Raw genomic sequence first — 56,986 nt, forward strand, 5'->3', positions numbered from 1 at the left:
TGCCGGCAAGGTGGAAAGCTGGCTGGTGTTGCAGGTATTCCATAACACCGAGCGCGGCGCCGACACCATAGAAGGTATACGCCGCATGCGGCGAGGCCTGGACGGCGTCTGGCTGCTGACCGGCGAGAGCTACCATGCAGTCCTGACCCTGCTTCCCATGACCAACGATGCCGGGGTGGATGGCTATATCGAGCGCATAGGCAAATGGGCCGATGACCTGTACGGCCAGAACTTCAGCATGCAGCACCGTACCATCCATACAGAGCCCCTGCTGGGAGTGGACCCAGCCAGCCTGGTACGCAAAGCCTTGGCACCACTGGGGGATCGTACGTGATAGGTGGTCGGCTGCTGTTTGCTGCAAGTCTTGATATCGGTGCATTGGGGGCGCTGATCACCGGGGAGGCTGAACCCTTGCGGGTCACCTTGCTGCTGGCCAGCCATGCCTTGGCCTGCGTCGTGTTCTCGTTCACTGGGCTGCACTTCCTGCCGCCACACTACCGCTTTCCAGCCCGTGCACCGTTGTTGCTGTTCTTTTCGCTCTGCTTCTTCATCCCCGGTATCAGCGTGCTGGGCATCCTGCTGGCCGTGATCCTGGCCCGCTTCGTCAAGCGGGAAGAAGTCTTCGCCCCCTTTGGCGAGGTCGAGCCGCCCAACTACCGTTCCGGCCGGGGTCAGAGCCCCCGGGCCTATGCCGCAGGCGGGGTCAAGGCACTGATGTTCAACCCCAGCGCCCGCACCGATATCCGCATGAAGGCACTGCTGACCACCCAGGCCATGCCCCGCCGCCTGGCCAACCCCCTGCTGCACGAGGCGCTGTCAGGCGATGTTGATGATATCCGGCTGGTGGCCTATGGCATCCTGGCCAACCAGGAACGCGAAATCGCCGAGCATATCCACCGACTCAACCACGAAGAGCCGGATGATGACAAGGCCAGGCTGGATCGCGACCGCTCGCTGGCGCAACTGAACTGGGAGCTGGTGCACAACCGTCTGGTACAGGGCGATATGCGCCGCCACACGTTGGCCCAGGCCGAGCGCTATGCGCTGAGCTGCCTGGACCGCATGGCAGAGGATGCCGGCCTGTGGATGCTGCTGGGCAAGATACGACTGGAGAACAACCAGGCCGACGCAGCCCTGCCCTGCTTCTTGGCGGCCCAGGCTTTTGGCCAACCGGTCAGCAGCGTGGTGCCCTACTTGGCCGAACTGGCCTGGCGCAAGAAGAACTACCAGGAAGTAAGGCGCTTGATGGCGCAACTGCCTGCCGAGGGGCAATCGCCCCTGGTCAACGCCCTGCAACGCTACTGGACGCAAACTGCCTGATGGCCATCATACGCAAAGCCGATTCCGCCGATATTGCCCTGCTGCTGGAGGGCACCTATCCCTATATCTCGGGCGGTGTCTCCAGCTGGGTGCACCAGATGGTGACTGCCTTCCCTGAATATCGCTACGCCATCGTCTTCATCGGCTCCAATCCCGACGAATACGGCCAGCCACGCTACCAGATGCCCGACAACGTGGTGCACCTGGAAACCCACTTCCTGCACGAGAAGCACGGCGAATCCGAAACCAAGCCCCGCAAGGGTGACCCGCAGACCATGCAGACCGTGCGTGAGCTGCACGATTGGTTCCGCTCTGGCAGCACCGAGGGCGGCGATGCCGTGTTCAAGGCGCTGGCCAGCATGCTGCTCGACAGCAAGGATGTGGGCGAGGCCGAATTCCTCTATGCCAAGACCAGTTGGGAATACATCTGCCAGCAGTACCGCGAGCGGTGTACCGACCCCTCCTTTGTCGATTACTTCTGGACCGTCCGCTCCATGCACGAGCCCTTGTGGACGCTGGCCCGTGTCACCCAGAACCTGATACCGGTGCGGCTGTTCCACACGGTATCTACCGGCTATGCCGGCTATCTGGGGGCTCTGCTCAAGAACAAGCGGCTCAAGCCCCTGCTCACCAGCGAGCACGGCATCTATACCAAGGAACGCAAGATAGACCTGTTCCAGAGCAACTGGGTGCGCGACAACCGCGATGCCTTCCAGAAGCACGCCAGCGAACTGAGCTACTTCCGCAGCTTGTGGATACGCTTCTTCCAGGGCCTGGGCCTGGCCTGCTACGACGCCTCCGACAAGATCGTGGCATTGTACGAGAACAACCGCCTGCGGCAGGTAGAGGACGGCGCACCGGCCGAGCGCACCCTGAATATCCCCAACGGCATCAAGCTGACTCGCTTCGCCCCCATACGCCCCAACCGCGACGACAGTCCCAAAAGCCCGCCCATACTCTGCCTGCTGGGCCGGGTCGTGCCCATCAAGGACATCAAGACGTTCATCCGCGGCATGCGTACTGTCGCCAACGAGCTACCCAATGCCGAAGGCTGGATAGTCGGCCCCGATAACGAAGACCCGGCCTACGCGCAGGAATGCCGCGACCTGGTGGAAAGCCTGGGGCTCAGCAACAACGTCAAGTTCCTGGGGTTCCAGAAGCCTGAGGACATCTTCCCCAAGGTCAAGCTGCTGATCCTCTCCTCCATCTCCGAGGCGCTGCCGCTGTCCTTGCTGGAAGGCTACGCCGCCGGCATCCCGGCGGTCACCACCGATGTAGGCTCCTGCAGCCAGCTGATCTACGGCCTGACAGACGAAGACAAGGCCCTGGGGCCCTCCGGCGAAGTCGTGCCCATTGCCAACCCCGAGGCCCTGGGCCGGGCCTGCCTGCGGCTGCTGTCGCACTTCGACGTCTGGCAGGCCTGCCAGGCCGCAGCCGTCGCCCGGGTAGAGCGCTTCTATACCGATGACCTGATGTTCGGCCGTTATCGCACGCTATACCAGGAACTGCTGGGCGAGACCGCCACGCCGGACACCACCGAAACCGAGTCGGTGGCCTGATGGCGGGGATAGGCTTCGAGCTGCGCAAGCTCCTGAACAAAAAAGGCTATCTGGGCCTGCTGCAGGGCTATTTCTACGCCGGCCTGATCAGCTCCGGCCCCTGGGTGCTGTCCATCCTGGGGGTGCTACTGATCGGTTTTTTCAGCATCGCCGTGGTGGTACCGGATTTCCTCATTGCCCAGTTCCAGGTCACCGTCACCTATATCATGGCGGTCAGCCTGATACTGACGGGGTTCATCCAGCTAGGCTTCACCCGCTTTATTGCCGACCGGCTGTTCGAGCACAAGGATTACATCGTGCTCGCCAACTTCAATGGCGTGCTATTGGCAGTCACCCTGGCCGCAGGCCTGCTGGGCGGTCTCTCGGCCTTGTTCCTGTTCCCCGAGGAGAGCGTGCTCTACCGCCTGCTGCTGGCCGGCTCCTTCGTGGTCATGTCCGATATCTGGATCGCCGCCATCTTCCTCAGCGGCATGAAGCGCTACAAAGCCATCGTGCTGCTGTTCTTCCTGGGCTACAGCATCACCGTCGCGGCCGCGCTGCTGATGCGCCCTTTCGGTCTGGAAGGCCTGATGGGGGGGTTCTTCATCGGTCAGAGCGTGCTGCTGTGGGGCATGGTGGCGCTGGTGCTGTATGAGTTCCCCGGCGCCGACTTTGTCCGCTTCGACTGGCTGGAAGTACGCAAGGTCTACCCCAGCCTGATCTGGACCGGCTTTTTCTACAATCTCGCGGCCTGGGCAGACAAGTTCATCTTCTGGTACTACCCCTATACCTCCAACCAGGTCATAGGCCCATTGCGCGCATCCGAAATCTACGACTTCCCCATCTTTCTGGCCTACCTCAGCATCATCCCTGGCATGGCGGTGTTCCTGGTGCGGATGGAGACCGACTTCGTCGAGTACTACGAGAAGTTCTACAACGCAGTGCGCGAGGGCGAAACGCTGCAGTACATCGAGGAAATGCGCAACGAGATGGTGGCCACCATACGCCAGGGCATCGCCGAGATCGTCAAGATCCAGGGCATCGCCATCCTGCTGGTGTTCGCCCTCGGCCCCATCCTACTCGACGCCCTGCACATCAGCCGCCTGCACCTGCCCCTGCTCTATGTCGACGTGGTGTCTGCCGGCCTACAGGTGGTGTTCCTCGGTTTGCTAAATGTGTTCTTCTACCTTGATCGCCGCCGCATCGTGCTGATGCTGACCGGCTTGCTGGTGGTCAGCAACGTGTTGTTCACCTCCATCAGCCTCTACCTGGGCGCAGCCTTCTATGGCTACGGTTTTGCTGCCGCCATGCTGCTGACGGTGACCGTGGCCATGCTGGTACTGGATCGCAAGCTGGAAACCTTGGAATACGAAACCTTCATGCTGCAGTAGCGATCTTGAGGGGCGTGCAGGAGTCTGTCGTGCCTATGGCGGTACAACAATCCATCACCCCTCACTGGCTCCGCAGCCCACCGCCAGCAGCCGGGTCATTTCTGCCGCCGATACAGCCCGGCAGCCCGTTGGATTCTGGCCCGACCACAAAGGCGAGAAATCACCGCTCCCCGCCGCCTCGGCCTGGCTGCGCAAAGGCGCCATGGCCGCCGTGGCAAGGGGAAAAGCCGGTACCGCTGGGCTGATCGGCCCCAGTTCACGCATCACCCGATTGACGATGCCGCGCGCGGGCCGCCCGGTAAACAGATTGGTCAGTGCTGTAAGCTGCGCCGCCTCGCTCTGCAAGGCCGCACGGTGCACCAGGCTGGTGGTGGCTTCATGGCACAGCATATAGGCCGTACCTACCTGCACTGCGGCAGCACCCAGTGCCAGCGCCGCCCGTACGCCCCGGGCATCTGCTATGCCGCCAGCCGCAATCACCGGCACCTTCACCGCTGCCACCACCTGTGGCAGCAAGGCAAAGGTACCTTGTTGGGTACTGAGGTCATCCGACAGAAACATGCCCCGGTGCCCGCCTGCCTCCAGCCCCTGGGCAATGATGGCATCGACGCCGCGCGCCTCCAGCCAGCGGGCCTCGGCCACGGTGGTAGCCGAGGAAATCACCTTGGCGCCCCAACTCCGTACGCGTGCCAGCAAGTCATCTGACGGCAGACCGAAATGAAAACTCACCACCGGCGGCCTGAACTCGGCCAACACCTCGGCCGCCTCCTGCGTAAATGGCATGCGCCCCGCTCCTGCCGGCACGCTATCGATATCCAGCCCCAGCTCGCGATAATACGGCGACAAGGCAGCCCGCCAGACAGCCTCCCGTTCTGCCACCGGGCTAGGTGGCGTATGGCAGAAGAAATTCACGTTGTAAGGCTGGTCGGTGCCAGCCTGTATCGCCGCCAACTCAGTACGCAGCGCCTCCAGCGACAGCATGGCCGCCGGCAAGGAGCCCAGGCCACCGGCGCGGCTTACCGCAATGGCCATGGCACTGGCCTGTACCCCGGCCAAGGGTGCTTGTATCACGGGATAGCTAGTACCGAACAAGGTCGAACCGGGCATAAGGACTCCAGCAAGGATAGATGAATGGGCATGGCGCCGAGTGCGCAAGCAGGCAGCGACATCCTGCACCAAGCTCTCAACACGGCGACCTTAGCGCGAAGGTGGGCACAAAACCATGGCCCAGGGCTTATTTAGAGCCCGCCATAAACTTAAGCCATTGAAAAATCGTCACCAATCAAAAAATGACGAACGCCAGCGAGGTTACCCCGCCGTGCAAGGTGGGCTTCCGTCGCTGAGCGAACACGGAGGGTGTGGATAAAATCAGGGCAGAGCCTGCTGTATCTGGCTACTTTGACGCTTAGCACCAGGGTTACCCTGGCGCCTGAGCGGCCTGATATCAACAATCAATGACCTCGATTCATGGCGGGCGCCAAAAGCCTGTTCCATGTCGTTTCGCCACGTTGCGGCCCACGGGGCTCGCAACCTTGCCGGCTGAAGGGCAAGCCCCCATCCTCGTCCTGGGTATGCACGGCATCAGCCAGCCATAGGGTCGATACCATGGTCCAGCACAGGCCTACCCGACATATCCATCGGCGTTTCGCCGCTGTCTTCAATGGCATCTCAAAAGCCTGTTCAGTGCCTTGTTGGGCATGCCTGAAAAGCACCCATGCCCCGCCATGCGGGCAATCATGGTTCACCCCCGACCTCCAGCAATAGCTTGCCCTGGCGCTGGCGTGATTCAAGGCTATGGTGGGCGGCATGGATTTCCGCCAGCGGGAAGGCAGTAGCGCCATCCATGAGTGCCGGGCGGGCAAGTAGCGCTGCGAATGTCCAGTCGGCGCCAAGCGCCAGTTGCTGCGGATTGCGCAGGTAGTGCGGCAGCACAGGCCGGCTGAACGTGGCAGAGCGTTGCATCAGGCGAGCCGCATCGATAGGCGGAACCTGGCCACTGGCGGCACCGTAGACGATGAGATGGCCGCACTCGGCTAGGCAGCTCAGCGATCCATCGACAGTGGCGGCACCAACACTATCGAATACCCATTGCGCCCTGAGGCCACCCATCCGTTCCTGTGCGAGGTCCGGCCAGGCCGGGTCGGTGCTATCCAGCGGCAATGCACCCATCTGTGCCAGGGCAGCACGCTTGGCGGTAGTCGAGGCCAGCGCAATAACGTCCACCCCGTGCAGCAGTAGCGCGTGGATCAGCCAGCGCCCCACCCCGCCGCCGCCGGCATGCACAATGGCCCAGCCATGTGACCCCTGAGCAATGCGGGCGACGCGGTGAAACAGCATATACGCAGTCAAACCGTGCTCCAGCGTCGCAGCCGCCTCTCGCAGCGCGACACGCTCGGGCAGGCGCACCAGGCCTTCGGCCGGAACCGCAACCTGCTCTGCGTGGGCACCTTGTGCGGTGGCTGCAAAAGCCACGCGCTCGCCTGTACGCCAGCCGCTATCCGGCGGTGCGTAGGCGACACGGCCTGCGGCCTCGATACCGAGCGTCAGTGGCAGGACTATGCCAGGGTAGCGGCCGGTGCGCTGGTAGGCATCGACATAGTTGATGCCCGCGTAAGCGACATCGATGACGACATGGCGGTCCTGGGCAGGTGCTGGGACGTCATCGAGAACAATGACATCCGGTGTACCGTGTTGGTGAATACGTGCGGCTTGCATAGCGGGTTTTCCCTGCTGGGTAGCATGATGAGGGTGCCAATTCTGCTGCGCACCAAACGCACTAAAAAGCGATAATCAGCCACAGTTAATGTGAGCAATACGCACAATGAGATCCTTACCGCCCCTGCCAAGCCTGCAAGCCTTCGAAGCTGCTGCCCGCCTGGGTAGCTTCAGCCGCGCCGCGACGGAACGTCACCTGACTCACAGCGCCATCAGCCGCCATGTACAAGCTTTGGAGCATTGGTGCGGTCAGGCCTTGTTTGAGCGCAGGGGCCCACGCGTGCAACTGACCGAAGCCGGCCTGGTGCTGGCACAGCGTCTGGCGGCCTCGCTGCAAGGCTTGCATCTGGCCTTGCAAGCACCGGGTGAGGCCGTGCTGGCCGAGCCCTTGCGGGTCTATACACTGCCTTCCTTCGCCAGCGCATGGCTGGTGCCCAGGCTGGCCGATTTCCAGTTGCGGTACCCCCAGATCGGGCTATGCGTCGAAACCGGCTACGCCCTCGCACAGTTGCCACCTCATCTACCAACGGTGGCACTGCGCTATGGCGTACTTGCCGCAGATGGACTGGCGACCGACCTCTTGTTGCGCGAGCGCTTGGTGGCAGTAGCCACGCCAGCCTGGATAGCCCGCTTCGGTGAAGATCCCTCGCTTTGGCCGGCAGCCCAGATGCTGCGGCTGGCCGACAGCCCCTGGCCCAGCCACACACCCGGCAAGGGCCGACGGCGCGTAGCGCTGCCTCTGGCAAGTGGCATGCTGTTCAACGATGGCCTGCTGCTGGTGCAGGCAGCGGCAGCCGGCCTGGGCGTGGCCTGGGCGCGTAGCGGACTGGTGGGTGCGGCGCAGCCGGCCGGCAGACTGGCAGCCATAGCAGGTCTGGAGGCTGACAGCGGCAAAGCCTACTGGTTGGCCTATCGCACTGAATTGGCCAGCCATCCAGCCGTGGCGGCCTTTCGCGAATGGACACTGGCACAATGGGCAGAGTAGCCCAGGCCCGGGAAGCCTGGCGTCGGTCGTGACCAGGGAATCTGGGTTAGGCTTGTTCTGGCAAAGACGAAGAAAAAACAGATCGCTCAGGAGGAGAGCATGAAGCAGTCACATACGATGGAAAGCCAGTTGGCTTCCAAACTGATAGACAACAAGTTTGCCGAGCTCGGCGGCTGGCGTGGGGAGACACTAGCCAGGATGCGCGCGCTGATCCAGGAAGCCGACCCCGAGGTTGTCGAGGAATGGAAATGGATGGGTACGCCGGTATGGTCGCACCATGGAATCATCTGTACCGGCGAGTCCTACAAGTCCGTTGTGAAGCTGACCTTCATCAAGGGTGCTGCGCTGAGCGACCCCAACAAGCTCTTCAACGCCAGCCTGGAGGGCAAAACCAGGCGGGCAATCGATATTCGGGAGGGTGAGGTGGTCGACGCAACTTCGTTCAAGGCGCTGATACGTGCCGCTATCGAACTCAATAACGCGACCGTAAAGGCGAAAGCAGACAAGCATAGTAAATAGCTTGCATATGTAAGCCCTGCCCAGCTCACACCCGCATATCCACGCCACCCTGATCGCCCTGCCAGTCTGGCAGCCAGTCGAGGTAGCGTTCGCCGCCCGGCAAACCCAGGATGCGCATGGCCATATCGCCGGCCAGCGCAGATTGATCTTCGCCCGCCGGGTTCCAAGTCAAGGCAAAGGGCAGGCGCACCGGCTCGCTGGTCAGCCTGTCGAGCAGGTCGACTGCCGAGCCGGCAAAGTCTGCCGATAGCGGTAGACGGTTGCCGCCGCCGACCGTCGTCGGCACGGCCTCTCCGCCACTGCGCCGGTCGGCCGCCAGTGACGTGAGCGATGCGCTGTAGCGAACTTCCAGCTCGAACTCAAAGGTCCGCCCATCCGCCGTGGTAATGGTGCCTCGGCCGGTAAACTCGCTGGCGTCCTCCAGCTGGAAGCCGGCAGCGCGCAGTTGGCCGTTCTCATCAGTACGATTGAATGCGGCTGCACTGAAGCGTGATCGGCTGGCAATGGCGGTCTCGTCAAACTGTATGGTGGCGCCCTCGGCCGCACTGCCTAGCAAGCTCTGCGCAAAACCCTGAGCCAGGCCGATTGCCATGTCGCCCATGGCGCCCTGTATCTGGTCTACCCGCTTTTGCATGATATCGCTGGCACGTATCAAGGGATCGCTGGCGTCCCTGGCCTTGCCCGCCTCCTGCTGGCGCATGGCACCCTGCGCGCTGCCATTGGCCGGCTGCTGAAACAGACTGGGTAGTGATGGATGGAGCGAGGACAGATTCATGGCGGCAGCTCTCAGTGGGATAAAGCCTTATCGGCATGGCAGGCTATCCCCTTAAGCGAAATCCGGGCCATGCGCTGAACGGTCATCTTGCAAGGCAGGCAAAGCGGCCTCCCCCAAAGCAACAGCCCCGCCAGGGCGGGGCTGTTGCGACAGTCAGGCAAACCTAATCAGCTACCGCTGACTGTTACCGCAGCCACGTCCTTGCTCACGGTGGCCGTAGTGGTCTTGGCCACCAGCGTCGAAGCCGAGGGCGCATTGCCGCCCACCAGCTTGTTCACCTGGCGGAACTCGCAGCTCAGGCCGGCCGTCGTCAGCGTCACCACGGCGTAGCCCTGCGCATCAGTATTGGCCAACTTCAACCAGGGGTTGCTGTTCAGGCTGGACAGCTGCCCGGCCAGTGGCAACAGCTGGCCAGTAAACGCTGGCGCAGCCTGCAAACCGGTCAACACCGTGGTAGTAAAGCCATCCAGTTGCGTTTCAGGCACCCCCTTGGCCGCCAGGGCGCCGCGCAGCTGTACACGCAGACTCTCGGCCAAGCTGGCTGCCGTAGGCGCAGCCTTGCCCAGGGTGTAATCCAGCAGGTTGACGTTGAGCACTACATCGCCCAAACCGGTGACGGGCACAGTCAGGGGGTAGTACACCAAGGTAGCCAAGCTGGCCGACAAGCTGCCCACAGCATCCTTCAGGTAGCTGAAGAAGGAGTCCGAGCTGACACCTGCAGTGACCAGGTCCACCATGACCGGTGTGCCGCCGCCAGTGCCGTTGTAGTCGTCATGCACGGTACCGGCATAGAAGGCGTGGATATCCCCGGTCAGCGCCACTACGTTCTTGATGCTGTTGTCCTTCAAGTGCTTCATCAACAGCTTGCGCTCGGCGTTGTAGCCATCCCACTGGTCGGCGTTGATCACGAACTTGGTAAAGAACGGGGCCAGGCCTGCCTTCAAATTGGCGGGGATGAAGTTCGAGTTTGCCTTCTTGGCCACCACATCGGGTTTGATCATGCCAAAGGCGATGGTCTGTGCGCCGGCCGCCACCTGCGCGGCCAAACCACCCGCCGCTGCCGCCTTGGCTGCCATATAGGCGGCTGCCGCAATGGCCGCATCGGCCGAGCTCAGGCCCGCATCCACCCCGGCAGCGGGCAAGCTGGTTCCCATGGCATCAGCCGTGGCCAGTGCCATGCCGGCAGCGCCTGCTGTAGCTTGGCTTGCGCCAGCGGTAAGGGCAGTCACGACGACAGCAGCAATGGCAGCATTGCCGCCGGTCGACGCCAGCGCGGTCTGTATGCCGGAAGCGAGGGTCGGTACCGCCTGCAAGGCCAGCAGGGTGGCAATGGCATTGGTACCGTCCACACCCATCTTCAACAGCGATACCTCGTTGCCCCACAGTTTCCAGGTCGCCGTGGAATTCTTCATGGTGTCCTTCCACCAGTCACGCTGCACCTGGCCCAGGATGGAAGTGAACACCAGCTCATCCAGCCCCACGGCCTTGGCACCCGCCATCTTCTGCGCTTCGATGGCAAGCAAGGTGGTTTCTGGCGCCATATAACGACTGCCTATGCTGCCGATGGCGGCGCCCGTTGCCGGGTTGGGTGCGGCCTCCGGGATGATGTGGTCGGAGCGGTACAGCCGCTCGTCGGTCATCACCAGATGCGCCAGCTTGCCAAACTGCAACTCGCGGTAGATACGGATATTGAAATAGCCGTCGGGCGTGGTGTTGTTGAAGTAGATATCGGCCGGCATGAATTCAAACCAGGCCTGGTTGGCGCTGCGGCGGCGCGTGGTCTGGTGATTGTTGTCACCGCCCGTGGCGTTGTAGCTGCCGTTGCTGTAGGTCTCGGCATCGTTCCAGCAGTCATCGCTGAACTCGTGGTCGTCCCACACCGCCACAAAGGCAAAGCGCTCATGGACGGCCTGCAGACGGCTATCGGTACGGTACTGCTTGTAGAGGTAGCGGTAGTCCGCCAGGGTGGTAGCGTACTTGGCGCCGCTCACCCCGTTCTTGAAGGTGCCATTGGGCAGGCTTAATGCAGTGTGGCGCGTTTCCACCGCACCGGTTTGGAAGGCCTCACCCACGGTTTCGTAGATGTAGTCGCCCAGGTGAATGATGAAGTCCAGGCTCTGGCCGGCCAGGTCGCTGTATGCCCCCCAATGGTTGATGCTCCAATCCTGGCAGCTGAGGAAGGCAAACTTCAGTTGGGCCACGTCGGCATCCTTGGCTGGCGCGGTCTTGAACCGGCCTACCTTGGAGCGCACATCGCCCGCCACAAACTGGTAGTAGTAAGTCTTGCCGGCACTCAGGCCGGTAACCTTGTGGCGCACGGTATTGTCGAACTCGGCCAGCACCGGGATGGTGGTATCCACTACCGTAGTGCCGCTTAGTGCGGTATTGCTGCCCAGAGCCGCCGCGTTGTCGGCTTCGGTGACCAACACCCGAACGCTGAAATTGCTGGCGCTAGAAGACGTCGTGACATCGTCCGCGCTGCTGGGTACCACGCGCGTCCACAGCATGATGCCATCAGGCTTGGGATCGCCCGAGGCCACACTCTGGGGAAACTTGTAGCTGCTACCGCTGGCAGGTGGCGTGTCCGGGCCAGTGGAAGCACTGCTGCCGCCACAACCGGGCAAACCCACGGTCGCGGCCGACACAGTGACAAAACCACCGGCCTTCATAAACTGTCTTCTATCCATCGTGTTCTCCTAATAGTTATCGGGAAGCCAGCCGGGTCGTAAACCCCCAGCCGGGGGAGCCGTAACGGCAATGTATCGAGCAAGTGCTCAAATTAGCAGCCTTGCGTTGCGATTTCTTTGCGAAGCGTGGCGGTAAAACGACAGACGCGCCTGAATTCTCATATACAGACACTCACAGCAAGGCATAGGGCTGCGTCATGCCTGAATCAGAGGGGCGCAAGCATGTATCCAGAATCACATCGACTTTGCCAGCCCGAGGCCGATGGATTCGCGACTTACCGTCGTTCAGCACATAGCCGCTAGCTTGGCCTGAGCAGAGAGGCTGGGGATGGCACGAGCAGGTTCGAGTGCGCGTAAGAACAGGCCGGATCGGACGATGCAGCCCTCAAGCGCGAGGTGGAATCCGTAGTAGCGTGGATGCAAGCCAAGCGGTAGACCACGCCATGGGCACAGCCTGAACCACTCGGCAATATGCAACAGGCCACCGCTGAAAGGTGGCCTGTTGCATGTCTATGCTGGCGGTCTACTCGCTGCCTGCCAGCTTGCGTTCAAAGTAGTGCAGCTGCCGCCGCCATTTCTTGGTCGGCCGGCCTCGCACGTCAGGATGTTCGAACACCGGCGCCAGCGCCTGTGCCTCGCGCCGGGACTGCCGTGCCGCCTCGCTCTCTGCCGTCTCCACATACAGCAAACGCGCCTCGGTGGCCGGCCCGCGCTTCTCGCTGAGTGCCAAGACCAGCACTTCGTACTCTTCAGTCTGCGTCCGTATGCGCAATCGATCGCCAGGCTTGAGGTGGCGAGAGGGTTTGGCGCGCTCACCATTGAGATGGACATGACCGCCATCAATGGCTGTGCCTGCCAGGCTGCGCGTCTTGAAAAACCGGGCAGCCCACAACCATTTGTCCAGCCGTATATCCGCGCTGGCCGATTCGTCCTGCTTTCGGCTCATGGCGTAGCAACCCCGTATTTCTTCATCAAGCGATCTATCACCCCGTCGCGGCGAGCAGTCTCAATAGCCTGGCGCCAAGCCAGCACCTCCACCTCCGGCGTGGTCAGTGAAGCGGCAACGTATACCTCGGTACTGGCCAAAGGCTTCCCGAACACAAACTGTCTCTCATCCCGCCCCGCCTGCTGCAAGGTGGCCCGTATCACCCAGTCACCGCTGACTATGGCCGCGACCATGTTCTGATCCAGCAAGCGCAGCAATGCCTCGTTGCTGGGTTCTTCCAGAATGTGCCGATATCCCAGGTTCTCCAACATGGCGCGGTGGGGTGAACCGCGCAACACCCCCACCGGCAGCTTGCCCATGGCGGCATGGTCGTCCAAAGATACATTCAGATCACGGCGGGTCAGCATCAGGTGCCGCATGACACCGAGCGGCGCTACCCAAGTGTAGAGTTTTTCGCGATCAGGTGTGCGTGACACCGGAAAAATCAGCATGGCCGCACCCGAGCGCGCCGTCGCCTGGGCCCGTGGCCAAGGGTAGAACCTGATATCGCCATGGAAACCCAGGCGGGGTGCCAATTCCTGCACCAACTCATACATCATGCCGCGCCCCTTGCCATCCTGGCGGTAGGCCATGGGCATAATATCGGCAGTCACTATTCCCTCTACTGCCGCCCCGGCGGGCGACAGCAGCAAGCTTGCCAACAGGGCGATCAGTCGCCTGCCCATCCGCTGGTGTCCATAGGATTGAAGCGCAGTGTCTGACCACGCAGTTCGGCGCTGGCGGGTCCCATCAGCCACAGGAAGGCAGTAGCCATATCGGCCGCAGCCGGGATGGCATTCTTGTCTTCGGCGGGATGGGTCTTGGTCCGGAAAGGGCTCTTTACCGGCCCTGGCACCAGCAGGTTCACCCGTGGCATGGGGGCCTTGCCCCATTCATCTGCCGCCACCTTGGACAGCGCAGCCTGGCCGGCACGGGTAGTGGCAAAACCGCCCCAATAGGCCTTGGGATCAAACGCATGCTGCTCGCCCACAAACAGTACGCTGGCGTCCTCGGCCCGCTTGAGCAAAGGCAGGCAAGCCCGCGTGATGGCAAACGGCGCAGCTACATTCACCCGATACATGCTGACCCACTCCTCCAGCTTCTGGTTAGTCAGCGGCGATAGGTGATTGAAGCCATTGGCACAGTGGACTATGCCATCGAGCCGATCAAACTCCTTCCAGATCAGGTTGGCGAAGTTGACGCAGTCCTGATCGCTCATGGCGGCCAGATCCACCGGCACGGCCGCAGGCTTGGCGCCACCGGCGGCTTCGATGGCATCGTAGACCTTGGTCAGTTTCTTGTCGTTACGCCCCACCAGCACAATGGTTGCACCATGCGCGGCCAAACTCATGGCGGCGACCTCGCCTATGCCTTGACCCGCGCCCGTCACAATGATGACGCGGTCTTTCAGGTAATCGGAAGGAGCGTTGAAATCTTGCCAGGGTTGCATTGTCAGCCTGCGGAGTTGAGTTCGACCAAGGGTGCGGAGTCTAGCATGAGGCAATCCAGCGCTTATTGCGCCAGGGCAAGCCCTTGCATTTATGCCCCGCTTCACCCAACTTACTCGTATTCCAGTATTTCAAGTGTATACACCGAGGAAGCCACCATGGCCAAAGTAAGCAAAACCGATGCCGAATGGCGCGCTCAGCTGAATGAAACGCAGTACCGCGTGACCCGCCACGCCCATACCGAGCCACCCTTCAGCGGCATCTACTGGGATACCACCACCGACGGTACCTATCGCTGCATCTGCTGCGCCACGCCGTTGTTTGTTTCGACCACCAAATTCGACGCTGGTTGCGGCTGGCCCAGCTTCTGGCAGGCCATCCCCGGCGCCGTCATCGAACGCCGGGATACGACTCATGGCATGATACGCACCGAGATACTTTGCGCAGCCTGTGATGCCCACCTGGGTCATGTCTTCCCCGATGGCCCCGGCCCCGATGGTCTGCGCTATTGCGTCAATTCGGCGTCCATCAACCTAGAACCCAAGTCCGGCTGACATGCAAACACCCCGCTCACGGCCCACGCTGTTTACCCTTTGCTTGCTGCTTGCCCTGCTGCAACCCTGCGCGCAGGCAGCCAGCCTAGTTTACTCCGACACGGTATTCACCGAGGCAGCGAGCAACAATGGCGCTCTGGGCAATGCGCTGACACTTAAGCTGAGCGGCGACAGCTTCAATGCCCCAGTAGGCACCAACCTGCTTAGCACCGGACGTGCCAGCATTGCCCACCTGCCAACGGGCCTGAGCGCCAGCCTGCTGGTGAACAGCGCAACAGAAGCAACTCTCAGCCTGGGTGGTAGTGCCAGCAGCCATGAAGACCGACACGATGTCTACAACCTGAGCATCACGCTGGCAGACAGTGCAGTACAGAGCGGCAATGCCACCAAGGTAAGCGGCCATGCCCAGGAGTCACTGCGCATTGACTTCAACGACAATAGCTCCCCGGCGGAGCCGTTCGAGTTCGAAGGCGACCTGGCAGCCGGCCAGTTGGACGATGCCACCGGCTTTACCGCCCAGCCCGCCACCCTGGACATGGTCAGCAATATCGGCAGCCTCTCCGGCCAGGTTGGTGTGGCCGAGAACGGTCTACTGGTCCTGTTGAGCGCCCCGCCTGCGCCCCTGCAGTTCGCACAGAGTGCCAGCTCCCGGGTATTCATCAGCTTTGCGCCGCAGGCCCTGAACCAACTGCAACTGGGCGGACAGACACTGACCGTGCAGACCAACCCCGAGACCCTGACCAAACAACGCAATACCTTCCTCGCCACCTATGCCTTGCGCCAGCCAGCAGGCGGCACCCAGACCGGCCTGCTGCTGACCCAAGGCGAGGCCATGTTGCGCAACACCGAAGGCAACAGCCTGTTGGGCGGCTTTTTGCTCGGCAGTGAAACCTTGCTGCGAGAAGTCACGGTACGCACTGGCAGCGCAGGCGCCACTGCCCACATCAGCCGACTGAGCGACACCGCCGCGATCTCGCTGGAGAGCGGCGACGCCACCCTCACCCTCTATCCCCCCAGGAATGTCACCGCTGCGGCGACCACCCTGCAGCTGAAAGCCGGTGAAGTAGCACGCTTCAATGGTGACGGCCAGTTGCTGGGGGTCTACTTCGGTTCGCTCAGCGGCAAGCTCGGCAAGGCCGGAGACCCCATCCGGCTGGAGCGCCCGGATGGATTGACTGCCTACCCCCTCTGGGCGCCGCGCCTTAGCGGCAGCAACATGCCAGCCCGGTTAGGCATGAGCCCGCAGGACTACCTCGCAGCGCAACTGGGCGCCAGCGTAAGCCAGCAGGCAGATGGCACACTCAAGCTGAGTCTCCCCGGCACCAGCTTGTCGGTTTTCCCCCAGGGTAGCCTAGCTGCCATTAGTACCGGCGCTAGCCAGTTCAACACCGATGGCAGCTACCACTTCAGCAGCCCCCTGCTGCAACTGGACGTCACAGCGGTGCTGCAGGATATGACCCGCTTCGCCCCCCTGCTACTGCAGAGCGGCCTGCAGACTCAGATCACCAGTAACGGCCTGCTGCAGCTGCAGAGCAGCAATCCCGCCTCAGCCAGCACCTTCCTGCTGGGCAGGCCGCAGCTGGGTTACAGCTCGGTTCCTGCCATCGTGCCCACCAGCATCGCGGTCGATGGCCAGGGCATCGTGCACTGGCACAACGGCCAAGGTGCTTCGCAACTGATCTACCCGGTTTTTCATGACCTTGCCTTCATTACCGAGGCGGCCGAAAAAGGCGGCTGGTTTGTGTCCCCATCCGGTGAAGGCAGGCTGACGCTCAGCAATGCCGCAGGCGCCGAATATCTGTTGCGACCGGATTACCAGGTCCAGACCACCAGCGGCAACATGAGCAATCTGTTCGATGCCTTCTGGGTCGCTGCCGATGGCAGCCTGTACGTGCGCTATCCCGGCAATTTGATGCAGCGTTTCACGCTGGAGTAAGCGCCGCTATACCGCACGGCATGGCAAGGTGCGGCGCCTCCCTACGCCCAGCCCGCTGGCGTGGAGCCTCGCTGCACGCCAGCGGGGATTTGACGACCGTGAGCAGCCAGTTGCCGGAAACAAGGCTAAAATCAGGTCATGCTATGCGCCTCATGGCTGCCGGTGCCCAGGCTGAGCTGTCCGCCTGATCACCTGCCCATGCCGCGTGCGCCCTATACCCGCCCTACCTTACTCGGACCACCCTATGTTTATCGTCGTCACCGGCGCCGCCGGCTTTATCGGCTCCAACCTTGTCAAGGCACTCAATGAGCGCGGCATCAGCGAAATCATCGCGGTGGACGATCTCAAGCAGGGCGACAAATTCAAGAACCTGGTCGATTGCGAGATAGCGCACTACATCGACAAAGATGATTTCATCGAGCAACTGGATGCCGGCGACTTCGATGGCGAAATCGACGCCGTGCTGCATCAAGGTGCCTGTTCCGACACCATGGAGCAGGACGGCCGCTATATGCTGGACAACAACTACCAGTATTCGCTGGCCCTGCTCGATTACTGCCAGATCGAGGAAATCCCCTTCATCTACGCTTCCAGCGCATCCGTGTACGGCGGTGGCTCGGTTTTTCGCGAAGAGCGTGAATTCGAGGCACCACTCAACGTCTACGGCTATTCCAAGTTCCTGTTCGACCAGATCGTCCGGCGTCGCTGGGATGACCTGAGCGCCCAGGTGGTGGGACTGCGCTACTTCAATGTCTATGGCCCCCGTGAAAATCACAAGGGCCGCATGGCCTCGGTCGCCTACCATCACTTCCATCAGTACCGTGAGCACGGCAAGGTCAAGCTGTTTGCGGGATGCGACGGTTACGGCAATGGCGAACAGAAGCGCGACTTTGTCTCGGTAGAGGACGTGGTACGGGTCAACCTGCACTTTCTGGATCACCCCAAGCAGTCGGGCATCTTCAACCTGGGCACGGGACGGGCACAGAGCTTCAACGAACTGGCCGCCGCCAATGTCAACGCCTGCCGCCGCCACGATGGCAAGCCGGCCCTGGCATTGGACGAACTGGTGGCGCAGGGCATCATCGAGTACATCCCCTTCCCCGAGGCCTTGGTCGGCAAGTACCAGAGCTTTACCGAGGCCGATATCGCCCGCCTGCGTGAAACAGGCTACGAACATCCCTTCCTGACTGTCGATGAGGGCGTAGGCCGCTATATCGACTGGCTCTACGGGCGCAAGGCTTGATGGATCTGCGTGGCAAGGCGCTCAAGCTGTTGTCGCAGCGCGAGCACTCCCGCACCGAGCTACGCCGCAAGCTCGGTGGCAGCGATGTGGCGCGCGAGGAACTCGACGCCCTGCTCGACGAGCTGGTGGAGCGCAACTGGCAATCCGACGCCCGCTTCGCCATAGCCTATGTCGATGCCAATGCCGCACGCTTTGGCCGCTACCGCTTGCAGAACGAGTTGCGTGAGCGTGGCGTGGCCGATGCCCTGATCGCCGATGCGCTAGCGCAACTACCTGCCGAAGACGACGAGCTGAGCCGGGCACGCGAAGTCTGGCGCAAGAAATTTCGGGAAGTGCCGACCGACCCCGCAGAGCGTGCGCGGCAAGCCCGCTTCATGCAGGCGCGTGGCTTTGCTTACGACACCATACGCAAGGTGCTGGGTGGTTTGGATGAAGACTGAAGTTATCGTGGGACTGTTGCTGGGCCTGGCACTGGCGGTTGGTTCGCTCATGCCTGGACCGCCCATGCCCGAGGTGGCACAGGGCGACAAGCTCATGCACCTGCTGGGCTATGGTGTGCTTGCCGCCTGGTGGGCCGGATGCTTCCCGGCACGCTACGGCCGCACCCTGCTGGCCTGCAGCACCTACGGTGTTTTGATTGAATGCCTGCAGGCCATGACGCCCTATCGCAGCTTCGATCCGCTCGACATGCTGGCCAATGCACTGGGCGCCCTGCTTGGTGTCAGCATAGCGCTGGCGGTACGTCGCCTGCTTCCCCGTCTGTCCTGAAATACAACAGCCCATCGCAGAAAACTCGCCCTGCCAGCCGCAGATGCTTATGCTGCCGCGCGTCGAATCATCCATCAGCGCACCGTCTCTCACGAGGAGCACCATGAAAAAGTTGCTGTTATCGCTGGCCCTGCTGGGCACCAGTACCGTCACCCTGGCAGGCAAGCCCACCGACCCCCATCAATGGCTGGAAGACGTAGCCGGCGAAAAATCGCTGGCCTGGGTCAAGGCCCATAACGCCGTCAGCCGCGCCATGCTGGAGCAGCAACCGGGCTTCGAGGCCCTGCGTGGCCAGGTGCTGGACATCCTGAACTCCAAGGCCCGTATCCCCTATATCAACAAAATGGGGGCTTACTACTACAACTTCTGGCGTGATGCCGAACACCCACGCGGTGTATGGCGCCGCACCACCCTGGCCAGCTACCGTACCGCCGAGCCCGAGTGGGAAACCGTGCTGGACCTCGACAGCCTGGCCAAGGCCGAAAACGAGAACTGGGTATTCAAGGGCAGCAATTGTCGCCAACCCGCCTACGACCGTTGCATGCTGGCCCTGTCGCGCGGCGGCGCAGATGCGGTGGTATCCCGTGAGTTCGACCTCGCCAGCAAGTCCTTCGTGAAGGACGGCTACACCCTGCCCGAAGCCAAGATGGATATCAGCTGGCAAGGCAAGGATGCCTTGTTTATCGCTACCGACTTTGGTGCCGGCTCGCTGACCGACTCGGGCTACCCACGCGTGGTCAAGCTGTGGCAGCGGGGCACTCCCTTGGCGGCTGCCAAGACCGTATTTGAAGGCCAGAAGGCCGATATCTCCGTATCGGCCTACGTCAGCGAGCAGCCCGGTTTCCGCCGCGAAATCATCAGCCGCGGCGTGACCTTCTACACCAGCGAGGATTTCCTGCGCGAGGGCGACAAGCTCACCCCTATCGCCAAGCCGGCCGGCGCCACCATCAGCTTCTTCGGCCCGCAAATGCTGATCAGCCTGCGCGAGCCGTGGCAGATTGGCGACAAGACCTGGCCGTCCGGCAGCCTGCTGGCCGTGGATTTTGCCGCCTTCCAGGCTGGCAAGCGTGATTTCACGCCGCTGTTTACCCCCACGCCCACCACGGCCATGGATGGCATGACCGTGACCCGTAACCATGTACTGGTCACCGTGCTGGACAATGTCAAAGGCCGTATCGATGAATGGCGTTTCGAGAGTGGCAAGTGGGCCAGCCGCAAGGTGGATGCCCCTGCTTTTGGCAGCCTGGGCGTCACCGGGGTGGATGCCGATGAGTCGGATGATTACTTCCTCACCCATGTTGACTTCCTGACCCCGGACTCGCTCTACCTGGGCACGGCCGGTAGTGACAAGCGCGAGCTGCTGAAGCAGCGCCCAGCCTTCTTCGATGCCAGCGGCTTCGAGATCGCCCAGAACGAAGCCACCTCCAAGGATGGCACCAAAGTGCCTTACTTCATCGTCAAGGCAAAAAACCTCAAGCTGGATGGCAGCAACCCCACCCTGCTCTACGGCTATGGCGGTTTCGAGCAGAGCATGACGCCCTGGTATTCGGCCGGTGTGGGCAAGGCCTGGCTGGAAAAGGGTGGCGTCTACGTGGTGGCGAACATCCGTGGTGGTGGCGAATTCGGCCCGCGCTGGCATCAGGCCGCACTCAAGTCCAATCGCCAAAAGTCCTATGATGATTTCATCGCCGTGGGCGAGGACCTGGTCAAGCGCAAGATCACCAAGCCCGCCAAGCTCGGCATCATGGGAGGCAGCAACGGCGGCTTGTTGATGGGGGTGATGATGACCCAGCGGCCCGACCTGTTCGGCGCCGTGGTCTGCCAGGTACCGCTGCTGGACATGAAGCGCTTCAACCAACTGCTGGCTGGCGCCTCGTGGATGGGCGAGTATGGCAACCCGGATATCCCCGCAGAGTGGGCCTATATCCGGAAGTATTCGCCTTACCACAATATCAAGAAGGGTAGCCGCTACCCCAATATACTGTTTACCACCTCGACCCGCGATGACCGCGTCCACCCTGGCCACGCCCGCAAGATGATGGCCAAGTTCCAGGAGATGGGTGTCAAGTCTGTCTGGTACTACGAGAACATGGAAGGTGGCCATGCAGGCGCGGCCGATAATAAGCAAAAAGCCGACATGACTGCACTGGAATACAGCTTCCTGTGGAAGACGCTGCAGTAAGCGCCTGTTCACCAGTCCGCAACCCAAAAAGCCGACCTTGTATGGTCGGCTTTTTTGTTGCTGCACTTTGCAATAAAGGATATCGGCGGTTCAGGGCAGCAAGCCGGCCATGAAATGGCAAACCATGGTGGCCCAGACCCTCACGGGTGTGGCAGTGTTGCCGTGCGCTGGCGATATTCAACTGTGGCAGGTGAACCGGCAGACACGCTGACCGAAGAGCAACAGCACCGGCCACTGCCCCAGCTAGGCCAACCGGAACGGGACAGGCATACCCCGCTGGCGGGCCGGCCGGGCATGCCTGCGGCACTAACGCGGGCCTACTGCCATTTGCTTAGAATCTTGTCCAGGGTGCCATCACGGCGTATCTTTTCCAGTCCGTCGGCAAAGCGTTGTGCCTTGATCGCCTCGTCCTTGGGGAAGCCGACATAGCGTGGCACTTCGGCCAGGGGCTGCCCAAGTATCCGTAAATCCTTGTCTGCACCCAATTCGCGCGCCAGGTAGAGCAGCTGCGCCTTGTCACCTATGATCACATCCACCCGGCGGGCAATCAGCTTTTGCACCAGTTGAAGCGGGCTGGTCGCACCCGCATCCTTCTTCAGCGCGGCCTTGTCGAAAGTCTCGGTGTAGGAGAAACCCAGCACCGTTCCCACGATGTAAGGCGACAGGTCCTCCAACGTCTGGTAATCGGCCGGGCCGTCCCGACGCGTCATTAGCACCGTCACCCCATTGCGTATGGGGCCAACCAGCCGATACTTTTCCATACGCTCCGGCGTGCCAACAAACTGGTAGGCCATGTCCACCTGCTTGTAATCCAGCATCTTCTTGACCCGTTCCCACGGGTACAACTGGATTTGATAGGGCTGGCTGGCAGCTTCCAGCGCGGCCCGCACGATTTCGGTATCCATACCTGCAGGCTGCCGTGTTTTCTGATCAAGGTAGGCGTAAGGCGGAAAGGCCTCGTCACTGGCGACCACCCAGGGGAGCGCCAGGGCTGGCATCGCCATCAACAACAGACCAAGCAGAATAAGGTGCGCAAGCGACATGTCCACGCCTCCAGGCAACAAGCTGATGACACTATAGCCTGTAAAAACCCGCCGCTTGTCTAAGAGCCTGTTCAATGTCTGTCACAGCCCACCCAGCGCAGCGCAAAGCACCATGGCGGACCAGCAGGTGCCCGGGCCGACGCATCCCCACTTACTTATTTTTCCGGCAAGGGGATGCGCTCTGTCTCGCCAGGCACCTGGGGGAACTCGCCAGCCTGCCATCGTTGCTTGGCTGCCTCGATCCGCTCGCGGCTCGAAGCCACAAAATTCCACCAGATATAGCGTGGGCCATCCAGCGGCTCGCCACCCAATACCAGCAAGCGCGTATCGCTCGTGGCCCTGACACTAACCGTCGCCCCCGGCACCAGCACCGCCAATTGCCCTGGCTGGATGGCAATCCCATCGATCTCCAGGCTGCCGCTGGCCAGATAGACACCTCGCTCGGCATGCTCGGGCGGTATCTCAAAAGTCGCTCCGGCTGCCAGTTCCCCCGCCACATACAAGGTATCGCCATAGGTATGCACGGGCGAAGTCTGACCATAGGCCGTCCCTAGTATCACCCGCAGACTCAAGCCAGGCTCTTCCAACAGCGGCAGCGTGGCCGCCGGGTGGTGCCAAAAGCCCGGCGCCGTGTCCTCATACTCCCTGGGCAGCGCAAACCAGGTCTGCAAGCCGTGCAGCGTCTGGCCCTGGGCGCGTGCCCCGGGTGGCGTGCGCTCCGAATGCACCACACCACTTCCCGCCGTCATCCAGTTCACATCGCCAGGCCGTATCACCTGCACACTGCCCAGGCTGTCGCGGTGCAGTATCTCTCCCTCATACAGATAGGTCACTGTCGCCAAGCCAATATGCGGATGGGGGCGTACGTCCATGCCCTCTCCTGGCGCCTGTGCCGATGGCCCCATATGGTCAAAGAATATAAAAGGCCCTACTGCCTGCTTGGGCAAGGACGGCAGCAGCCGCTTTACGCTGAAACCGCCAAGGTCGCGCTCGTGCGGCTTGAGCAGGTGTTGGATGCTGGACATGCTATTTCCTCGGTATCCGGAACGCCCTGCCGACGCAGCAGGGCGTGAACTCAAAATGCACCGGTACGGAAGTCTTCAACTGCCTGCATGACTTCCTCACGCGTATTCATCACGAATGGCCCCCATTGGGCAATGGGTTCACGCAAGGGCTTGCCGGCTATCAGCAGCAACTTGGCACCGGCCTCGCCCCCCTTGATTCGTACCCCATCGCGCTCGGCACGGGTTTCCAGCACGCCCATTTGCCGGGCCCGCACGGCCTGTGCACGGCCACCCAGCAAGGCAATGCCTTCGTAAGCATAGACAAATCCATTGAAGCCAGCGGGCATTGCCTGTTCAAACTCGGCTTGGGCCGGCAGGTGCAGGTCCAGGTAGAGAGGTTCTGTGTCGTCCTTCTGCACCGCGCCGGCCACACCCCCGCTTTGCCCAGCGATCACCTTGACGGTAACACCCTGCTCCGTCAGCAGCACCGGTATGTCGCCAGCCGGTATATCACGGTAGCCCGGTGTCGTGAGCTTATGCTTGCCCGGCAGGTTCACCCAAAGCTGGAAGCCTTGCATCAGGCCGGCTTCCTGCTCCGGCAGTTCCGAGTGCACGATACCTCGGCCCGCCGTCATCCATTGCACGCCGCCCGCCGTCAGCAGTCCTTCATTGCCCGCATTGTCACGGTGACGCATGCGGCCATTCAGCATATAGGTCACGGTCTCGAAGCCACGATGGGGGTGATCAGGAAAGCCCGCCAGGTAGTCCTGCGGGTCGTCGCTATGGAAGTAGTCCAGCATCAGGAAGGGATCCAGCCGTTGCTGCAGATCCTGAGTCAGCACACGCAGCAGCTTTACCCCTGCGCCATCCGATGTTGGCATGCCATTGACGATGCGTTCAATTTCACGCGAAGCGAAGACAGTAGTAGTCATGGCTAAAATCCTTTCAAGAATTCTGATCATTTACCGATCTTGTGCATGCCATTCTTGACCAATAAATTACCGGTAGATAGCGAAAAAAATGGGTCATATACATCAATATTTTTGATTAACTATTTCTATAGGTCTGTCGCCACTGATAGCAGCCAACGCCAAGAGCTCCCGGGTGCCGGGAATGCTGTCCTCGCAGAGCAGCATGGGCATGGATAGGCCACATGTTAGAATTCGCCCCTGCCATCGGCCAGATTAACCATGAACCTGCTCACGCTAGACACCTCAACCGAATATCTGTCGCTTTGCCTTTTGTACAAGGGCGAGGTGCTGGCGCGCGATTGGCATGCCCAGCAGCGCCATGCCGAACTTACACTGCCCATGATGCAGGCGCTGCTGGCAGACGCGGGCGCCAGCTTCAGCCAGCTGGATGGCCTGGCCTTGTCCATCGGTCCAGGTTCGTTCACCGGCTTGCGCATAGGTTGCGGCATAGTCCAGGGCCTGGCGTTCGGGCTGGATATACCCACCGTCGGTGTCAATACCCTAGCTGCACTGGCAGCGGATACCGATAGCCCGCAGTCCTTGGCCGTACTGGATGCCCGCATGGGCGAGCTGTACCTGGCCGGCTTTACCCGGCAGGGTGATGACTGGGTGGAAAGTGTGGCAACCACGGTCTGCGGCCCGCAGGCCTTGCCCCCGTTGCCCGACGGCAACTGGCTGGGTGTAGGCAGTGGTTTTGCGGTACAGGGCGAGGCATTGGCCCGGCAATATGGTGCGCAACTGGCAGGCGTGGAAGGCTCGCGCTTTCCGCACGCACGCGGCGTACTCAAGCTGGCACAACGGGAGTTCGCTGCTGGCCGCGCCACCAGGGCCGAGCAACTCGAGCTGCTTTATATCCGCGACAAGGTGGCGCTCAAGACCAGTGAGCGGGAGAAGAAAGCCTGAGTGGCTCAGGCCAAGGTTTCTATCAACTCCACCACTTCAGCAGTGTCGATCATATTCAGGTCTATCCGGGCGGCCAGATCGTAGCAGTAGAATTCACGGACGGCATCGAACTGCGATACCCCCAACGATTCAAACGTCGGCTCCAGCGACTTCATTACCACCCGGGCGCGCTCCGCCGCCGTGGTGTCGTTCTGGGCCAGGAACACCCGGCCATCGAGGACAAAACCCGCCTCTACCATGGCGCGTTCGACCACCACCCAAAGCATGCGGCAGACGTCATAAGGCAAGGTGAGGTAGTCCAGATTGACAACGACAGCAATACCTTCAGCACTATTAGTCATGGCCTTGGCCGTCCACAATGATTTGCTGAAATTATGCGCACCAAGCCGTATGCCGGGCGCGTATTTTCAGCGAAAACCGTGTTACTTTTAACGAATATCCCGTGAACTCCGCTACGCCACTGCTTATCCGCCCCCTGGCAGAAACCGATCTGCCCGCCATGGCCGCCATTGAGGCTGCGCTGCAGGCCTTCCCCTGGACTGCTCTGCAATTCATCCAGTCCTACGCAGAGGGACATCGTGGCTGGATAGCCGAGCAGGCCGGCGAGGTGATCGGCTTTGCTGTCACCAGCCAGGTGCTGGACGAGCTGTCCCTGCTTACCTTGGGTGTACGCCAGGATTGCCAGCGTCGTGGCATTGCCCGACAACTGGTCGAGACTGTGGCAGAGCAAGGCAGGGAGGAAGGCGCGGCCGTGATGATACTGGAAGTGCGCAAGAGCAACGCAGCAGCACGCTCGCTGTACCGCAGGCTGGGCTTCGTGGAAAATGGCCTGCGCAAGGGCTATTACCGCGCCGCCGAAGGGCGGGAGGATGCGGTATTGATGGCGCTGATACTGGATGAAGGCGGACGATGAGTGACGGCAGGCGAGAACTGATACTGGAAGAGCTGGGCCTGGCACCCTGCTGGGTACGGCGCGAACTGCTGACTGCCGATCCTGCCGCCGTTGAGACCACTCCGGTTATCGCTGCCCCCCCGCCAAGTGCTGCTATCGATGCCGCGATAGATTCCGTCATCGCGCCAACGCAGACGCTGGGCGGCCGGCCATCGCGCATAGCCCAGGTCATGCCTGCCGAGAAACCGGCCGATGTCCAGGCAACGCAAGCCGTCGCCGTTTCTACAGAACCAGACAAGCGGGCACTGGCTATCGCGCAGTTAGACTGGCCCGCGCTACAAGCCGAAGTGACGGCCTGCACTGCCTGCAGCCTATGCAAGAGCCGCAGCAAGACCGTATTTGGCGTTGGCAAGCCCGATGCCGACTGGCTGGTTGTGGGCGAAGCCCCCGGCGCCGAGGAAGACCGCCAAGGCGAGCCCTTTGTGGGCCAGGCGGGCAAGTTGCTGGATGCCATGCTGGCCAGCGTGGATCGCTCGCGCCAGGAGAACGTGTTTATCCTCAACACGCTCAAATGCCGCCCCCCACAGAACCGCAACCCCCACCCGGACGAACTGGCCCTGTGTGCACCCTTTCTGCACCGCCAGGTTGAACTGATCAAGCCCAAGGTCATCTTTGCCGTCGGCCGCTTCGCTGTGCAGACCCTGCTGGGCCGCGAGGCCAGCATTGCCAGCCTGCGCGGCAAGCTGCATGACTACCGTGGCACCCCGGTGGTGGTGAGCTATCACCCTGCCTATCTGCTGCGCAATATGTCCGACAAGTACAAAGCCTGGCAGGATCTGGTGATGGCCAATAGAACGCTGGAAAAGCACAAAGACTAAGCGCCGCCAGCAAAACCAAGCGTAGCGACCCTGGCTAGTCGTGCCAGTGATTGATAGTACTTAGGGTTTCAGAGAGGTTCCCTCCCTGCAACATGGGCCTCCGTCGCCGCACGCAGTGAAAATCGATACCCATTCGTAGCCCTTGTCCAATCCGGGATGTCGGCAGGCACCATCCAGCACCACCGCCAGGCATACCGATGGGCACCAGGCCGGCGCGCAGACATGCGTCAGCGGTACAACAAATCGGCATCTGCACGCCACTTTGGCAACACCGACTTTTATTCGTCATATTTCCCTACTACATTCCAGCGACCTCAGTGGACTTGCCCGAAAGCAGAATTGCCAAAGCCAGACACGGCGCGCGTAAGACAGCGATGCCCTGTCGGCCGGATCGCTAGCGAGAGATATCCCAGCCGTACCGTATCAAGGCGCAAGCGTAGTTGATGGCAGTCCCCTTCAGTCTGAAGACAGCATCAAAACCCATAAAGGAGGCGGAAATGAAGGTGTATAGGAGAATTGGCTTGCTGTGCCTTGGACTCGCACTGGCCAGCCAGGCAGAAGCAGCCGTCAAGAATGTGCGTATCGTGTGGGAAGCCAACCCAAGCAGCGAAGCCATCATCGGCTTTTCGCGCAGTGGCTCGGCCGGCTCCAGCGGCCAATACGTCAAGTACGGTAGCAGCACCACGGAAAGCAGTTGGCAAAACAGCGCCACTGCCATCAAACGCACCTTCAAGAGTAGCCTGGACAACTACTTTGTCCGACTCACCGGCCTGACCGCCAATACCGAGTACTATTTCCGCGCCTGCGATAGCACCGGCTGCACCGAACCCTACTTCTTCCGCACGGCCCCCAGCGCACCGCAAGGGCTTACCTTCATTGCGGGCGGCGATTCACGTACCAACCGCAGCCAACGCCAGCAGGGCAACCGGCTGGTGCAGAAAGTCCGGCCTCACTTTGTCATGTTCAGTGGCGACTACACCGATAACCATAGCGCCAGCGAGATGGATACCTGGCTCACCGACTGGCTGCTGACCTACACCCCGACAACCATCAACGGCGTGGCTTACAAGCAAGCCTATCCGCTCATCCCCACGGTGGGCAACCACGAGGCATCGGACATGAATTTCATGTGTTCGGTGTTTGGCGTAGATGCCGATCGCAACGGCAGTTGCTCGCTGCGCGACAGCTACTATGCGCTCAATGTCGGCAACCTGTTGCGTATCTATACCCTCAACACCGAGTTCGGCTCCAGCCAGGCCAATGATCGTACGGCCCAGCGCAACTGGCTGAACGGCGACCTGCCGGCCAATGGCACGAGCGCCCAATGGCGCTTGGCTCAGTATCACAAGCCCATGTTCCCGCGCAGCTCGTCCAAGCCAGCAGTGCACCAGATCGCACTGGATTGGGCACAGGTCTTCTACGACTACCGCATGAATCTGGTCAATGAGTCCGACACCCATATCGCCAAGTACACCAAGCCGGTAAGGCCCAACGGCAGCGATTACCAGGAGGTCAGCGCCGGCACAGTCTATATCGGCGAGGGCGCCTGGGGCGCACCAGTGCGCACGGCAGACCGCAGCTCACCCTGGATAGTCGATCAGGGCAGCTTTGCCCACCTGAACGTGATACAGGCGACAGCAAGCAATGTCGATATCCGTACGGTGTACCTATCCAGCGAGCCTAGCACCAGCACGCTGAGCAAAGGGGGCCGCGATGCCGACCCACTGGCCCTGCCAACCGGCTGGAGCCTGTGGGACTCGGCCGCCGTCGGCAATGTCTTCAGCCTCAAGCGGGCCGCCAACAACCTGACCGAGCTGAACGAAAGCACCAGCGTGCCCGGCCAGAGCATCAGCCTGAGCGCCACCCGCGACGTAACCGTCTCCAGCAGCGGCACCCTGCAAAATGGCAACACCGTGCTAGCCGATGGCGACGACGCCGGCAAGCAGTTGCGCGCCCTGCTGGGCTGGGGGCTGACCAGCGTCCCCGCCGGCGCAACAGTGCAGAGCGCCTCGATCAAGCTCAACGTGGTCGATCCATCCAGTGGCAGCTACAACCTCCATGCCATGAACAGCAGCTGGAGCGAAACTACCGCAACCTATGCCCAGACCTCGGGCGGTACGCTGATAGGCAGCGTGGTGCCATCCAGCAACGGCAGCGCCAGCATTACCCTCAATGCCGCTGGCGTGGCCATGGTGCAAGGCTGGCTCAATGGCAGCATGGTCAACCACGGGGTGGTCCTGTCCAGCGGTGGTAGCAGCAATGGGGTGGATTTCAGTTCGCGCGAAAGTGGCAATGCCGCGCAGCTTTTGCTGAACTTCACCGTACCCACCACGCGCTAAACCCCTAGCCTAGCGGTAACGCTATTCGACCTAACGGCCCGCATGCTGACGCATTGCGGGCCTTTCCCCTTAACCGCCATGCCCCTGCACAAACCCCTTACCCGCATCGTCATCCTGCACTGGCTGGCACTGCCCTTGCTGTTCGCCAGCCTGGCCAGCGGCGCGCGCATCCATATCAGCAGCCGCCTGGACGACCTGCTCCCGGGTATTGCTCATTGGCTGCCGCAAGGTGATGTTTATGGCCTGCACCTGCTGCTCGCCTGCTGCTGGCTGGTACTGGCCAGTGCCTATGGCACCCACCTGTGGCTGAACCGCGCAGCTCGCCCATACAGCACGGCGGGTCGGATGGCCCCCTACAACCGTGGATTGATCCAGGCCCTGCGCTGGCTGCTGCTGGCCTTGCTGCTGCTAGGGCTGGCAATCTATCTGGCGGGCAGCGCAGCGGCGGGCGGCTGGCTACTATGGGCCCATCGCTGGCTGGCCTTCACCTTGCTGGCCTGCTTCATCCTGCATATGGTCATGCAGGCCGGCTGGACGCCCTGGACACAGCTACGCGCCATTGTTCTGCCACGGCTGACATGGCAGGCCTGCGTCGTCACGCTGCTGGCGATACTTGGCATCGGCACCGCTACCTGGCTGTTGCGGCCCACTTGGCAGCAGGCCACCACTGCCGTGCTGCCTGTCGGCAGCATCGCCTTGTCCGAGACCATCACCGTCGATGGCGCAAGCACCGAAGCCGCCTGGCAACAGGCAGCCGCCCGCACCGTCGAAACACTGGGCGTAGGCCGCGAACAGGCCGCCATACCGGTGACAGTGCAGGCACTCAGGCAGGGAGAAGTCATGTACTTCCGATTCAGCTGGCCCGACCCCACCCCCAGCCTGCAGCACCTGCCCTTGATCAAGACACCCACAGGCTGGCAGATCAAGCAGCGCGGCCTGAACCAGCACGATGAAACCCTGTACTACGAAGACAAGCTGGCCATCATGTTTGCCAACGATGCCGCAGCGGCAGGCAGCGGCAGCATGCAGTTGGGCCACCAACCGGTACACCGGGCGCCACCACATGCGACGGGCAGGGGCTATCACGCAGCCCAAGGTGGCGGCCTGATCGATGTATGGCACTGGAAAGCCGTCCGCACCCACGGCTTCAACCAGCTGGACGACAGCCATTTCGGCTCGCCCTACCCAGTGGTTCCCGGCGATACCCGCTACACCGCTGGCTACAAATCCGACCCGCTGCAAGCCGGCGGTTACACCGAGAACTGGGCCTGGCCGGGCGAGGGCAACATCCGCCCCAAGCGCCTGCCGCGAGATCCCGCCCTGCTGACGCGCTTCCAGCAGGCCAAAGCAAACGATCCAAGCGTGTACTGGGGTATGTCCTGGTATGAATCCATGCCCTATGACAGCAAGGACGATCACTACCCCGTCGGCACCCTAATGCCTTCGGTACTGTGGAAGACCGTGTTCGAAGGCGACAGGGGCGATGTGCAGGCTGCAGCGCAGTGGCAGCAAGGCCGGTGGACGCTGGAGGCCGCCCGCGGCATCCAATCAGCCTCGCCGTTCGATCTCGATCTGGTGGATGGGCTCTACCTGTGGGTGGCCGTGTTCGACCACGCCCAGATCCGCCATAGCTATCACCTGCGGCCCTTGCGATTGCGCTTCGATTGAGGCCCGCCATGCAACGCCTGCTCCCGCTCCTGGCCTGGTTGGCCTGCACGGCCGCCGCTGCCGACGAATCCCGCTACCAGAAACTGACGTCCCAAGGTACGACGCTGCCGCCCCATCTCGGCCCCTGGGCCTGTATTGTGGACAAGCAGACAGGCTTGGTATGGGAGAACAAGACCGACAACGAAGGCACCCATCTGGATGCCGCCACCTACTCCTGGTTCGATGCCGCCAGTGGCACCGGCAAGGCCAAGTCCGGCAGCTGCATCAATACCAGGCTGCAGGTCATCCCCTGCGATAGTAGCGATCTGATTGCCCAGGCCAGGCGTGAGCGCTGGTGCCAGCGCAGCGACTGGCGCCTGCCCAGCGCGGCAGAACTGCAGGGATTGCTGCTCGATACCGGCTTTATCGGCAATCCACGCATCGCTACCGGCTTCTTCCCGCATACCGGCCGCTTCCCGTACTGGAGCGCCGACTTGCGGCAGAATGCGCGCAATGAGTACGAGGCCAGACTGGTTCACTTCGGCAGCGGCCAGAGCCTGTGGCTACCGACGTCGGCAGCAGCGCGGATACGCCTGGTGGCGGGGCCCAGCCGATAAGCCTTTGGCCTGCCATCGCCCTTGCGCCCGCCAAGCCGCGTAGCACTGCTGTAGACGGCCGCCTAGTTCTGCCCCAGCCCGCCGCTAGGGGATGGATCAAACCCATACGGCAGCACGCCCTCGGCGTAAGGGGCCTCTGCCAGCCACAGATGCGCCGCCAGCAAACCCATTTGCGCCCTTGGGGCAAAACCCGGCGGATACACCGCCCTGCCCTGCTCATCGCACAGCTGCCAGTCACCGCCATGCTGGCGGCAATAGTCCGCCGCCAGGCGCTCACTCATAAAGCAATGCAGGGTATTGGTATCGAAACAGAGCGCAAAAACCATCTGCCAGTCTCCCGCGCCAGTAGGTCTAGCCCCCCAGCGCTGCTTCCAGCACGGCAATAAAACGCGCGTTCTCTTCAGGCAGGCCGATGGAAACGCGCAGGCTGTCTCTCATACCATAGTTCGTCAGCGGCCGAATGATGACCCCTTGTTCCAGCATGTACTGGTTCAACAAGGCCCCGTCGCCGACGTGGAAGGTGATGAAGTTGGCGTGGCTGGGTATAAAGGGGATGCCGAGCCGGATGAATGCCTCGGTCAGCTGTTGCATGCCAGCGGTGTTGATGCGGATGGTCTCTCGCAGGAATTCGGCATCGTCCAGTGCAGCGACAGCCGCTGCTTGGGCAAGGGCGTTGACGTTGAATGGGCGGCGCACCCGGTTCAGCAGCTCGGCCACGGCTGGGCTGGCGATACCAAAACCGATACGCAACCCTGCCAAGCCATAGGCCTTGGAAAGCGTCCTGCAAACCAGCAGATTCGGAAAACGCTGCAACAGCGCCAGGGTATCGCTGCGCTTCTCTGGCGGTAAAAACTCGACATACGCCTCATCCAGCACCACCAGCACCTGCGGCGGGCAGCTTTCCAGAAACTCCAGCACATCGCCTGGCCGGCACAGCGTGCCGGTGGGATTGTTGGGGTTGGCGATGAACACCAGCTTGGTATCGGGCTGGATGGCCGCCAGCATGGCTCCCAGGTCATGGCCATACTCCACGGCCCGAACTTCCAGGCCTCTCGCACCGGCGGCCTGGGTCGCCAGTCTGTAGTAGGCGAACGCATACTGCGAATAGACCACCGTGTCCGCCGGTGTCACGAAGATGCGGGCAGCGAGTTCCAGGATATCGTTGGAGCCGTTTCCCAGTACGATCTGCGACGGCTGCACGGCAAAACGCCGGGCAATGGCGGCCTTGAGCGCATAGCCATTGTCGTCTGGGTAGCGCGTCAGGCCATCCATGGCCAACAGCATGGCCTCGCGCGCCTTGGAGCTGAGGCCTTGCGGATTCTCGTTGGATGCCAGCTTGATGATGCTGGCCGGGTCCAGATTCAGTTCTCGTGCCAGATCAGCGATGGGTTTGCCGCCCTGATAAGGTGCAAGGTCACGGACATGTTGGGGAGCTAGCGGGCTGGATGACATAAGGCTCTCGGCAGACTACTCGTGCAGGATAGTGAGCAGGGGCCAGCGTGCGGCATAACGCTTGTCGGCAATCCGCTGGCGATAGGTTGCGATACTGACATGTGCCGGGTTGCGCCGCACCAGCAGGCCGAACAAATCCTCCAGACCCAGGGGGGCGACAAGCTGCAGCTGGTCGGCATGATCAAGCCAGACACCGACTGCCGTCGCCGTCTCCGGCCAGCTCGCGATGCCCTCCGCCAGACTGGTGATGGGTGCCGTCGGGTGGCCAAAATAACGCTCGAACCAGCAATGCACCTGCGCTTGGTTGCTAACCTCCCACACCAGCGACGGCACGAGCCCGGTCAGCCGAGCCTGCAGGCCGGCATCATGTGCTGTATCGGTGACCGTGGCATCGAAGTAAACCAGGTCCACATCGGACTCAGGCCAGGGTTGCGGCGTGCGGCCATGTGCCGCGTCCCAGACCATATTGCGCACCACCCCGGCCGCCAGGCACCAATCGGGCAGCTCCAGCGTACGTGCGGCGCGCAAGGCCGCCATCAGCCATGGGCTAGCCACCACCAGGGCAAGCAGGCGTGCCGCCAGATCCGGCTGCATGGCTCAACTTTGCGCCAGCGACACCTTGGCCGCCCAGTCACCCTCGGGTGCCTGATGCTGCCGCATCTTGTCCAACAGCTCGGCCGGGTTGTCTGCAACATGGAACAAGGCTAGGTGGCCGGGCTTGATAAAACCCTCCTGCTCAGCGTGGTGTATCCAGGCCAGCAGTGGGTCGAAGTAGGCCGCCACGTTGAGCAAGCCCACGGGCTTGCCATGGATATGCAACTGCGCCCAGGTCAGTATCTCGAACATCTCGTCCAGCGTACCAAAACCCCCCGGCAGGGCGACAAAGCCATCGGAGCGCTCGGCCATCAGCGCCTTACGGGTATGCATGCTGTCGACTTCTATCAGCTCGGTGGAATCCGGGTGCGCCAGCTCCTTGGCCACCATAAAGCCCGGTATCACCCCCACCGTCTCGCCGCCTGCGGCCAATACGGCATCGGCAACAGTACCCATCAGGCCGACTCGGCCCCCACCCCATACCAGCGTCAGATCCTGCTCGGCCAATGTCTGCCCCAGCAGGCCGGCCGCCTCACGATAGGCAGGCCGCTTGCCGAACGATGAACCACAGAATACGCAAACCGACTTCATTTCATGACTCTCTGTCTATTAGGAACCGTGGCGGGCGCACCTGCCGCCACCTTGAAAACCTGCATCCATGAGGCTCATCTGCAGACCAGCCGGCAATACGGGATATGACGGCTGCCTCGGTGGCGCCGCCATTTTGACCAGCCCAATATTGCCGCAGCGTGTGGGCCACCTGTGTGTACCAAGCCTATAGTCTGCCGCGCTAGCCACTACCACGCAGTGCAGCCAGCCATCCGTGCCGGCGGCGTAGATGAGGCAGAGGCCGCTATCCCCTGCCGCCTGTACTTGATATCAGAGCACCGCCACCGGGTAGGCACCCAGCACCTTCACGAAGGCCGCGCGTTCACGTAAGGCATCCAGCGTCTGCTGCACCCGCGCCTCACCGGTATGGCCTTCGATGTCGACAAAGAAGACGTATTCCCACAAGCCGGTACGCGAGGGGCGCGATTCGAACTTGGTCATGGAGACGCCATGCTCGGCCAAGGGGCTCAGCAATTGGTGGACCGCGCCAGGCTTGTTCTGGGCGGACATCACCAGGCTGGTCTTGTCGCGACCACTGGCCGTCGTGTGGTGGTAACCCAGCACCAGGAAGCGGGTAGTGTTATTGGGCTCGTCTTCGATATTCTCGGCCAGCTTGAGCATGCCGAACTTCTCCGCTGCAGCGTCGCCGGCAATGGCGGCACATTGGGTATCCAGACTGGCCAGGCGCGCGGCTTCGGCGTTGGATGACACCGAGATACGTTCCACCTCGGCGGGCAGGTTCTTGTTCAGCCACTCATGGCATTGGGCCAGCGATTGGGCATGCGAATAAACCCGGCGTATGCCGTCAAAGCTGGGGTCCTTGCGCAAGAGGTGGTGGTGGATGCGTAGCACCACCTCCCCACAGACCTGCAAGGGGGTGTTCACCATCAGATCCAGGGTACGGCCCACGGCCCCCTCGGTGGAGTTTTCGACCGGCGCCACCACATAGTCGGCACTGCGCGCCTCTACCACCCGGAATGCTTCGTCTATGCTGGCACAGGCCTGGGTAACGGCAGCATGGCCAAAATGCTTGATGGCGGCAGACTGGCTGAACGTACCCTCGGGGCCCAGATAGGCGATGGTCAGCGGCCGCTCTATGCTGAGGCAGGCCGACATGATCTCGCGGAACAGCTTGGCGACCGATTCGTCCGGCAGCGGCCCCCGATTGGTCGCCTTGATGCGCGACAGCACCTGCGCCTCGCGCTCGGGCCGGTAGACCAGCCCGCCCCCCTTGATCTCGCCTATGGCGCGGGCATGGCTGGCGCGCTCGTTCAGCAGTTCAAGAATGCGGGTATCGAGTGCATCGATGGCGTCGCGGTGGGATTTGAGTTGTTCATCAGACATGCTGCACCTTGGCGAAAGCGCACCAGGCATAGGGTGGTGCGGGACGGATGAGCATAGCATGGCTTGGCAGTGCTGCTTTATGCCAGCTGGGCCTATAAGACATTGCCGAGTTTCGCACCAGCCATAGGCTCAAAAACCGCACATGGCCCATAGATTGGCTAGCACCACCTGGGATTCGGGCCGGATATAGGCGGCAAACACCGCCGCCAGTGCGGCCGCCACCAGGCACCAGCGCATCCAGGGTCTCATGTGGCGGCCATGGCCGCCGGCCGGCCTATGGCCTGCTCGCGTATGGGCCAGTTGATCAGGGCCGCACCGATGCCAAGGCCGATAGAGATGTACCACACCACGTTGTAGGAGCCAGTGTGGTCATACAGCCAGCCTCCCAGCCACACACCAAGGAAGCTGCCTATCTGGTGCGAGAAGAAGACAAAGCCAGACAGCATCCCCAGGTGCTTGACGCCAAAGATGGTGGCAATCACGCCATTGGTCAGCGGTACGGTGGAGAGCCACAGAAAACCGATGACGGCGGCAAATAGCCAGACGCTCCAGGCCGTCAGCGGCGCCAGCAGGAACACCGAGATAGCCACCGCCCGCGCAAGATAGATCATCGACAGCAGATACTTTTTACCGAAACGCGCGCCCAACTGGCCAGCGGTATAGGTGCCAAACACATTGAATAAGCCGATCAAGGCCAGCGCGACCGCCGCCACACTCCCCGGCAGGCCAAAATCCTTCAGATAGGCCGGCAGATGCACGCCGATGAACACCACCTGGAAACCACAGACAAAATACCCTGCCATCAGCATCTGGAAACTAGGGTAGCGAAAAGCCTCCCGCGCGGCCGCCCAAACGCTTTGCCCGGTTCCATGCCCTGCCTCAGGCGCAACTTCCTTCAAGCCCCTGGCGGCTGGGATGATCAGCAGCGACATGGCCGACAGGATCAGCAAGGTCGGCATCCAGCCCAGGCCGGAGATCAGCTGCTGCTCCACCGGCACCATCATGAACTGGCCAAAACTACCGGCAGCCGAGGCGATGCCCATGGCCTGCGAGCGCTGCGACTCGGGTACGGCGCGACCAATCACCCCAAAGACGATGCTATAGGTCGAGCCCGACAAAGCCAACCCCAACAACACACCGGCAGAACCAGAGAACATCCAGCCACTGCTCGATACCGTCATCAAGGCCAGCCCTGCGGCATAGAGCAAGGCGCCCACCACCAGCACCCGCGTGGCCCCATAGCGGTCGGCCAGGGCGCCGGTGAATGGTTGGGCCGCCCCCCAGACCAGGTTCTGCAAACCCAACGCCAGTGCAAACACCTCGCGGTTCCAGCCAAAATCCTGGGTGATGGGCTGCAGAAAGAAACCAAAGCCATGGCGTATGCCCATGGAGAGGGAGACGATGATGCCGGCGCAGATCAGCACCCGGCGGGCGGTGCCATTGAACATGGTATGACTCCCGTTGGAATGGCTGCAATGTGCGCCTAAGCCGCCGGCTCGCCAAGAGACAGCGCAGCGCAAATGCACCATCACAGCAGCCTGGCCCAGCTGTTTGGCAGAAAGTGATGGTAGATTGGCATTCATGCCACGCAGGCTCGCGGCAAGATGGTAGAAATTTAGAGCCTGTTCAAAATCTTGAGCGCAGCGAAATCCGCCTTGTCCTCCGGGAGTCGTCAGCATGCCACGCCCGCCACGCCACATACTCTTCCTGCTGTGCGACAGGATGAATCTGCTCGACATCACCGGCCCGCTGGAAGTCCTGTCGCAACCCAATCGCATCCATCCCGATGCCCCGCCCTACCGAATCAGCGTCGCCTCGCTCAAAGGTGGCCTCATCACCACATCGGCCGGGGTGGGGCTGGATACCACCGCGATCAGCGAGATCTCGCTGGACGAGGTCGACACCTTGATATTGCCCGGTGGCGGCGCGGGCTATGTCCCGTTTGCACCGCAAGCCATGGTCGACTGGATCAGTATGCACGCCCCGCAGATACGCCGCATCTGCTCCACCTGTACCGGCGCCTTTACGCTGGCCGCCACCGGCTTGCTCTCGGGCCGCCGGGCAACCACCCATTGGCTGGCAGGCGAGGCCTTGCTCAAGCTGGATGCCACCATACGGCTGGAGGAGAACGCCTTGTTCGTACAGGACGGCAAGTTCTGGACAGCGGCCGGCGTGTCCTCCGGCATAGACCTGGCCCTGGCCTTGCTGGAAGCCGACCTGGGCCATCAGGCCGCCATGCAGGTGGCGCAAAGGCTGGTGGTTTTCCTCAAGCGTCCCGGTGGGCAATCGCAGTTCAGCACACCGCTGCGTATCCAGACACTGGATGGCCGCCTGGCCGACCTGCATGGCTGGATGGCGGCCAATCTGCAGGCCGATCTGAGCGTTCCCAGCCTGGCACGCCGCGCCGGCATGAGCCCCCGCAGCTTCGCTCGCCACTACAGCGAAAAAGTTGGCCTCTCCCCCGCCAAGGCTGTCGCCGCCATGCGGCTGGAAGCCGCCAGCCAGGCGCTCGCAGCCAGCCCGCAGCCCATCAAGACCATCGCGGCCCTCTGTGGCTTCGGCGACGAACAAGCCCTGCGTCGGGCCTTCATGCGCCAGTTTGGTGTCGCACCGCAGGCTTATCGGGAGCGGTTTACGCGCAATCTCGCCTGAGAACCTGTTCAAGGAATCACAGCCTATGGAGCTGTCCTCTCGACGCCCCCCAACAACAAAGCCGGCAATGCCGGCTTTGTTGTTGGGGGTGACTTACACTCGTTCAACCGTGATGCCGGGCAAAGTCCTGCATGAAAGCCGTCAGCGCTTTCACGCCTTCCAGCGGCATGGCGTTGTAGATGCTGGCGCGCATGCCGCCGGTCGAGCGATGGCCCTTGAGCTGCAGCAGGTTGCGGGCGCGTGCCTCCTTGATGAAGTCCTCATCCAGCCGTTCTTCTGCCAGCTTGAACGGCACATTCATGCGTGAGCGATAGGCCTTTTCCACCGGGCAGTGGTAGAAGCCATTCGAGGTATCGATGGTTTCGTACAGTAGCGCCGCCTTTTCGATATTGCGCTGCTCTATGGCCTTGAGCCCGCCCTGGCGCTGCATCCACTTGAACACCAGGCCCGCCACATAGATGGCGAAGGTGGGGGGCGTGTTGTACATCGAATCGCCCTCAGCCTGGATCTTGTAATCAAACATGGTGGGGGTGCCTGGTACGGTCTGCCCCAGCAAGTCTTCGCGCACAATGACGATGGTCAGGCCGGCTGGGCCAATGTTCTTCTGGGCACCGCCATAGATCAGCCCGAAGCGGCTGACATCAGTCGGCCGCGACAGGAAGTTGGACGACATGTCGCAGACCAGCGGCACACCATCGCTATCAGGAATGAAGGGAAATTCCACACCGCCCAAGGTCTCGTTGGAGGTGTAGTGCAGATAGGCGGCCTGCGGGTCGCGCTGCCAGCCATCCTGTGCCGGCACGTAGCAGTAGCCACGGTCTTCGGCACTGGCGACCACATGGGTGCTCACCCCGAACTTGCGTGCTTCCTTCATGGCCAGCTTGGACCAATGGCCGGTGTCGACAAAATCGATGCTGGCGTGGCCACGTATCAGATTCATCGGCACCATGGCGAACTGGGTGGTGGCCCCGCCCTGCAGGAACAGCACCTTGTAGTTGGCGGGGATACCCATGACCGCACGCAGGTCTTCCTCGGCCTCGGCCGCGATCTGCATGAATTCCTTGCCTCGGTGGCTCATCTCCATCACCGACATGCCGCTACCGTGCCAACTGAGCAGCTCTCCCTGCACTTCGAGCAGGACTTCACGTGGCAAAACGGCAGGACCGGCGCTGAAATTGAAGACAGGGGACATGAATGCTCCAGAAAGTGGGGACCATATTCAGACTACCCAAAGGCAAGCGAGTTTAACCGTCGGGCAGGCTATCGGACACGGCCAGGAAATCCGGCCTCATCGCGGTGTGGCACAAGGCCTCCATCACGCAGAAGCGGTCATTCCCGGGTACAGCACATCACCTTGCGGGGTAGCGGCCTAGCGCCCATCCACCCCCGAGAACCTTCCACGCACCGTGCAACCTGAGCTTCCGTCTCGGCGCCACGGCCCGGGCGTGGACTTCATCAGGGACAAGCCTGTGGTATCAGGCCGCCCTGGGGTCTATTCAGTCCGTCATCACCCGCCAGTGACTGGCTTTCATCACAAGCGCTACGACAACAGAAAATGCGCACGCGCTACTGCTACCGGCTTGCTTTCATCTTCCTGCCAGGCCGTCATGCGCACATTGGCAACGCGCTTGCCCTGCTTGGTGATATCGCAGCGGGCATACAGGCTCTGGGCCTTGCCCGAGCGCAGGAAGTCCAGCGAGAAATCAATGGTGCGTGGCACTTCGGCCGACTCGCGCGCCCAGACCAGATGCAGCAGCGCGGCGTTTTCCATAAAGCCGCCTATGGCGCCGCCATGCAGTGCCGGCAGGTGCACATTGCCGATATTGTGGTCGCTGAAGGGCAATTCAAACAAGGGCTGGCCGTTTTCTTCACGCATCACCACACCCAGCAGCTTGGCATAGGGTATCTGGTCGATGATGCTGTCGTAGTTACCGCTTTCCTTGGCGGCATGCAGGATTTCCAGTTGCACCATGGTCAGGCCCCTTCCTTCTTGCTGCCCAGTTGGGCCTGGCTGGATTCACGCATAAACGTTGCCACACCATGGGCGATGGGCTGGTCGTTGCCTTCCTGGTAAGCCGTAGCGCGGGTAAAGGCGATCTGCCGGCCCAGGCGGTAGCATTCGGCCGTGCAGTACACTGGCTGGCCCGGCGTGGCGCCGCGCAGGTAGTCGATGCGCAAGTCCAGGGTGGCAATGGCTTCACGCTCGTTGAGCATGGAGAACACCGACAGCGCACTGGTAGTATCGATCAGCGAAGTCATCACCCCGCCGTGCAATACGCCCGAGCGCGGGTTACCCACCAGAGCGGTGTTATAGGGCACTCGCAAGGTCGCATGGCCCCGTTCGCCCATGACGAATTCAAGGCCTATGGTAGCCGAGTGCGGTATCTGGCAGAACCAGTTGGCCACATCCTCGAACAATGCCGGATTGAGTACCGGCAGGGGCAGGTTTTGCATCAGAAAGCTCCACAGGGTGGGCACGGCGGGCTGGCCTTGCATCAAGCATAGCCATCACCCGCCCTCGCGGCACCCCGATTACAAGATCAGGCCTCGTCGCCGGCAGCGGTTTCGCCACCCACGTCTGTACCCAGATCCTCCATGCCTTCTTCTTCGGCTTCTTCTTCTGTTTCTACTACTTTTTCAATGCCCGAGAGCTTCTCGCCCTCGTCCAGATTGATCAGGCGCACACCTTGGGCGCTGCGGCCGGTCTCGCGTACTTCGGCCACCGAGGTGCGTATCAGCACGCCGCCAGTGGTAATCAGCATCAGGCCGTCGGTCTCGGTAACCAGGCTGGCCGCCACCAGCTTGAAGCCGGTTTTTTCGGTCAGGTCCATGGCGATCACACCCTGGGTACCACGGCTGGTATGGCGGAACTCGGCAATCGCCGTGCGCTTGCCATAGCCGCCGTCGCTGGCTGTCAGCACTTGCCAGTCTTCCGAATCGGCCACCAGCAGGGAGATCACCTTCTGATCCTCCGCCAGCGACATGCCACGCACACCACGGGTATCACGGCCCATCGGGCGTACATCATCCTCGTCGAAACGCACGGCCTTGCCGCCATCGGAGAACAGCATGACCTGATGGCTGCCCGAGGTAATGGCCACCCCAACCAGCTGATCACCCTCGTCGAGGTTGACGGCAATGATGCCCAGCTTGCGCGGGTTGGAGAAGGCCGACAGCGGTGTCTTCTTCACGGTACCGCACTGGGTAGCCATGAACACGTAATGGTCGTCGGTAAAGGCCTTCACCGGCAGGATGGCATTGATCTTCTCGCCATCCTGTAGCGGCAGCAGGTTGACGATGGGGCGCCCGCGCGAGGCACGGCCACCTTGCGGCACTTCGTAGACCTTGAGCCAGTAAACCCGGCCCAGCGAGGAGAAGCACAACACATAGTCGTGGGTATTGGCCACGAACAGGTTATCGATGAAATCATCGTCCTTGGTCGCCGTCGCCTGCTTGCCACGGCCACCGCGCTTCTGGGCGCGATATTCGTCCAGCGGCTGGGCCTTCATGTAGCCTGTATGCGACAGGGTCACTACCATTTCTTGCGGTGTGATCAGGTCTTCCAGGCTGATATCCTCGCCAAACGGCACGATCTCGGACTTACGGCCGTCACCAAACTGGGTCTTCAGCTCGGTCAGCTCATTGGCAATGATGTCGGTAATCCGTTCGGACTTGGCCAGGATATCGAGCAGGTCGACGATCTTTTCCATGATCTCGCGGTATTCGGCTTCCAGCTTGTCCTGCTCCAGGCCAGTCAGGCGCTGCAGGCGCATGTCCAGGATGGCCTGGGCCTGGGCCTCGGACAGGCGATAGCCATTGGCCTTCAGGCCAAACTCGGCCGACAGCCATTCTGGCCTTGCCTCGTCGCTGGCAACGCGGGAGAGCAGTTCTTCCACCAAAGTGGAGCGCCACTCGCGGCTCATCAGCGCAACCTTGGCTTCTGGCGGCGTAGCAGCGGCCTTGATCAGTGCTATCACCTCGTCCACATTGGACAGCGCAACAGCCAGGCCCTCCAGGGTATGGGCACGCTCGCGGGCCTTCTTCAGCTCGTACACAGTACGGCGGGTCACCACTTCACGGCGGTGGCGCAGGAAGGCTTCCAGTATCTGCTTCAGGTTCAGCAGGCGCGGCTGACCATCGACCAAGGCCACCATATTCATGCCAAAGCTCGATTGCAGCTCGGTCTGCTTGTAGAGGTGGTTCAGCACCACCTCGGGCATCTCGTTGCGCTTGAGTTCGATATAGATACGCATGCCCGATTTGTCGGATTCATCGCGCAGGTCGGAAATCCCCTCGATCTGCTTATTGCGTACCAGGTCCGCAATCTTTTCGATCAGGGTCTTCTTGTTCACCTGGTAAGGCAGCTCGTCGACAATGATGGCCTGCTTGTCGCGGCTGACTTCCTCGATGTGGGTACGGGCGCGCATCACCACACGGCCACGGCCGGTGCGATAGCCTTCACGCACCCCGGCAATACCGTAAATAATGCCAGCGGTGGGGAAATCCGGTGCCGGGATCAGATCGATCAGCTCGTCTATGCTCATGTCGCTGTTACGCAGCAGCGCCAGCGCACCGTTGATCACCTCGCCCAGGTTATGCGGCGGGATATTGGTGGCCATACCCACGGCAATACCGGTGGAGCCGTTGACCAGCAAGTTGGGCAAACGGGTGGGCAGAACCGAGGGCTCAAGCTCCTTGCCGTCATAGTTGGGGACGAAGTCGACGGTTTCCTTGTCGATATCGGCCATCAGTTCGACCGAGATCTTCTCCATGCGGCACTCGGTGTAACGCATGGCCGCCGCGTTGTCGCCATCAATGGAGCCGAAATTACCCTGGCCATCCACCAGCGTGTAGCGTAGCGAGAAGTCCTGGGCCATACGCACCAGGGTGTCGTAAATGGCCGTATCGCCGTGCGGGTGATACTTACCCATGACGTCACCGACGATACGGGCGCACTTCACATAAGGCCGGTTCCAGACGTTGTTGGCCTCCTGCATGGCGAACAGCACGCGGCGGTGTACAGGCTTGAGGCCATCCCTCACATCGGGCAACGCCCGCCCCACGATAACGCTCATGGCGTAGTCGAGATAGGAGCGACGCATTTCCTCTTCGAGGCTTACCGGGATGGTTTCTTTGGCAAATTGTTGCAAATCGGTCATTTTTGGGCGTCTAGGGCGGGCGAATTAAGCGAAAATTTTACCACGCGCAGCTATCCGTCTCCAATTTGGCGTCAATTGTCATATTCTCCTGATTGCGGCGCGCTTGCAGCGTCAAGTAAACTCGGCCCCGACGTCGGTTCGGTTCGTATGACCGTCGCTAAATTCCATCCTGTCTTAACGGAGAATAACTATGCAGAAGATGAAGCGTACCCTGGTCGCCCTCGCCATGAGCGCAATCGCCGTTTCGGCTTACGCTGGCAAGGATGGCTATGCCACCGACCCGCGTGCCGCCGTTGTAAAGAACAACTATGGCGAGTGCTGGCGCACCAGCTCCTGGAGCAAGGACAAGGCCATCGAAGAGTGCGATGCCGATCTGATGCCCAAGAAGGAAGTGGTCGCCCCGGCTCCGGCACCCGTAGCACCTGTGGTTGAGGCCCCCAAGCCCGCCGTGCCGGTGAAGATGGAAAGCCTGACCCTGAACGCCGCCGCCCTGTTCGATCTGAACAAGGCCACCCTGAAGGACGAAGGCAAGCAGGCACTGGACGCTGTTGCCGGCGTGCTGCTTGAGCGCAAGTACGATGCCAGCAAGACCCGCATCAACGTCGTGGGTCACACCGACCGCATCGGCAAGGATGCATACAACCAGAAGCTGTCGGAAGAGCGCGCTGCTGCCGCCCGTGCCCACCTGGTTGAAAAGGGTATTCCTGAAGGCATGATCACCTCCGAAGGCAAGGGCGAATCCAGCCCGGTTACCCAGCCTGAAGATTGCAAGAAGGTGCTGAAGAACAAGAAGAAGCTGGTTGAGTGCTACGCACCTGACCGCCGCGTGGAAGTCGAAATCTACGCGACCGTTCAACAGTAAGCCTTCGCCTACTGTAGCGCCAAGCCCCGCCTCGTGCGGGGCTTTGTCTTTTCCGGCGCAGCGCTGCCAACAGGGGCATTCAAGGCCGGTTCAGGCACCCGTGGTAGACTGGCAGCCTGTTATCAGCTCGCCATCAGGCCACCCATGCGCCCCTTACTACTGCTATTGCTGACCCTGCCCGCCTTCGCCGGTGGCCTGGAACAGCTCAAGGGCTTTTTGTCCCAGACCCAGGCCTTTACCGCCAGCTTCCAGCAAACTGTCAGCCAGAAAAGCGGCAAGCAGCAGCAAGCCAGCGGCACCATGGCCATCCAGCGGCCTGGTCGCTTTGACTGGAACTACGTCAAGCCTTATGAGCAGCGCGTCGTCGGTGATGGCAAGCAGCTGTGGATCTACGACCCCGACCTCAACCAGGTTACCCGCAAACGCCTGGACCAAGCCCTGGGCGACAGCCCGGCCGCCCTGCTGGCTGGCAGCAACGACCTCGAAAAATCCTACAAGCTGACCGATATGGGTAGCCGCGACGGGCTGGAATGGATAGAAGCCACGCCCAAGAACCGCGACAGCGGCTTCGAGAAGGTACGCATGGGCTTCAAGGATGCCCAACCCATGGCCATGGAGCTGGCTGACAGCTTTGGCCAGACTACCCTGATACGCTTCAGCAATATCAGCCGTAACCCCAAGCTGGACGCCAGCCGCTTCAACTTCGTGCCGCCCAAGGGCGCCGATGTGGTGGCGGCTGATTGATCAAACCCGGCATGGCCTCGCGCAACCGCCACGACACCAGAAAGTGCTGGTGGCGAGCGCAGACGATGTCGATAGCTGGTTGAGGCCATAGCGCCCGGCTAAACACGGCAGATCGCGTTTCGAACCGGCCCCTACCTCATCAGGAAACCAAGCAGCACCCATGTCAGACCTGTTTACCCAGACCCCGCGCCCTCCCCTCGCCGAATCCTTACGGCCAGCCACCCTGGCAGAGGTGATAGGCCAGACCCATCTGCTGGGCGCCGGCAAGCCGCTGCGGCTCGCATTTGAGGCAGGCAAGCCACACTCCATGATCCTGTGGGGCCCGCCAGGGGTAGGGAAAACCACCTTGGCAAGGTTGATGGCCTCGGGTTTTGACGCCGAATTCATTCCGCTGTCGGCGGTTTTCTCCGGGGTAAAGGACATACGGGCGGCCATGGACGAGGCCGAGCGCTACCTGCAACGTGGCCGGCCCACCATCTTGTTTGTCGATGAAGTCCATCGCTTCAACAAAAGCCAGCAAGATGCTTTCCTCCCGTTTGTAGAGTCCGGCCTGATCACCTTTATCGGCGCCACTACCGAGAATCCCTCGTTCGAGGTCAATTCGGCCCTGCTGTCACGCGCTCAGGTTTATGTACTAAAAGCCCTGACCGAAGCCGAATTGCGTCTACTGGTGGCACGTGCGCAAAGCAAGTCGCTTGGCCATCTGCAGTTTGACGACACTGCGCTGGCTACGCTGGTGGGCTACGCCGACGGTGACGCACGCCGACTGCTCAATCTGTTGGAGCAGACCGATACGGCGGCCAGCACAGCGGGTGTCAGCCAGATCGACGGCGAGTTTCTGCAGAATGCCCTGAGCCTGAACACACGACGCTTTGACAAAGGCGGCGATGCTTTTTACGATCAGATCTCCGCACTGCACAAATCGGTGCGGGGCTCGAACCCGGACGGTGCCCTGTACTGGTTCTGCCGCATGCTGGATGGCGGCACCGACCCACGCTACCTGGCCCGCCGCATCATACGCATGGCATGGGAGGACATCGGCTTGGCCGATCCACGCGCAGCACAGATCACCCTGCAGGCAGCAGACACCTATGAGCGACTCGGTTCGCCCGAGGGTGAGCTGGCGCTCGCCCAGGCGGTGATCTACCTGGCCGTGGCCCCCAAGAGCAACGCCGGCTACATGGCCTATAAGGCCGCCCGCGCCTTTGTGGGCAAGGATCAATCACAGCCCGTGCCGGAACACCTGCGCAATGCGCCGACCAAGCTGATGAAGCAACTGGGCTACGGTGCCGAGTACCGCTACGCCCACAACGAGGATGATGGCTACGCCGCAGGCGAGCGCTACCTGCCGGACGGCATGGCCGAACCCGGTTGGTATCAGCCCGTGGCGCGGGGCCTGGAAGCCAAGATCAGTGAGAAGCTGGCACACCTGCGCCAGCTCGATCAAGCGGCGCGATCTAGCAAGGACGGCGTGTAAGCGCCTGGCGTATGCCAGATGCCACGCTGTCCTGTCTTTCTGGCCGTCCGGCCATGTAAAGCGTTGAAAATCATTCATGCCCGGCGCGCTGGCGGTTAGAATCCGCCCCAAACCCGCTATTTGCCGTTTAGTGCATACCGAATACAGAACAGGCTCGTCATGCTAGACATACAACAACTCCGTAACGATCTCGACGGCGTCGCAGCACGCCTGGCCCAGCGCGGCTTCGCGCTCGATACCGCCGCCTTTGCTGCCCTGGAACACGAGCGCAAGGCCCTGCAGACCCGCACCCAAGACCTGCAGGCCGAGCGCAATGCCAAATCGAAGGCCATAGGCCAAGCCAAGTCGCGCGGCGAGGATGTCGCCCCCATCATGGCCAGCGTGGCCAATCTGGGCGACGAGCTGAAAGCGGCCGAGCAAAGCCTGGCGGCGCTGCAGGACAAGCTCAACGACATGTTGCTGCACATCCCCAACCTGCCGCACGAGTCGGTACCTGTGGGTAAGGATGAAAGCGGCAACGTGGAGCTGCTGCGCTGGGGCACCCCGCGTGCCTTTGACTTTGAAGTCAAAGACCATGTGGATATCGGTACGCCGCTGGGCCTGGATTTCGAGACCGGCGCCAAGCTGTCGGGGGCACGATTTACCGTGCTCAAGGGCCAGATCGCCAAGCTGCACCGTGCGCTGGCGCAGTTCATGATCGACACCCAGACCGAAGCGCATGGCTATACCGAGGTCTACACCCCCTACATCGTCAATCCGGAAGTCCTGTTTGGCACCGGCCAGCTGCCCAAGTTTGCCGACGATATGTTCCGCGTTGAGCGTGGTGGCGAAGACGGCCAGACTCAGTACCTGATCTCGACCTCGGAGATTTCGCTGACCAATACCGTGCGCGACAGCGTGCTGAAGGCCGATGAACTGCCCATCAGGCTCACTGCCCACTCGCCTTGCTTCCGTTCGGAAGCCGGCAGCTACGGCCGCGATACCCGTGGCCTGATCCGCCAGCATCAGTTCGACAAGGTGGAGATGGTACAGATCGTGGCGCCCGAGCAGTCGTACCAGGCGCTGGAGCAGATGCGCGGCCATGCCGAGGCTATCCTGCAAAAGCTCGAGTTACCCTACCGCGTCGTCACCCTGTGTACCGGTGACATGGGTTTTGGCGCCACCAAGACCTACGATCTGGAAGTCTGGCTGCCGGCTCAGAACACCTATCGCGAGATCAGCTCGGTGTCGAACTGCGAAGCCTTTCAGGCGCGCCGCATGCAGACCCGCGTCAAGAACGAAGCGGGCAAGAACGAGCTCGTGCATACCCTCAACGGCTCGGGTCTGGCAGTAGGCCGTACCCTGGTTGCCGTGCTGGAGAACTACCAGAACGCCGACGGCACGGTAACCATACCGCAGGTGCTGCGCCCCTATATGGGCGGCGTGGATAAGCTGGCCTGATACAGCCAAGACCAACGGCCCTGCGGGGCCGTTTTTCATGCCTGCACTGACAGCAAGGAAACGCATGGGCGAAACCGTCATCATCACCGGCGCCAGCCGGGGCATAGGCGCAGCCACCGCCCTGCTGGCCGCTCGCCACGGCTACGCCGTAGCGGTGAACTACCTGCGCCAGCAGGCAGCGGCCGAAGCGCTTGTTGCGCAGATACGCGCAGCAGGGGGCGAGGCACAAGCCATCCAGGCCGATATCGAACAAGAGGCCGATGTGCTGCGTCTGTTCCAGCAGGCAGAACAAACGCTGGGGCCCTTGCGCGGCCTGGTCAACAACGCCGCCAGGCTGGAAACCCAGATGCGGCTGGAGCAGATGGGGGCTGACCGCCTGCAGCGGGTCTTTGCCACCAATGTCATCGGCAGCCTGTTGTGCGCGCGGGAGGCAGTCAAACGCCTGTCCACTCGCCACGGTGGCAAGGGTGGCGCCATCGTCAATGTATCGTCGGCAGCAGCCCGCTTGGGTTCGGCCAACGAATACATAGACTACGCAGCCAGCAAGGGGGCAATCGACACCCTGACATTAGGCCTGGCACGCGAGGTCGCCGCCGAGGGCATACGGGTCAATGCCGTGCGCCCTGGTTTTATCTATACCGACATGCATGCTGATGGCGGCGAGCCAGGCCGGGTGGACCGGCTCACCCCGCAAATCCCCATGCAGCGTGGCGGCCAGGCCACTGAGGTGGCCGAGGCCATACTCTGGCTGCTATCCGACGCTGCCTCCTACACCACCGGCAGTTTTATCGAGGTCAGCGGCGGCCGATAGCTGTCGCAGCACTGGCCAATAATCCGCAGTCAAAAAAACAGCCCCTGCCAGAAAGACAGGGGCTGTCGCTGCACCACGCGGTCAGCGGTTGGTTTTGCTATCCCACTTGGCCCTGCCAGCGCCGTCATAGATCACCAGGTTGCCGTCGGACTGCAACGCCAGCCGCGTACCACTGCCGTGGGTACTGCTATCCCATTTGGCCTTGTTGGCGCTGCTGTACACAACCAGGTTGCCGTCGTGCTGGAACACGGCATAGTTGCCGCTGCCCTGGGTTGAGCTGGCCCACAGCGCATCGCCCACCACTACGCCACGATCCAGACGATACAACACCAGATTACCATCGCCCTGCATCACCAATTGGCGCCGACGGGTACTGATGGATTGATTGGCCCGCAGCGTCAGGCCGCCTGCCGCAACTAGCACTTCGCTGCCCAGGCCCGCCGGGTTGGAGCCACTGAGGCCATTGACCCGCCAGTCGCCTTCGTCCACCTGGTCGTCATGGTTGAGCCACACTGCCTCATGGCCCGCAGCCACCCTGGCAAGCTTCAGCTTCTGGTTGTCCAGCGCATTGGCAGGCACCCGGAAATTGGCGCCACTGCCATATTCGACCTGACAGGCAGCCTGACCCCCAGCAAATGCGCCTGCGGCGCGGGTCACCACCCAACCGGCGGTGCTGTTCTGGCAGGCATAGGGCAAGCTGTTGCTGCAGGCACGGTCATCCCAGCGGCCACTGCCAAATTGCACCGCGCAATCCTGGTTGCCGCCGTTGTTATTGGGCTCGCCCTCCGACCAGCTCCACACGCCCGCGGCCAAGCGGCCATCGGTGGTCACCATATTGTCCAGCGCCACGATATTGGCCCCCTCCCGTAGTGCCGTGCTCACTTCGCTGGCATTGAGGTGATCCACACTGCCGCCGCTGACATAGCTGTTCAAGGAGCCCACAATGGTCCTGTCTTCCCACACACGGCCAACATCACCCAGGCCGGTGTAGACCATATTGGCCCAAGATCCGTTGCTGCTGCAGCTCTTGCCGCTGAAGATCAGCACCTTCTTGCCCGCCGCCATCACCTGGGCCTTGGTCAGGCTAGCCGGTATCGCCGCGCAGCCATTGCTGGTGTAGACCCAGTTGCCTATGCGCTGGTTGACCTGGTTATAGGCATCCTGATGGTGCCCATTCATATGATCCTCAATATAGAGAATCACCACCTGGTTATCGCTGTCACTGCTGTTGAGCCAATTCTTCAGCTCATCCAGGCCCTCGGTCAGGTATTTGTCGTTGACACTGCACACCCCCTTGCCGCCGTTATGGCACAGCAGCAAGCGCTTGGGGTAGCTGATCAGGCTTTCCATCTTGGTGGTCCAGTGCGCATCCATCTCGATAAATCGTGCCCCCATGCGCAACTGGTCGTAGATCGAGTGCTTTTGCTGCGGGTCCTGGTAGCGGCACCCCACCTTGAGATCGCACGCCTCATAAACAGAGGAGTTGAAGCTGTTGTGGGTGCCCATCATGCTGTTGTCCGCCAGGGGCGTGTAAACCTCCAGCGAGCGCTGCAACGACAGTGCCTTGCCGCTCCAGCTCTGCTGGAAATCACCGATGCCATCAGCCCAGGCCGAGCCACCACCCAGCCCCGCCGCGATCAAACCGGCCAGGCTCAGTTGCAACAGTTTCCTCTTCATTGTTCTCTCCTTTGTCTGTGTGTCTTTATGACGTCGCATTGCACCAGCCACGACTGCGGCTGACGGCAGCAGATTAGGGAGAGATTGTGGATAAATTATGGAGAATGGATTTTCGATAGATAAATACTTAGACCGGAACCGCCCCAATTTCCGTGGAGGCGGGTTGGTTTAAGTCAGGCCAGCCTCACTCGCCCCTCTCGTCAACCAATACCGCAACCGTTTCGGTAACCTGCCTACGCAGCCAGTGCAGGCCGCTATCCGCATCTCGGCTCCGGTGCCAGATCAGGCTGACCTGCACTGGCGGCACCGACATCGGCAGCGGATGTAGCGTAATCGGCAGATAAGTGGCGAAATGCTGAGCCAAGCGTAACGGCATGGTACCCAGCAATTCTGAGTCCGCCACCACGGCCGGTATGCTCATGTAAAAGGGAACATGGAGTGCCACGCGGCGTCGGACCTTGGCCGATCCCAGCACGATTTCCAGCGGCGAGCCACGGCCGGCCCTGGCGGGTATCGTCACATGCTCGGCTGCCTCGTAAGCGGCCATATCCAGGCTAGCACTTGCCAGTGTAGGGTGATCGCGCCGGGCGATCACCACCAGCTGCTCCTCAAGCAAGGGCACATAAGCCAGCTCGGGCTCATCAAAATGCAGGTAATCAATTGCCAGATCCAAGTTGCCCGCGGCCAGACGCACCGGCAACTCATCAGCCACATCAGGCTGCACCACCAGGCGCACACCTGGCGCCTGGGTACGAACGCGCGCCCACAAGCGCGGTAGCAAGGCGAACTGGGCATAGTCATTCATGGACAGCGCAAAACCCTGTTCGGCCTTGGCAGGGTCGAAAGCGGGCGGCGGTGCCAGACTATCCTGCAGCAGTTTCAGCGCCGCACGTATAGGCCCATGCAGCGACTGGGCGGTGGGCGTCGGTGTCATGCCACGGGCGGTGCGCACGAACAACGGCTCCCCCAGCTGCAGGCGTAACCGTGCCAAGGCATTGCTGACCGCAGGCTGGCTCATGTGCAGCCGCAGCGCCGCACGCGTCAGGTTTCGCTCTAACACCAGTGCATCAAACACACGGAGCAGGTTCAAATCCAGCTGATGCAATTTCACGTTCATGAATAATGATAGGCACAAATATCCATTAGAAAGATAATTTTACCGCAGCTAGTCTAGGCATCATCACACCAGAGGATGCCAGCAATGCTTCCGCAGCCATCAGCCAGCGCTATCTATCCCAGCCACCTCGATCATGATGTAGCCGACTTCCGTACGCGGTATCGGGCAACCATCTCGCCACACTACAACCCTTGGCTACATGGCGGCTTCGTGCTCGCCTATGGTCTGGCGTGCATGGCTTTCTTCTGGAGTCGTATTGAGGTGCCGCTGCGACTGCTAGATTGGCTGGCACTGCCTGTGGCACTACTGTTCGCCAACTGGGGCGAATACACCATCCACCGCCGCCTTGGTCACCACAAGACACGGCTAGGCAGACTCTTCTACAAACGCCATACCGGCGACCACCACAGTTTCTTCGCCGAACATGCAATGCAGCCCGACGGCCCACATGACTGGCGAGTGATCCTGTTCCCACCCTGGCTGATCGTGCTGGTCAGCGCCGGCCTGGCACTACCGGCCTGGGTACTGCTGCAAGCTCTCAGCGCCAACTTTGCCGCCTTGTTCGCAGGCATGCTGATGGGGAGCTATCTGCTCTATGAGTTTGCCCATGCTTGCGAGCATCTGCCCGATAGCCATGCGCTGGCCCGCCTGCCCGGCATCCGCACAATGCGCCAGCTGCACGCACTACACCATCGCCACGGGCTGATGCGCGATCACAACCTGAATATCGTGTTTCCCTTGATGGATTGGCTCTATGGCAGTCTCTACCGGGAAGACCAACAAGGCGCGGCTATCGTGCCAGGCCTGACTCGGATGCGACACACCATCGATGTCGCTGCCTCGCCCATGGCGGTGCTCAACTATGCCTCGACGGCCACGGCATGGCCGCAATGGCACCCGTCCTCGCTGGCGGTATATGCGGCACCAGGCCCCTTGACCGCTGGCTGTCATTTCAATGAGGACATTAATGCCGGAGGCCGACGAGGCAAACTCAACTGGCAGGTAATCGCTCACCAGCCTGGCGAGCATTGGTCTGCCGAGGCCCAAGGTGACCATGGCTTGACGCTGCATCTGGCTTATGACTGCTCACCAGTTCATGGCGACCCTACTCGCACCGTATTTGAACGCAAACTAGACTACCGACTGCCGGGCCTCGGTTGGCGGCTGTACAACTACCTGATTGCAAGAAGGCGGGTGGAACGGGAATCGCGGCTATCCCTGCAACAGCTCAAGCACTGTATAGAGCAAGCCTAAGCACGCCCAAATCGAGAGGCCATCGTCCCCTCCCGCAATCAGCCAGGCAGCGCAGCGTGGTATGGCGATTGGCCTGGCAGGATATGGGCCCAAGTCACCTGGTCAACTACCTTCCAGCTGCTTGGGCACAGCCCGCAGCAAACGCTTGAGCCTCGACCCTGGACATCATGCCTTCCTTTGGATCCAGCACCCGCATACGGCCACTCAGTCAGTTGAGGCTGTACTTGGCCAATAGCGCCTTCCAGGCCGGGTCTGTTTTGCTCGCGGCCATGACTTCGTCCAGCGCCATCACCAGCTTGTCTTCAGCCTTGGCTGCAAAGATATGCCGGCTAAAGCTAATGTGCGGCGTAGCAGAAACATGCAGTTTGCCATCAAGTCCATTGTGTTTGATGAGGTAGCGGTAAATGGACTGCGACATGATGGTTACATCCGAGCGCCCAGAGGCAACCTTCTGCAGATTAGCCAGTTCGGTAGCCACGTCGTCACGATCGATATCCTTGCCGAAGCGCTCCTCCAGGCCAGCGTACTTGTTACCCAGTATGCCGGCAAAGCGTTTGCCCTTCAGCGTATCTGGATTGACGTATTCAATCTTTTTCGAAGGATGCGAGAGTACTCCGTTGGCATCTTCCATGAGTACGGCAGACCATCTGAAGCGTGTCTTGTCCGCATCCCCTACAAATTGCGGGCTCATGAACAACACCACCCCTTTGAACTTGGGGTCATTAATCACCGTACTATTCAGGCGCTCACGGGGCACGGTACTGAGCGTGAACTGATACTTCCCCTTCAACTTGCCATTCAGGTAAGCCACCACATCTGCTGCCAGGCCACCTTGCCCCACCACAAAAGGCTGTGACTGATAGGTGTTGTAGGCCTTCAAGGCCTCTTCTGCCATTGCTGGCGCCACTAGGCTCAGTAACAGCCCATACCGGATCAAACCCATCATGGTCTCCTTGTAGGAACAGATAGGCGGGCCACACCCCATGCCTAGCGACATAACATAACCGCTCAAACAGAGATTACCCATCCCCGCCAGTAACGCCACCAGCGCCACACCTGCAACGCTATCGACTCACAAAGCATAGCAAGTACAGCGCGGATTGCATTTGCCTACGCAGCTGCCAATCGCAATCCCAAACCCGCAAAGCAAAAGCCCCAGACTCTGGTGAGTCTGGGGCTTTTATGGGGAGCCTGGCGGTGACCTACTTTCACACGGGTAGTCCGCACTATCATCGGCGCTGCCTCGTTTCACGGTCCTGTTCGAGATGGGAAGGCGTGGGTCCAAGGCGCTATGGCCGCCAAGCAAAACTGGCTGATACACCGATCTCTCGATGCATCGAATTTCATGATCCGCTCCGCAGCTACGCCACAGAGCCAATCATCGATAGAAGAAGTAACCAAATCATTTGGGTTGATCGTCCGCAAACCCTGGCCTCAGGCCTCTTGGGTTATAGGATCAAGCCTCACGGGCAATTAGTATCAGTTAGCTTAACGCATTACTGCGCTTCCACACCTGACCTATCAACGTCCTGGTCTTGAACGACCCTTCAGGGGACTCGAAGTCCCAGGGAAGTCTCATCTTAAGGCAAGTTTCCCGCTTAGATGCTTTCAGCGGTTATCTCTTCCGAACTTAGCTACCCGGCGATACGACTGGCGTCATAACCGGTACACCAGAGGTTCGTCCACTCCGGTCCTCTCGTACTAGGAGCAGCCCCCTTCAAACTTCCAACGCCCACTGCAGATAGGGACCAAACTGTCTCACGACGTTTTAAACCCAGCTCACGTACCACTTTAAATGGCGAACAGCCATACCCTTGGGACCGGCTACAGCCCCAGGATGTGATGAGCCGACATCGAGGTGCCAAACTCCCCCGTCGATGTGAACTCTTGGGAGGAATCAGCCTGTTATCCCCGGCGTACCTTTTATCCGTTGAGCGATGGCCCTTCCATACAGAACCACCGGATCACTATGTCCTGCTTTCGCACCTGCTCGACTTGTCAGTCTCGCAGTTAAGCATCCTTATGCCATTGCACTATCAGTACGATTTCCGACCGTACCTAGGATACCTTCGAGCTCCTCCGTTACACTTTGGGAGGAGACCGCCCCAGTCAAACTGCCTACCATGCACGGTCCCCGATCCAGATAATGGACCTAGGTTAGAACCTCAAAGGGGTCAGGGTGGTATTTCAACGTCGGCTCCACAGAAACTAGCGTCCCTGCTTCAAAGCCTCCCACCTATCCTACACAAACCACTTCAAAGTCCAATGCAAAGCTACAGTAAAGGTGCACGGGGTCTTTCCGTCTAGCAGCGGGGAGATTGCATCTTCACAAACATTTCAACTTCGCTGAGTCTCGGGTGGAGACAGTGTGGCCATCGTTACGCCATTCGTGCGGGTCGGAACTTACCCGACAAGGAATTTCGCTACCTTAGGACCGTTATAGTTACGGCCGCCGTTTACCGGGGCTTCGATCAAGAGCTTGCACCCCATCAATTAACCTTCCGGCACCGGGCAGGCGTCACACCGTATACGTCCACTTTCGTGTTGGCACAGTGCTGTGTTTTTAATAAACAGTCGCAGCCACCTTTTCACTGCAACCCCATCGGCCTTCACCTGTACAGGCTACAACCTACCGGGGCACACCTTCTCCCGAAGTTACGGTGTCAATTTGCCGAGTTCCTTCACCCGAGTTCTCTCAAGCGCCTTAGAATTCTCATCCTACCCACCTGTGTCGGTTTGCGGTACGGTCTTTCTGTAACTGAAGCTTAGCGGCTTTTCCTGGAAGCAGAGCATCAACCACTTCGTCTGCAAGCAGACTCGTCATCACGCCTCAGCTTAGTCTCGCGGATTTGCCTACGAAACACGCCTACACGCTTAAACCGGGACTTCCAACACCCGGCTGGCCTAGCTTTCTCCGTCCCCACATCGCATTACAGAAAGGTACGGGAATATTAACCCGTTTCCCATCGACTACGCTTTTCAGCCTCGCCTTAGGGGCCGACTCACCCTGCGCCGATGAACGTTGCGCAGGAAACCTTGGGTTTTCGGCGACAGGGACTTTCACCCTGTTTATCGCTACTCATGTCAGCATTCGCACTTCCGATACCTCCAGCATGGTTCACACCACACCTTCGCAGGCCTACGGAACGCTCCTCTACCATATGCTTACGCATATCCCTAGCTTCGGTTCATAGTTTGAGCCCCGTTACATCTTCCGCGCAGGACGACTCGACCAGTGAGCTATTACGCTTTCTTTAAATGATGGCTGCTTCTAAGCCAACATCCTGGCTGTCTATGCCTTCCCACTTCGTTTTCCACTTAACTATGCATTTGGGACCTTAGCTGAGGGTCTGGGTTGTTTCCCTTTCGACACCGGACGTTAGCACCCGATGTCTGTCTCCCAAGCTCGCACTTGACGGTATTCTGAGTTTGCCATGGTTTGGTAAGTCGCGATGACCCCCTAGCCATAACAGTGCTTTACCCCCGTCAGTGATACTTGAGGCACTACCTAAATAGTTTTCGAGGAGAACCAGCTATTTCCAAGTTTGTTTAGCCTTTCACCCCTATCCACAGCTCATCCCCTAGTTTTGCAACACTAGTGGGTTCGGTCCTCCAGTGGGTGTTACCCCACCTTCAACCTGGCCATGGATAGATCACTTGGTTTCGGGTCTACACCCAGCAACTGAACGCCCTATTCGGACTCGCTTTCGCTACGCCTCCCCTACTCGGTTAAGCTTGCTACTGAATGTAAGTCGCTGACCCATTATACAAAAGGTACGCAGTCACCCCACGAAGAGGCTCCCACTGTTTGTATGCATCCGGTTTCAGGTTCTATTTCACTCCGCTCCCGCGGTTCTTTTCGCCTTTCCCTCACGGTACTGGTTCACTATCGGTCGATGATGAGTATTTAGCCTTGGAGGATGGTCCCCCCATCTTCAGACAGGATTTCTCGTGTCCCGCCCTACTTGTCGTACGCTTAGTACCACCGATTGCTTTTCATATACGGGGCTATCACCCACTATGGCCGGACTTTCCATTCCGTTCTATTAAACAATCGACTATCACGTACAGGCTCTTCCGCGTTCGCTCGCCACTACTTACGGAATCTCGGTTGATTTCTTTTCCTTCAGCTACTTAGATGTTTCAGTTCGCTGAGTTCGCTTCCTCAGACCTATGTATTCAGTCTGGGATACCCTTGCGGGTGGGTTTCCCCATTCGGACATCTCCGGATCAAAGCTTAATTGCCAGCTCCCCGAAGCTTTTCGCAGGCTTACACGTCCTTCATCGCCTATCATCGCCAAGGCATCCACCAGATGCACTTATTCGCTTGACCCTATAACCGAAGAAGCCTGAGTCCTGTTCTTCCTTGCGGTCGACCAGTCTCGGTTTCTGATTACAGGTGTTTGCGTTATCGTCCACCAGCGCTGACTGTGCTGGCTTTCGATCGATACAAT

The 56,986-nt window shown here is 60.8% G+C and carries 49 protein-coding genes and 2 rRNA genes (1 of these 51 running past the window's edge); 25 read left to right on the forward strand and 26 right to left on the reverse strand.

The window, feature by feature from the left end:
• The 4 genes in view from QQK16_RS12815 to pelG are tightly spaced (each overlapping or abutting the next) and all read left to right on the forward strand, a layout consistent with a single transcriptional unit that may run on beyond the window.
• A protein-coding gene (locus QQK16_RS12815; protein ID WP_284196862.1) for a PelD GGDEF domain-containing protein crosses the window boundary here: on the forward strand, nucleotides 1-334 show its final stretch. It extends 1,076 nt beyond the left edge of the window; the window shows 334 of its 1,410 coding nt (coding positions 1,077-1,410); its start codon lies beyond the left edge, outside the window; its stop codon occupies nucleotides 332-334.
• Nucleotides 331-1,320, forward strand: a complete 990-nt coding sequence (locus QQK16_RS12820; protein ID WP_284196863.1) for a hypothetical protein — start codon at nucleotides 331-333, stop codon at nucleotides 1,318-1,320. The genes QQK16_RS12815 and QQK16_RS12820 overlap by 4 nt, the downstream gene beginning before the upstream one ends.
• Nucleotides 1,320-2,879 carry a GT4 family glycosyltransferase PelF gene (pelF, locus tag QQK16_RS12825; RefSeq protein WP_284196864.1) on the forward strand — a complete coding sequence of 520 codons (1,560 nt, stop codon included), beginning with the start codon at nucleotides 1,320-1,322 and terminating at the stop codon, nucleotides 2,877-2,879. The genes QQK16_RS12820 and pelF overlap by 1 nt, the downstream gene beginning before the upstream one ends.
• Complete coding sequence (gene pelG, locus QQK16_RS12830) at nucleotides 2,879-4,249, forward strand: exopolysaccharide Pel transporter PelG (RefSeq protein WP_284196865.1); 1,371 nt, start codon at nucleotides 2,879-2,881, stop codon at nucleotides 4,247-4,249. Before pelF ends, pelG begins: the two co-directional genes overlap by 1 nt.
• Before the next feature lie 54 nt (nucleotides 4,250-4,303).
• Here the strand turns inward: pelG and QQK16_RS12835 are convergent, their stop codons facing one another.
• Both QQK16_RS12835 and QQK16_RS12840 read right to left on the reverse strand, forming a co-directional pair.
• Complete coding sequence (locus tag QQK16_RS12835; protein WP_284196866.1) at nucleotides 4,304-5,356, reverse strand: NAD(P)H-dependent flavin oxidoreductase; 1,053 nt, start codon at nucleotides 5,354-5,356, stop codon at nucleotides 4,304-4,306.
• Between the two features lie 627 nt (nucleotides 5,357-5,983).
• Nucleotides 5,984-6,964 carry a zinc-binding dehydrogenase gene (locus QQK16_RS12840; RefSeq protein WP_284196867.1) on the reverse strand — a complete coding sequence of 327 codons (981 nt, stop codon included), beginning with the start codon at nucleotides 6,962-6,964 and terminating at the stop codon, nucleotides 5,984-5,986.
• A gap of 106 nt (nucleotides 6,965-7,070) precedes the next feature.
• Between QQK16_RS12840 and QQK16_RS12845 the strand changes: the two genes are divergently transcribed.
• Together QQK16_RS12845 and QQK16_RS12850 are read left to right on the forward strand one after the other, a co-directional pair.
• Complete coding sequence (locus tag QQK16_RS12845; RefSeq protein ID WP_284196868.1) at nucleotides 7,071-7,949, forward strand: LysR substrate-binding domain-containing protein; 879 nt, start codon at nucleotides 7,071-7,073, stop codon at nucleotides 7,947-7,949.
• A 99-nt stretch (nucleotides 7,950-8,048) separates the two neighbouring features.
• Nucleotides 8,049-8,468 carry a DUF1801 domain-containing protein gene (locus QQK16_RS12850; RefSeq protein WP_284196869.1) on the forward strand — a complete coding sequence of 140 codons (420 nt, stop codon included), beginning with the start codon at nucleotides 8,049-8,051 and terminating at the stop codon, nucleotides 8,466-8,468.
• A 25-nt stretch (nucleotides 8,469-8,493) separates the two neighbouring features.
• Here the strand turns inward: QQK16_RS12850 and QQK16_RS12855 are convergent, their stop codons facing one another.
• From QQK16_RS12855 to QQK16_RS12875, 5 genes are all read right to left on the reverse strand, one after another.
• Complete coding sequence (locus QQK16_RS12855; protein WP_284196870.1) at nucleotides 8,494-9,243, reverse strand: hypothetical protein; 750 nt, start codon at nucleotides 9,241-9,243, stop codon at nucleotides 8,494-8,496.
• A 167-nt stretch (nucleotides 9,244-9,410) separates the two neighbouring features.
• Nucleotides 9,411-11,930, reverse strand: a complete 2,520-nt coding sequence (locus QQK16_RS12860) for an alkaline phosphatase D family protein (protein ID WP_284196871.1) — start codon at nucleotides 11,928-11,930, stop codon at nucleotides 9,411-9,413.
• Between the two features lie 523 nt (nucleotides 11,931-12,453).
• Nucleotides 12,454-12,876 (reverse strand): RNA-binding S4 domain-containing protein, encoded by a 423-nt coding sequence (locus QQK16_RS12865; protein WP_284196872.1) that lies wholly within the window; start codon nucleotides 12,874-12,876, stop codon nucleotides 12,454-12,456.
• Nucleotides 12,873-13,601, reverse strand: coding sequence for a substrate-binding periplasmic protein (locus QQK16_RS12870; protein ID WP_284196873.1), 729 nt, complete (start codon nucleotides 13,599-13,601; stop codon nucleotides 12,873-12,875). The genes QQK16_RS12865 and QQK16_RS12870 overlap by 4 nt, the downstream gene beginning before the upstream one ends.
• Complete coding sequence (locus QQK16_RS12875) at nucleotides 13,586-14,365, reverse strand: SDR family NAD(P)-dependent oxidoreductase (RefSeq protein WP_284196874.1); 780 nt, start codon at nucleotides 14,363-14,365, stop codon at nucleotides 13,586-13,588. The genes QQK16_RS12870 and QQK16_RS12875 overlap by 16 nt, the downstream gene beginning before the upstream one ends.
• Nucleotides 14,366-14,521: 156 nt before the next feature.
• Here QQK16_RS12875 and msrB point away from each other — a divergent pair, with 156 nt between their 5' ends.
• From msrB to QQK16_RS12905, 6 genes are all read left to right on the forward strand, one after another.
• Nucleotides 14,522-14,917, forward strand: coding sequence for a peptide-methionine (R)-S-oxide reductase MsrB (gene msrB / locus QQK16_RS12880; RefSeq protein WP_284196875.1), 396 nt, complete (start codon nucleotides 14,522-14,524; stop codon nucleotides 14,915-14,917).
• A gap of 1 nt (nucleotide 14,918) precedes the next feature.
• Nucleotides 14,919-16,853: a hypothetical protein gene (locus QQK16_RS12885; protein WP_284196876.1), complete on the forward strand. Its 1,935-nt coding sequence runs from the start codon at nucleotides 14,919-14,921 to the stop codon at nucleotides 16,851-16,853.
• Between the two features lie 244 nt (nucleotides 16,854-17,097).
• Nucleotides 17,098-18,096, forward strand: coding sequence for an ADP-glyceromanno-heptose 6-epimerase (gene rfaD, locus QQK16_RS12890; RefSeq protein WP_284196877.1), 999 nt, complete (start codon nucleotides 17,098-17,100; stop codon nucleotides 18,094-18,096).
• Nucleotides 18,096-18,536, forward strand: coding sequence for a recombination regulator RecX (gene recX, locus QQK16_RS12895; RefSeq protein WP_284196878.1), 441 nt, complete (start codon nucleotides 18,096-18,098; stop codon nucleotides 18,534-18,536). The genes rfaD and recX overlap by 1 nt, the downstream gene beginning before the upstream one ends.
• A complete protein-coding gene (locus tag QQK16_RS12900; protein ID WP_284196879.1) occupies nucleotides 18,526-18,864 on the forward strand; it encodes a VanZ family protein in 339 nt (112 codons plus the stop codon). The genes recX and QQK16_RS12900 overlap by 11 nt, the downstream gene beginning before the upstream one ends.
• Nucleotides 18,865-18,967: 103 nt before the next feature.
• Nucleotides 18,968-21,046, forward strand: a complete 2,079-nt coding sequence (locus tag QQK16_RS12905) for a prolyl oligopeptidase family serine peptidase (RefSeq protein WP_284196880.1) — start codon at nucleotides 18,968-18,970, stop codon at nucleotides 21,044-21,046.
• 317 nt (nucleotides 21,047-21,363) lie between these two features.
• On the opposite strand, the gene QQK16_RS12910 is transcribed toward QQK16_RS12905, so the two are convergent.
• From QQK16_RS12910 to QQK16_RS12920, 3 genes are all read right to left on the reverse strand, one after another.
• On the reverse strand, nucleotides 21,364-22,089 hold the full coding sequence (locus tag QQK16_RS12910; protein WP_284196881.1) for a substrate-binding periplasmic protein: 726 nt from the start codon (nucleotides 22,087-22,089) through the stop codon (nucleotides 21,364-21,366).
• A 155-nt stretch (nucleotides 22,090-22,244) separates the two neighbouring features.
• A complete protein-coding gene (locus tag QQK16_RS12915) occupies nucleotides 22,245-23,114 on the reverse strand; it encodes a pirin family protein (protein ID WP_284196882.1) in 870 nt (289 codons plus the stop codon).
• A 50-nt stretch (nucleotides 23,115-23,164) separates the two neighbouring features.
• Complete coding sequence (locus tag QQK16_RS12920) at nucleotides 23,165-24,025, reverse strand: pirin family protein (RefSeq protein ID WP_284196883.1); 861 nt, start codon at nucleotides 24,023-24,025, stop codon at nucleotides 23,165-23,167.
• A 258-nt stretch (nucleotides 24,026-24,283) separates the two neighbouring features.
• Here QQK16_RS12920 and tsaB point away from each other — a divergent pair, with 258 nt between their 5' ends.
• Nucleotides 24,284-24,967 (forward strand): tRNA (adenosine(37)-N6)-threonylcarbamoyltransferase complex dimerization subunit type 1 TsaB, encoded by a 684-nt coding sequence (tsaB, locus tag QQK16_RS12925; RefSeq protein ID WP_284196884.1) that lies wholly within the window; start codon nucleotides 24,284-24,286, stop codon nucleotides 24,965-24,967.
• A 5-nt stretch (nucleotides 24,968-24,972) separates the two neighbouring features.
• Here the strand turns inward: tsaB and QQK16_RS12930 are convergent, their stop codons facing one another.
• Complete coding sequence (locus QQK16_RS12930; RefSeq protein ID WP_284196885.1) at nucleotides 24,973-25,308, reverse strand: hypothetical protein; 336 nt, start codon at nucleotides 25,306-25,308, stop codon at nucleotides 24,973-24,975.
• A 101-nt stretch (nucleotides 25,309-25,409) separates the two neighbouring features.
• Here QQK16_RS12930 and rimI point away from each other — a divergent pair, with 101 nt between their 5' ends.
• The 5 genes from rimI (at nucleotide 25,410) to QQK16_RS12955 (ending at nucleotide 31,340) form a co-directional block, all read left to right on the forward strand.
• Nucleotides 25,410-25,880 (forward strand): ribosomal protein S18-alanine N-acetyltransferase, encoded by a 471-nt coding sequence (gene rimI, locus QQK16_RS12935; RefSeq protein ID WP_284196886.1) that lies wholly within the window; start codon nucleotides 25,410-25,412, stop codon nucleotides 25,878-25,880.
• Nucleotides 25,877-26,737: a uracil-DNA glycosylase gene (locus QQK16_RS12940; RefSeq protein ID WP_284196887.1), complete on the forward strand. Its 861-nt coding sequence runs from the start codon at nucleotides 25,877-25,879 to the stop codon at nucleotides 26,735-26,737. Before rimI ends, QQK16_RS12940 begins: the two co-directional genes overlap by 4 nt.
• 521 nt (nucleotides 26,738-27,258) lie before the next feature.
• Nucleotides 27,259-29,076, forward strand: coding sequence for a DNRLRE domain-containing protein (locus QQK16_RS12945; protein ID WP_284196888.1), 1,818 nt, complete (start codon nucleotides 27,259-27,261; stop codon nucleotides 29,074-29,076).
• Nucleotides 29,077-29,154: 78 nt separating this feature from the next.
• Nucleotides 29,155-30,744: an ethylbenzene dehydrogenase-related protein gene (locus QQK16_RS12950; protein WP_284196889.1), complete on the forward strand. Its 1,590-nt coding sequence runs from the start codon at nucleotides 29,155-29,157 to the stop codon at nucleotides 30,742-30,744.
• Between the two features lie 8 nt (nucleotides 30,745-30,752).
• Nucleotides 30,753-31,340 (forward strand): DUF1566 domain-containing protein, encoded by a 588-nt coding sequence (locus QQK16_RS12955; protein ID WP_284196890.1) that lies wholly within the window; start codon nucleotides 30,753-30,755, stop codon nucleotides 31,338-31,340.
• Between the two features lie 62 nt (nucleotides 31,341-31,402).
• Here QQK16_RS12955 and QQK16_RS12960 read toward each other — a convergent pair whose 3' ends face one another.
• From QQK16_RS12960 to QQK16_RS12985, 6 genes are all read right to left on the reverse strand, one after another.
• Nucleotides 31,403-31,666, reverse strand: a complete 264-nt coding sequence (locus QQK16_RS12960) for a hypothetical protein (RefSeq protein WP_284196891.1) — start codon at nucleotides 31,664-31,666, stop codon at nucleotides 31,403-31,405.
• A 25-nt stretch (nucleotides 31,667-31,691) separates the two neighbouring features.
• Nucleotides 31,692-32,792 (reverse strand): histidinol-phosphate transaminase, encoded by a 1,101-nt coding sequence (gene hisC / locus QQK16_RS12965; protein ID WP_284196892.1) that lies wholly within the window; start codon nucleotides 32,790-32,792, stop codon nucleotides 31,692-31,694.
• 15 nt (nucleotides 32,793-32,807) lie between these two features.
• Nucleotides 32,808-33,386 (reverse strand): nucleotidyltransferase family protein, encoded by a 579-nt coding sequence (locus QQK16_RS12970; protein ID WP_284196893.1) that lies wholly within the window; start codon nucleotides 33,384-33,386, stop codon nucleotides 32,808-32,810.
• A 3-nt stretch (nucleotides 33,387-33,389) separates the two neighbouring features.
• Nucleotides 33,390-33,977, reverse strand: coding sequence for a TIGR00730 family Rossman fold protein (locus tag QQK16_RS12975; protein ID WP_284196894.1), 588 nt, complete (start codon nucleotides 33,975-33,977; stop codon nucleotides 33,390-33,392).
• A gap of 288 nt (nucleotides 33,978-34,265) precedes the next feature.
• Entirely contained in the window at nucleotides 34,266-35,339 is a 1,074-nt protein-coding gene (gene pheA / locus QQK16_RS12980) for a prephenate dehydratase (protein ID WP_284196895.1), read from the reverse strand.
• Between the two features lie 245 nt (nucleotides 35,340-35,584).
• Nucleotides 35,585-36,787, reverse strand: a complete 1,203-nt coding sequence (locus QQK16_RS12985; RefSeq protein ID WP_284196896.1) for an MFS transporter — start codon at nucleotides 36,785-36,787, stop codon at nucleotides 35,585-35,587.
• Nucleotides 36,788-37,016: 229 nt separating this feature from the next.
• Here QQK16_RS12985 and QQK16_RS12990 point away from each other — a divergent pair, with 229 nt between their 5' ends.
• Complete coding sequence (locus QQK16_RS12990; RefSeq protein ID WP_284196897.1) at nucleotides 37,017-37,991, forward strand: GlxA family transcriptional regulator; 975 nt, start codon at nucleotides 37,017-37,019, stop codon at nucleotides 37,989-37,991.
• Between the two features lie 103 nt (nucleotides 37,992-38,094).
• Here the strand turns inward: QQK16_RS12990 and serC are convergent, their stop codons facing one another.
• The 4 genes from serC to gyrA form a co-directional block, all read right to left on the reverse strand.
• Nucleotides 38,095-39,183, reverse strand: coding sequence for a 3-phosphoserine/phosphohydroxythreonine transaminase (gene serC, locus QQK16_RS12995; RefSeq protein ID WP_284196898.1), 1,089 nt, complete (start codon nucleotides 39,181-39,183; stop codon nucleotides 38,095-38,097).
• Between the two features lie 348 nt (nucleotides 39,184-39,531).
• Nucleotides 39,532-39,963, reverse strand: coding sequence for a PaaI family thioesterase (locus QQK16_RS13000; protein WP_284196899.1), 432 nt, complete (start codon nucleotides 39,961-39,963; stop codon nucleotides 39,532-39,534).
• 2 nt (nucleotides 39,964-39,965) lie between these two features.
• Nucleotides 39,966-40,487 (reverse strand): PaaI family thioesterase, encoded by a 522-nt coding sequence (locus QQK16_RS13005; protein WP_284196900.1) that lies wholly within the window; start codon nucleotides 40,485-40,487, stop codon nucleotides 39,966-39,968.
• A 44-nt stretch (nucleotides 40,488-40,531) separates the two neighbouring features.
• A complete protein-coding gene (gyrA, locus tag QQK16_RS13010; protein WP_308447019.1) occupies nucleotides 40,532-43,150 on the reverse strand; it encodes a DNA gyrase subunit A in 2,619 nt (872 codons plus the stop codon).
• 190 nt (nucleotides 43,151-43,340) lie between these two features.
• On the opposite strand from gyrA, the gene QQK16_RS13015 reads away from it, so the two are divergent.
• From QQK16_RS13015 to QQK16_RS13035, 5 genes are all read left to right on the forward strand, one after another.
• Entirely contained in the window at nucleotides 43,341-44,012 is a 672-nt protein-coding gene (locus QQK16_RS13015) for an OmpA family protein (RefSeq protein ID WP_284196901.1), read from the forward strand.
• A gap of 144 nt (nucleotides 44,013-44,156) precedes the next feature.
• Entirely contained in the window at nucleotides 44,157-44,756 is a 600-nt protein-coding gene (lolA, locus tag QQK16_RS13020) for an outer membrane lipoprotein chaperone LolA (protein WP_284196902.1), read from the forward strand.
• A 160-nt stretch (nucleotides 44,757-44,916) separates the two neighbouring features.
• Nucleotides 44,917-46,233: a replication-associated recombination protein A gene (locus QQK16_RS13025; RefSeq protein ID WP_284196903.1), complete on the forward strand. Its 1,317-nt coding sequence runs from the start codon at nucleotides 44,917-44,919 to the stop codon at nucleotides 46,231-46,233.
• Nucleotides 46,234-46,392: 159 nt separating this feature from the next.
• Nucleotides 46,393-47,673 (forward strand): serine--tRNA ligase, encoded by a 1,281-nt coding sequence (serS, locus tag QQK16_RS13030; RefSeq protein ID WP_284196904.1) that lies wholly within the window; start codon nucleotides 46,393-46,395, stop codon nucleotides 47,671-47,673.
• A 37-nt stretch (nucleotides 47,674-47,710) separates the two neighbouring features.
• Nucleotides 47,711-48,484, forward strand: a complete 774-nt coding sequence (locus tag QQK16_RS13035) for an SDR family oxidoreductase (RefSeq protein WP_308447020.1) — start codon at nucleotides 47,711-47,713, stop codon at nucleotides 48,482-48,484.
• Between the two features lie 81 nt (nucleotides 48,485-48,565).
• On the opposite strand, the gene QQK16_RS13040 is transcribed toward QQK16_RS13035, so the two are convergent.
• Nucleotides 48,566-50,161 (reverse strand): lectin-like protein, encoded by a 1,596-nt coding sequence (locus QQK16_RS13040; protein ID WP_284196905.1) that lies wholly within the window; start codon nucleotides 50,159-50,161, stop codon nucleotides 48,566-48,568.
• Nucleotides 50,162-50,345: 184 nt separating this feature from the next.
• On the reverse strand, nucleotides 50,346-51,278 hold the full coding sequence (gene bsrA / locus QQK16_RS13045; protein WP_284196906.1) for a LysR family transcriptional regulator BsrA: 933 nt from the start codon (nucleotides 51,276-51,278) through the stop codon (nucleotides 50,346-50,348).
• An 84-nt stretch (nucleotides 51,279-51,362) separates the two neighbouring features.
• On the opposite strand from bsrA, the gene QQK16_RS13050 reads away from it, so the two are divergent.
• Nucleotides 51,363-52,532 (forward strand): sterol desaturase/SRPBCC family protein, encoded by a 1,170-nt coding sequence (locus QQK16_RS13050; protein ID WP_284196907.1) that lies wholly within the window; start codon nucleotides 51,363-51,365, stop codon nucleotides 52,530-52,532.
• A 208-nt stretch (nucleotides 52,533-52,740) separates the two neighbouring features.
• On the opposite strand, the gene QQK16_RS13055 is transcribed toward QQK16_RS13050, so the two are convergent.
• From QQK16_RS13055 to QQK16_RS13065, 3 genes are all read right to left on the reverse strand, one after another.
• Complete coding sequence (locus QQK16_RS13055; RefSeq protein ID WP_284196908.1) at nucleotides 52,741-53,478, reverse strand: substrate-binding periplasmic protein; 738 nt, start codon at nucleotides 53,476-53,478, stop codon at nucleotides 52,741-52,743.
• A 243-nt stretch (nucleotides 53,479-53,721) separates the two neighbouring features.
• Nucleotides 53,722-53,835: ribosomal RNA gene (rrf, locus tag QQK16_RS13060) — 5S ribosomal RNA — on the reverse strand.
• A gap of 149 nt (nucleotides 53,836-53,984) precedes the next feature.
• Nucleotides 53,985-56,865 (reverse strand): 23S ribosomal RNA (locus QQK16_RS13065).
• Between the last annotated feature and the right edge of the window lie 121 nt (nucleotides 56,866-56,986).

It is taken from the genome of Chitinimonas prasina, from assembly GCF_030160395.1.
Lineage (GTDB): Bacteria > Pseudomonadota > Gammaproteobacteria > Burkholderiales > Chitinimonadaceae > Chitinimonas > Chitinimonas prasina.

Coding starts and splice junctions, on each gene's coding strand:
- pelF (WP_284196864.1), top strand. CDS start 1,320: ATGGCCATCATACGCAAAGCCGATTCCGCCGATATTGCCCTGCTGCTG.
- pelG (WP_284196865.1), top strand. CDS start 2,879: ATGGCGGGGATAGGCTTCGAGCTGCGCAAGCTCCTGAACAAAAAAGGC.
- QQK16_RS12835 (WP_284196866.1), bottom strand. CDS start 5,356: ATGCCCGGTTCGACCTTGTTCGGTACTAGCTATCCCGTGATACAAGCA.
- QQK16_RS12840 (WP_284196867.1), bottom strand. CDS start 6,964: ATGCAAGCCGCACGTATTCACCAACACGGTACACCGGATGTCATTGTT.
- QQK16_RS12845 (WP_284196868.1), top strand. CDS start 7,071: ATGAGATCCTTACCGCCCCTGCCAAGCCTGCAAGCCTTCGAAGCTGCT.
- QQK16_RS12850 (WP_284196869.1), top strand. CDS start 8,049: ATGAAGCAGTCACATACGATGGAAAGCCAGTTGGCTTCCAAACTGATA.
- QQK16_RS12855 (WP_284196870.1), bottom strand. CDS start 9,243: ATGAATCTGTCCTCGCTCCATCCATCACTACCCAGTCTGTTTCAGCAG.
- QQK16_RS12860 (WP_284196871.1), bottom strand. CDS start 11,930: ATGGATAGAAGACAGTTTATGAAGGCCGGTGGTTTTGTCACTGTGTCG.
- QQK16_RS12865 (WP_284196872.1), bottom strand. CDS start 12,876: ATGAGCCGAAAGCAGGACGAATCGGCCAGCGCGGATATACGGCTGGAC.
- QQK16_RS12870 (WP_284196873.1), bottom strand. CDS start 13,601: ATGGGCAGGCGACTGATCGCCCTGTTGGCAAGCTTGCTGCTGTCGCCC.
- QQK16_RS12875 (WP_284196874.1), bottom strand. CDS start 14,365: ATGCAACCCTGGCAAGATTTCAACGCTCCTTCCGATTACCTGAAAGAC.
- msrB (WP_284196875.1), top strand. CDS start 14,522: ATGGCCAAAGTAAGCAAAACCGATGCCGAATGGCGCGCTCAGCTGAAT.
- QQK16_RS12885 (WP_284196876.1), top strand. CDS start 14,919: ATGCAAACACCCCGCTCACGGCCCACGCTGTTTACCCTTTGCTTGCTG.
- rfaD (WP_284196877.1), top strand. CDS start 17,098: ATGTTTATCGTCGTCACCGGCGCCGCCGGCTTTATCGGCTCCAACCTT.
- recX (WP_284196878.1), top strand. CDS start 18,096: ATGGATCTGCGTGGCAAGGCGCTCAAGCTGTTGTCGCAGCGCGAGCAC.
- QQK16_RS12900 (WP_284196879.1), top strand. CDS start 18,526: ATGAAGACTGAAGTTATCGTGGGACTGTTGCTGGGCCTGGCACTGGCG.
- QQK16_RS12905 (WP_284196880.1), top strand. CDS start 18,968: ATGAAAAAGTTGCTGTTATCGCTGGCCCTGCTGGGCACCAGTACCGTC.
- QQK16_RS12910 (WP_284196881.1), bottom strand. CDS start 22,089: ATGTCGCTTGCGCACCTTATTCTGCTTGGTCTGTTGTTGATGGCGATG.
- QQK16_RS12915 (WP_284196882.1), bottom strand. CDS start 23,114: ATGTCCAGCATCCAACACCTGCTCAAGCCGCACGAGCGCGACCTTGGC.
- QQK16_RS12920 (WP_284196883.1), bottom strand. CDS start 24,025: ATGACTACTACTGTCTTCGCTTCGCGTGAAATTGAACGCATCGTCAAT.
- tsaB (WP_284196884.1), top strand. CDS start 24,284: ATGAACCTGCTCACGCTAGACACCTCAACCGAATATCTGTCGCTTTGC.
- QQK16_RS12930 (WP_284196885.1), bottom strand. CDS start 25,308: ATGACTAATAGTGCTGAAGGTATTGCTGTCGTTGTCAATCTGGACTAC.
- QQK16_RS12940 (WP_284196887.1), top strand. CDS start 25,877: ATGAGTGACGGCAGGCGAGAACTGATACTGGAAGAGCTGGGCCTGGCA.
- QQK16_RS12950 (WP_284196889.1), top strand. CDS start 29,155: ATGCCCCTGCACAAACCCCTTACCCGCATCGTCATCCTGCACTGGCTG.
- QQK16_RS12955 (WP_284196890.1), top strand. CDS start 30,753: ATGCAACGCCTGCTCCCGCTCCTGGCCTGGTTGGCCTGCACGGCCGCC.
- QQK16_RS12960 (WP_284196891.1), bottom strand. CDS start 31,666: ATGGTTTTTGCGCTCTGTTTCGATACCAATACCCTGCATTGCTTTATG.
- hisC (WP_284196892.1), bottom strand. CDS start 32,792: ATGTCATCCAGCCCGCTAGCTCCCCAACATGTCCGTGACCTTGCACCT.
- QQK16_RS12970 (WP_284196893.1), bottom strand. CDS start 33,386: ATGCAGCCGGATCTGGCGGCACGCCTGCTTGCCCTGGTGGTGGCTAGC.
- QQK16_RS12975 (WP_284196894.1), bottom strand. CDS start 33,977: ATGAAGTCGGTTTGCGTATTCTGTGGTTCATCGTTCGGCAAGCGGCCT.
- pheA (WP_284196895.1), bottom strand. CDS start 35,339: ATGTCTGATGAACAACTCAAATCCCACCGCGACGCCATCGATGCACTC.
- QQK16_RS12985 (WP_284196896.1), bottom strand. CDS start 36,787: ATGTTCAATGGCACCGCCCGCCGGGTGCTGATCTGCGCCGGCATCATC.
- QQK16_RS12990 (WP_284196897.1), top strand. CDS start 37,017: ATGCCACGCCCGCCACGCCACATACTCTTCCTGCTGTGCGACAGGATG.
- serC (WP_284196898.1), bottom strand. CDS start 39,183: ATGTCCCCTGTCTTCAATTTCAGCGCCGGTCCTGCCGTTTTGCCACGT.
- QQK16_RS13000 (WP_284196899.1), bottom strand. CDS start 39,963: ATGGTGCAACTGGAAATCCTGCATGCCGCCAAGGAAAGCGGTAACTAC.
- QQK16_RS13005 (WP_284196900.1), bottom strand. CDS start 40,487: ATGCAAGGCCAGCCCGCCGTGCCCACCCTGTGGAGCTTTCTGATGCAA.
- gyrA (WP_308447019.1), bottom strand. CDS start 43,150: ATGACCGATTTGCAACAATTTGCCAAAGAAACCATCCCGGTAAGCCTC.
- QQK16_RS13015 (WP_284196901.1), top strand. CDS start 43,341: ATGCAGAAGATGAAGCGTACCCTGGTCGCCCTCGCCATGAGCGCAATC.
- lolA (WP_284196902.1), top strand. CDS start 44,157: ATGCGCCCCTTACTACTGCTATTGCTGACCCTGCCCGCCTTCGCCGGT.
- QQK16_RS13025 (WP_284196903.1), top strand. CDS start 44,917: ATGTCAGACCTGTTTACCCAGACCCCGCGCCCTCCCCTCGCCGAATCC.
- serS (WP_284196904.1), top strand. CDS start 46,393: ATGCTAGACATACAACAACTCCGTAACGATCTCGACGGCGTCGCAGCA.
- QQK16_RS13035 (WP_308447020.1), top strand. CDS start 47,711: ATGCCTGCACTGACAGCAAGGAAACGCATGGGCGAAACCGTCATCATC.
- QQK16_RS13040 (WP_284196905.1), bottom strand. CDS start 50,161: ATGAAGAGGAAACTGTTGCAACTGAGCCTGGCCGGTTTGATCGCGGCG.
- bsrA (WP_284196906.1), bottom strand. CDS start 51,278: ATGAACGTGAAATTGCATCAGCTGGATTTGAACCTGCTCCGTGTGTTT.
- QQK16_RS13050 (WP_284196907.1), top strand. CDS start 51,363: ATGCTTCCGCAGCCATCAGCCAGCGCTATCTATCCCAGCCACCTCGAT.
- QQK16_RS13055 (WP_284196908.1), bottom strand. CDS start 53,478: ATGATGGGTTTGATCCGGTATGGGCTGTTACTGAGCCTAGTGGCGCCA.